57 protein-coding genes (2 of these 57 running past the window's edge) are annotated in these 57,671 nt (G+C 39.0%); 19 read left to right on the top strand and 38 right to left on the bottom strand.

Annotated elements, in window-relative coordinates; all coding sequences use genetic code 11:
- The 3 genes from ACQKN3_RS12920 to ACQKN3_RS12910 form a co-directional block, all read right to left on the bottom strand.
- Positions 1–2,698, bottom strand: the 5' portion of a protein-coding gene (locus ACQKN3_RS12920; protein WP_427711990.1) for a Z1 domain-containing protein. 53 nt of this gene lie to the left of the window's left edge; only the first 2,698 of its 2,751 coding nucleotides appear in the window; the start codon lies at positions 2,696–2,698; the stop codon falls past the left edge of the window.
- Positions 2,691–4,109, bottom strand: a complete 1,419-nt coding sequence (locus tag ACQKN3_RS12915; protein WP_427711988.1) for an ATP-binding protein — start codon at positions 4,107–4,109, stop codon at positions 2,691–2,693. Before ACQKN3_RS12915 ends, ACQKN3_RS12920 begins: the two co-directional genes overlap by 8 nt.
- Positions 4,110–4,710: 601 nt before the next feature.
- Positions 4,711–5,616: an HNH endonuclease gene (locus ACQKN3_RS12910; RefSeq protein WP_427711986.1), complete on the bottom strand. Its 906-nt coding sequence runs from the start codon at positions 5,614–5,616 to the stop codon at positions 4,711–4,713.
- A 264-nt stretch (positions 5,617–5,880) separates the two neighbouring features.
- Here ACQKN3_RS12910 and ACQKN3_RS12905 point away from each other — a divergent pair, with 264 nt between their 5' ends.
- The 3 genes from ACQKN3_RS12905 to ACQKN3_RS12895 all read left to right on the top strand — a co-directional run bounded on the left by ACQKN3_RS12905 (position 5,881) and on the right by ACQKN3_RS12895 (position 8,843).
- Complete coding sequence (locus ACQKN3_RS12905) at positions 5,881–7,584, top strand: ABC transporter ATP-binding protein (protein WP_427711984.1); 1,704 nt, start codon at positions 5,881–5,883, stop codon at positions 7,582–7,584.
- Between the two features lie 73 nt (positions 7,585–7,657).
- A complete protein-coding gene (locus tag ACQKN3_RS12900) occupies positions 7,658–8,575 on the top strand; it encodes a dipeptidase (RefSeq protein ID WP_427711982.1) in 918 nt (305 codons plus the stop codon).
- 70 nt (positions 8,576–8,645) lie between these two features.
- Positions 8,646–8,843, top strand: coding sequence for a YwbE family protein (locus ACQKN3_RS12895; protein ID WP_251690640.1), 198 nt, complete (start codon positions 8,646–8,648; stop codon positions 8,841–8,843).
- 26 nt (positions 8,844–8,869) lie between these two features.
- On the opposite strand, the gene ACQKN3_RS12890 is transcribed toward ACQKN3_RS12895, so the two are convergent.
- Together ACQKN3_RS12890 and ACQKN3_RS12885 are read right to left on the bottom strand one after the other, a co-directional pair.
- Positions 8,870–9,445: an SF0329 family protein gene (locus tag ACQKN3_RS12890; RefSeq protein WP_427712025.1), complete on the bottom strand. Its 576-nt coding sequence runs from the start codon at positions 9,443–9,445 to the stop codon at positions 8,870–8,872.
- 74 nt (positions 9,446–9,519) lie between these two features.
- The gene (locus ACQKN3_RS12885; protein WP_427711980.1) at positions 9,520–9,801 is read right to left on the bottom strand and encodes a hypothetical protein; all 282 of its coding nucleotides are present in this window, start codon (positions 9,799–9,801) and stop codon (positions 9,520–9,522) included.
- A gap of 395 nt (positions 9,802–10,196) precedes the next feature.
- Here ACQKN3_RS12885 and ACQKN3_RS12880 point away from each other — a divergent pair, with 395 nt between their 5' ends.
- Positions 10,197–10,598, top strand: coding sequence for a DoxX family protein (locus tag ACQKN3_RS12880; RefSeq protein WP_427711978.1), 402 nt, complete (start codon positions 10,197–10,199; stop codon positions 10,596–10,598).
- Positions 10,599–10,688: 90 nt separating this feature from the next.
- Here ACQKN3_RS12880 and ACQKN3_RS12875 read toward each other — a convergent pair whose 3' ends face one another.
- The 7 genes from ACQKN3_RS12875 to ACQKN3_RS12845 form a co-directional block, all read right to left on the bottom strand.
- Positions 10,689–11,714, bottom strand: coding sequence for a M14 family zinc carboxypeptidase (locus tag ACQKN3_RS12875; protein WP_427711976.1), 1,026 nt, complete (start codon positions 11,712–11,714; stop codon positions 10,689–10,691).
- Positions 11,715–11,987: 273 nt separating this feature from the next.
- Positions 11,988–12,620, bottom strand: coding sequence for a 3-oxoacid CoA-transferase subunit B (locus tag ACQKN3_RS12870; protein ID WP_427711974.1), 633 nt, complete (start codon positions 12,618–12,620; stop codon positions 11,988–11,990).
- Positions 12,621–13,319, bottom strand: a complete 699-nt coding sequence (locus ACQKN3_RS12865; protein WP_427711972.1) for a CoA transferase subunit A — start codon at positions 13,317–13,319, stop codon at positions 12,621–12,623.
- A gap of 298 nt (positions 13,320–13,617) precedes the next feature.
- Positions 13,618–14,244 (bottom strand): general stress protein, encoded by a 627-nt coding sequence (locus ACQKN3_RS12860; RefSeq protein ID WP_427711970.1) that lies wholly within the window; start codon positions 14,242–14,244, stop codon positions 13,618–13,620.
- Positions 14,245–14,571: 327 nt separating this feature from the next.
- On the bottom strand, positions 14,572–15,099 hold the full coding sequence (locus tag ACQKN3_RS12855) for a hypothetical protein (RefSeq protein ID WP_251690629.1): 528 nt from the start codon (positions 15,097–15,099) through the stop codon (positions 14,572–14,574).
- A gap of 175 nt (positions 15,100–15,274) precedes the next feature.
- Positions 15,275–15,838, bottom strand: coding sequence for a nitroreductase family protein (locus ACQKN3_RS12850; protein ID WP_251690628.1), 564 nt, complete (start codon positions 15,836–15,838; stop codon positions 15,275–15,277).
- Between the two features lie 186 nt (positions 15,839–16,024).
- Positions 16,025–16,522, bottom strand: a complete 498-nt coding sequence (locus ACQKN3_RS12845; RefSeq protein ID WP_427711967.1) for an amidase domain-containing protein — start codon at positions 16,520–16,522, stop codon at positions 16,025–16,027.
- Between the two features lie 140 nt (positions 16,523–16,662).
- Between ACQKN3_RS12845 and ACQKN3_RS12840 the strand changes: the two genes are divergently transcribed.
- Both ACQKN3_RS12840 and helD read left to right on the top strand, forming a co-directional pair.
- Positions 16,663–17,685, top strand: coding sequence for a DUF2804 domain-containing protein (locus tag ACQKN3_RS12840; RefSeq protein ID WP_251690626.1), 1,023 nt, complete (start codon positions 16,663–16,665; stop codon positions 17,683–17,685).
- A gap of 21 nt (positions 17,686–17,706) precedes the next feature.
- Entirely contained in the window at positions 17,707–19,929 is a 2,223-nt protein-coding gene (gene helD, locus ACQKN3_RS12835; protein ID WP_427711965.1) for an RNA polymerase recycling motor HelD, read from the top strand.
- Between the two features lie 83 nt (positions 19,930–20,012).
- On the opposite strand, the gene ACQKN3_RS12830 is transcribed toward helD, so the two are convergent.
- The 6 genes from ACQKN3_RS12830 to ACQKN3_RS12805 all read right to left on the bottom strand — a co-directional run bounded on the left by ACQKN3_RS12830 (position 20,013) and on the right by ACQKN3_RS12805 (position 26,011).
- Complete coding sequence (locus ACQKN3_RS12830) at positions 20,013–20,732, bottom strand: LytR/AlgR family response regulator transcription factor (protein WP_427711963.1); 720 nt, start codon at positions 20,730–20,732, stop codon at positions 20,013–20,015.
- Between the two features lie 5 nt (positions 20,733–20,737).
- Positions 20,738–22,036, bottom strand: coding sequence for a GHKL domain-containing protein (locus ACQKN3_RS12825; RefSeq protein ID WP_427711961.1), 1,299 nt, complete (start codon positions 22,034–22,036; stop codon positions 20,738–20,740).
- A 130-nt stretch (positions 22,037–22,166) separates the two neighbouring features.
- Positions 22,167–23,375, bottom strand: coding sequence for an ABC transporter permease (locus tag ACQKN3_RS12820; RefSeq protein ID WP_427712023.1), 1,209 nt, complete (start codon positions 23,373–23,375; stop codon positions 22,167–22,169).
- The gene (locus tag ACQKN3_RS12815) at positions 23,362–24,261 is read right to left on the bottom strand and encodes an ABC transporter ATP-binding protein (RefSeq protein WP_427711959.1); all 900 of its coding nucleotides are present in this window, start codon (positions 24,259–24,261) and stop codon (positions 23,362–23,364) included. Before ACQKN3_RS12815 ends, ACQKN3_RS12820 begins: the two co-directional genes overlap by 14 nt.
- A 118-nt stretch (positions 24,262–24,379) precedes the next feature.
- Positions 24,380–24,964, bottom strand: a complete 585-nt coding sequence (locus tag ACQKN3_RS12810; protein WP_427711957.1) for a glycosidase — start codon at positions 24,962–24,964, stop codon at positions 24,380–24,382.
- A 171-nt stretch (positions 24,965–25,135) separates the two neighbouring features.
- Positions 25,136–26,011 (bottom strand): GNAT family N-acetyltransferase, encoded by an 876-nt coding sequence (locus ACQKN3_RS12805; RefSeq protein WP_427711955.1) that lies wholly within the window; start codon positions 26,009–26,011, stop codon positions 25,136–25,138.
- Between the two features lie 310 nt (positions 26,012–26,321).
- Between ACQKN3_RS12805 and ACQKN3_RS12800 the strand changes: the two genes are divergently transcribed.
- Positions 26,322–28,325 carry a sensor domain-containing protein gene (locus ACQKN3_RS12800; RefSeq protein WP_427711953.1) on the top strand — a complete coding sequence of 668 codons (2,004 nt, stop codon included), beginning with the start codon at positions 26,322–26,324 and terminating at the stop codon, positions 28,323–28,325.
- Positions 28,326–28,359: 34 nt separating this feature from the next.
- Here ACQKN3_RS12800 and ACQKN3_RS12795 read toward each other — a convergent pair whose 3' ends face one another.
- Positions 28,360–28,845: a threonine/serine exporter family protein gene (locus ACQKN3_RS12795; RefSeq protein WP_079523805.1), complete on the bottom strand. Its 486-nt coding sequence runs from the start codon at positions 28,843–28,845 to the stop codon at positions 28,360–28,362.
- Positions 28,846–28,910: 65 nt separating this feature from the next.
- Positions 28,911–29,657: a threonine/serine exporter family protein gene (locus tag ACQKN3_RS12790; protein WP_251690622.1), complete on the bottom strand. Its 747-nt coding sequence runs from the start codon at positions 29,655–29,657 to the stop codon at positions 28,911–28,913.
- A 175-nt stretch (positions 29,658–29,832) separates the two neighbouring features.
- Between ACQKN3_RS12790 and ACQKN3_RS12785 the strand changes: the two genes are divergently transcribed.
- On the top strand, positions 29,833–31,224 hold the full coding sequence (locus ACQKN3_RS12785) for a polysaccharide deacetylase family protein (RefSeq protein ID WP_427711951.1): 1,392 nt from the start codon (positions 29,833–29,835) through the stop codon (positions 31,222–31,224).
- Between the two features lie 178 nt (positions 31,225–31,402).
- On the opposite strand, the gene pxpA is transcribed toward ACQKN3_RS12785, so the two are convergent.
- Complete coding sequence (pxpA, locus tag ACQKN3_RS12780; RefSeq protein WP_427711949.1) at positions 31,403–32,170, bottom strand: 5-oxoprolinase subunit PxpA; 768 nt, start codon at positions 32,168–32,170, stop codon at positions 31,403–31,405.
- An 89-nt stretch (positions 32,171–32,259) separates the two neighbouring features.
- Here pxpA and pxpB point away from each other — a divergent pair, with 89 nt between their 5' ends.
- The 4 genes from pxpB (at position 32,260) to ACQKN3_RS12760 (ending at position 34,286) form a co-directional block, all read left to right on the top strand.
- On the top strand, positions 32,260–32,961 hold the full coding sequence (gene pxpB / locus ACQKN3_RS12775) for a 5-oxoprolinase subunit PxpB (protein WP_427711947.1): 702 nt from the start codon (positions 32,260–32,262) through the stop codon (positions 32,959–32,961).
- A complete protein-coding gene (locus tag ACQKN3_RS12770) occupies positions 32,955–33,089 on the top strand; it encodes a hypothetical protein (RefSeq protein WP_427711945.1) in 135 nt (44 codons plus the stop codon). The genes pxpB and ACQKN3_RS12770 overlap by 7 nt, the downstream gene beginning before the upstream one ends.
- Positions 33,049–33,885, top strand: coding sequence for a biotin-dependent carboxyltransferase family protein (locus ACQKN3_RS12765; RefSeq protein WP_427711943.1), 837 nt, complete (start codon positions 33,049–33,051; stop codon positions 33,883–33,885). Before ACQKN3_RS12770 ends, ACQKN3_RS12765 begins: the two co-directional genes overlap by 41 nt.
- Before the next feature lie 146 nt (positions 33,886–34,031).
- Complete coding sequence (locus ACQKN3_RS12760) at positions 34,032–34,286, top strand: GlsB/YeaQ/YmgE family stress response membrane protein (RefSeq protein ID WP_251690617.1); 255 nt, start codon at positions 34,032–34,034, stop codon at positions 34,284–34,286.
- Between the two features lie 190 nt (positions 34,287–34,476).
- On the opposite strand, the gene ACQKN3_RS12755 is transcribed toward ACQKN3_RS12760, so the two are convergent.
- The 6 genes from ACQKN3_RS12755 to ACQKN3_RS12730 form a co-directional block, all read right to left on the bottom strand.
- The gene (locus ACQKN3_RS12755) at positions 34,477–36,009 is read right to left on the bottom strand and encodes an MFS transporter (protein WP_427711940.1); all 1,533 of its coding nucleotides are present in this window, start codon (positions 36,007–36,009) and stop codon (positions 34,477–34,479) included.
- A 263-nt stretch (positions 36,010–36,272) separates the two neighbouring features.
- The gene (locus tag ACQKN3_RS12750) at positions 36,273–37,346 is read right to left on the bottom strand and encodes a Gfo/Idh/MocA family protein (RefSeq protein WP_251690615.1); all 1,074 of its coding nucleotides are present in this window, start codon (positions 37,344–37,346) and stop codon (positions 36,273–36,275) included.
- A 16-nt stretch (positions 37,347–37,362) separates the two neighbouring features.
- Positions 37,363–38,238 carry a sugar phosphate isomerase/epimerase family protein gene (locus tag ACQKN3_RS12745; RefSeq protein ID WP_427711937.1) on the bottom strand — a complete coding sequence of 292 codons (876 nt, stop codon included), beginning with the start codon at positions 38,236–38,238 and terminating at the stop codon, positions 37,363–37,365.
- Positions 38,235–39,245: a Gfo/Idh/MocA family protein gene (locus ACQKN3_RS12740; RefSeq protein WP_427711935.1), complete on the bottom strand. Its 1,011-nt coding sequence runs from the start codon at positions 39,243–39,245 to the stop codon at positions 38,235–38,237. The genes ACQKN3_RS12745 and ACQKN3_RS12740 overlap by 4 nt, the downstream gene beginning before the upstream one ends.
- 64 nt (positions 39,246–39,309) lie before the next feature.
- Entirely contained in the window at positions 39,310–40,470 is a 1,161-nt protein-coding gene (locus tag ACQKN3_RS12735; protein WP_427711933.1) for a Gfo/Idh/MocA family protein, read from the bottom strand.
- A 22-nt stretch (positions 40,471–40,492) separates the two neighbouring features.
- Positions 40,493–41,344 (bottom strand): AraC family transcriptional regulator, encoded by an 852-nt coding sequence (locus ACQKN3_RS12730; RefSeq protein ID WP_427711931.1) that lies wholly within the window; start codon positions 41,342–41,344, stop codon positions 40,493–40,495.
- Positions 41,345–41,667: 323 nt separating this feature from the next.
- On the opposite strand from ACQKN3_RS12730, the gene ACQKN3_RS12725 reads away from it, so the two are divergent.
- Complete coding sequence (locus ACQKN3_RS12725; protein ID WP_427711929.1) at positions 41,668–42,870, top strand: ROK family transcriptional regulator; 1,203 nt, start codon at positions 41,668–41,670, stop codon at positions 42,868–42,870.
- Between the two features lie 573 nt (positions 42,871–43,443).
- Here the strand turns inward: ACQKN3_RS12725 and ACQKN3_RS12720 are convergent.
- From ACQKN3_RS12720 to ACQKN3_RS12710, 3 genes are all read right to left on the bottom strand, one after another.
- Positions 43,444–44,772 carry an ABC transporter permease gene (locus ACQKN3_RS12720; protein WP_427711927.1) on the bottom strand — a complete coding sequence of 443 codons (1,329 nt, stop codon included), beginning with the start codon at positions 44,770–44,772 and terminating at the stop codon, positions 43,444–43,446.
- Positions 44,762–45,460 (bottom strand): ABC transporter ATP-binding protein, encoded by a 699-nt coding sequence (locus ACQKN3_RS12715; RefSeq protein ID WP_251690608.1) that lies wholly within the window; start codon positions 45,458–45,460, stop codon positions 44,762–44,764. The genes ACQKN3_RS12720 and ACQKN3_RS12715 overlap by 11 nt, the downstream gene beginning before the upstream one ends.
- Before the next feature lie 170 nt (positions 45,461–45,630).
- Positions 45,631–47,763 (bottom strand): beta-propeller domain-containing protein, encoded by a 2,133-nt coding sequence (locus ACQKN3_RS12710; protein ID WP_427711925.1) that lies wholly within the window; start codon positions 47,761–47,763, stop codon positions 45,631–45,633.
- Between the two features lie 255 nt (positions 47,764–48,018).
- Here ACQKN3_RS12710 and ACQKN3_RS12705 point away from each other — a divergent pair, with 255 nt between their 5' ends.
- Positions 48,019–49,203, top strand: a complete 1,185-nt coding sequence (locus ACQKN3_RS12705; protein WP_427711923.1) for an ABC transporter permease — start codon at positions 48,019–48,021, stop codon at positions 49,201–49,203.
- Positions 49,204–49,301: 98 nt separating this feature from the next.
- Positions 49,302–49,841, top strand: a complete 540-nt coding sequence (locus ACQKN3_RS12700) for a PadR family transcriptional regulator (RefSeq protein WP_427711921.1) — start codon at positions 49,302–49,304, stop codon at positions 49,839–49,841.
- Between the two features lie 73 nt (positions 49,842–49,914).
- Here the strand turns inward: ACQKN3_RS12700 and ACQKN3_RS12695 are convergent, their stop codons facing one another.
- Positions 49,915–50,589: a serine/threonine protein kinase gene (locus ACQKN3_RS12695; protein ID WP_427711919.1), complete on the bottom strand. Its 675-nt coding sequence runs from the start codon at positions 50,587–50,589 to the stop codon at positions 49,915–49,917.
- 245 nt (positions 50,590–50,834) lie between these two features.
- Complete coding sequence (locus ACQKN3_RS12690; RefSeq protein WP_427711918.1) at positions 50,835–51,404, bottom strand: YdhK family protein; 570 nt, start codon at positions 51,402–51,404, stop codon at positions 50,835–50,837.
- Positions 51,405–51,564: 160 nt separating this feature from the next.
- Here ACQKN3_RS12690 and ACQKN3_RS12685 point away from each other — a divergent pair, with 160 nt between their 5' ends.
- Complete coding sequence (locus ACQKN3_RS12685; protein ID WP_251690602.1) at positions 51,565–51,891, top strand: four-helix bundle copper-binding protein; 327 nt, start codon at positions 51,565–51,567, stop codon at positions 51,889–51,891.
- Between the two features lie 53 nt (positions 51,892–51,944).
- Here the strand turns inward: ACQKN3_RS12685 and ACQKN3_RS12680 are convergent, their stop codons facing one another.
- Together ACQKN3_RS12680 and ACQKN3_RS12675 are read right to left on the bottom strand one after the other, a co-directional pair.
- On the bottom strand, positions 51,945–52,118 hold the full coding sequence (locus ACQKN3_RS12680; RefSeq protein ID WP_251690601.1) for a Fe3+ hydroxamate ABC transporter substrate-binding protein: 174 nt from the start codon (positions 52,116–52,118) through the stop codon (positions 51,945–51,947).
- 69 nt (positions 52,119–52,187) lie between these two features.
- Entirely contained in the window at positions 52,188–53,051 is an 864-nt protein-coding gene (locus tag ACQKN3_RS12675; RefSeq protein ID WP_427711915.1) for an AraC family transcriptional regulator, read from the bottom strand.
- A gap of 199 nt (positions 53,052–53,250) precedes the next feature.
- Here ACQKN3_RS12675 and ACQKN3_RS12670 point away from each other — a divergent pair, with 199 nt between their 5' ends.
- From ACQKN3_RS12670 to ACQKN3_RS12660, 3 genes are read left to right on the top strand one after another with little or no spacing between them, the layout of a single operon-like run.
- Complete coding sequence (locus tag ACQKN3_RS12670; RefSeq protein ID WP_427711913.1) at positions 53,251–54,036, top strand: transporter substrate-binding domain-containing protein; 786 nt, start codon at positions 53,251–53,253, stop codon at positions 54,034–54,036.
- A 34-nt stretch (positions 54,037–54,070) separates the two neighbouring features.
- Entirely contained in the window at positions 54,071–54,736 is a 666-nt protein-coding gene (locus tag ACQKN3_RS12665) for an amino acid ABC transporter permease (protein WP_427711911.1), read from the top strand.
- 12 nt (positions 54,737–54,748) lie between these two features.
- Positions 54,749–55,492: an amino acid ABC transporter ATP-binding protein gene (locus ACQKN3_RS12660; RefSeq protein ID WP_427711909.1), complete on the top strand. Its 744-nt coding sequence runs from the start codon at positions 54,749–54,751 to the stop codon at positions 55,490–55,492.
- 59 nt (positions 55,493–55,551) lie between these two features.
- On the opposite strand, the gene ACQKN3_RS12655 is transcribed toward ACQKN3_RS12660, so the two are convergent.
- The 4 genes from ACQKN3_RS12655 to dmpG all read right to left on the bottom strand — a co-directional run.
- Positions 55,552–55,764, bottom strand: a complete 213-nt coding sequence (locus ACQKN3_RS12655) for a hypothetical protein (RefSeq protein WP_427711907.1) — start codon at positions 55,762–55,764, stop codon at positions 55,552–55,554.
- Between the two features lie 69 nt (positions 55,765–55,833).
- Positions 55,834–56,547, bottom strand: coding sequence for a pirin family protein (locus ACQKN3_RS12650; RefSeq protein ID WP_427711905.1), 714 nt, complete (start codon positions 56,545–56,547; stop codon positions 55,834–55,836).
- Positions 56,548–56,760: 213 nt separating this feature from the next.
- Positions 56,761–57,549 carry an FAD synthetase family protein gene (locus tag ACQKN3_RS12645; protein WP_251690598.1) on the bottom strand — a complete coding sequence of 263 codons (789 nt, stop codon included), beginning with the start codon at positions 57,547–57,549 and terminating at the stop codon, positions 56,761–56,763.
- A gap of 18 nt (positions 57,550–57,567) precedes the next feature.
- A protein-coding gene (gene dmpG, locus ACQKN3_RS12640) for a 4-hydroxy-2-oxovalerate aldolase (RefSeq protein WP_427711903.1) crosses the window boundary here: on the bottom strand, positions 57,568–57,671 show its 3' end. 889 nt of this gene lie beyond the right edge of the window; 104 of the gene's 993 nt are visible here — the last part of the coding sequence; its start codon lies off the right edge, out of view; its stop codon occupies positions 57,568–57,570.

Genomic DNA, 57,671 nt, shown 5'->3' with positions numbered 1-57,671 from the left:
CTTTTAATGCTATATTTTTATTACCACTTTCGATACCCCTTGGGAAACTAATACTGAATGCAGGTAGAGTTTCAGGACTATCTTTTTTTTCTTTATCTTTCACATAAATTGTGCCTTCTAAAATATGCAACATTAATAACGGACGTTTCAGATCTTTACGTGCTGCTTTTCTGCGTGAGAAATCTATGACTGCTTCATCAATTTCTGTATCTGGATTATTTTTTTTCGTAACTTTAGCTATTTTTTTCTCATCTGCCGAATTTTTCAGCTTTTTCCTTTGATCATCAGTTAATGTAATTTCTTCAGCTGTACCTGTAGAAACTTGACGATTTCTTACTTCAAAATAATCACCTTTCTCATCTATTGCACGTTTCTGTAATTTTAATTCAAGATTATTAATTACATGTTTTTTTTTCGAATCACCGCCGTATAAAGCAATATCCCAGTTTTCTTTAACTTCCTTGACATATTCTTTAACAAATTTAATAGGCATCCGCGATCTCATACCAAACTCATCTGTACGTAATTCGTACACAATAAATTGTTCTAAAAACGATTCAACAGCTTGTTTATCAATATCTCGCCATAAGTAGGTACTATTTATTACCTCCGGCTCTTTTACCTTTAATAAATTGTGAATCAAATTTTCGATAACTTGAATATTCACAGTATTAGTTGATTTTGTTTTAGGCAACCAACTTGTTTCTTTTAAGTGCCCAGACAGATTCATTTCATAGACAATTTCTTTTGCATTTTTTAGTTTATTCCTAGCTGTAACTTGTAAACCACTATCGGGATGGTGTTGAACAGCCAATCCAAAATCTAAAGGTGTCATATCTAATTGCGCCATTTCTTTTAGACTTTCCACCAGATCCAAAGTGGCTTCAATTATTGTTTTGAAATTATAAAACATATCCTCTGTCATATATAACTTACATAAGTCTTCATAGTTCGTTCGATATCCAAACCATCTGCCCATTTGCATTAAAGTATCATAGAAAATAGTTGTTCTTAAGAAGTAACTTACACTTAATCCTTCCAAAGTATAACCACGCGATAAACTTGTACCACCTACAACTATTGCATTTGTTTGAACTTCTTTATCATATACTAACGGTACTTTTGTTTGCGTATGAATATCGAAAACTTTCACAGATTCTACCAAGTCAGCTGCTCTTTGAATTACTTGTTCCCATGTAAACTCTAAATTTTTGTATCTTTTTGTGAAAGTATCATAAAAATTAACCATATGTTCATTTGCATTCATTGAACTTGAACTGTAACTAAATGAAATTAAACTTTTTTTAAACATATCTAAATACTTAGTTACATGTATAGCAATATCTTTATGTACATCTGTAAAACGAGTAATATGTACGAGCATACTATTATGATCCTTTTCTTGACCTCTCAAATTACGAATTGCAATATTCATTATAAATAGTCTCATAGCTTCTTCTAAGCTATGTGGTAGAACATCTAAACGATGCGTTTTTTTATGATTTAGTGGAATTATTTCAATATAATCTTCAACGGGTACAAGATGTTTTTTCTTTGGATCTAAAAAGATTTTTTGAGCGCCAAAATAATTGCTTGGTGCATCAAGCGCATAAATGAAATCTTTAGGGAAAAGATCTAATCCTAAGTATTCTTTTTCAGCTTTATAATCTATAAAAATATTCGCATAGGGTGTAGCTGTATATGCTACATAAGCACTTTTCCCGAAAATATTTAACAGTTTACGAATTTGCTCATTAATAATAGTAGGATCTTCTTCTTCCTTGGTATTAATTGATGCATAATCGGATTCATCGTCTATCACTAACATTGCATGTTCTGAAATTCCATTTTTATATTGATCAGTAATCCACTTTATAACATTTTTTAAAGAATTTGTATTTTTCTTTATAACGATAACAATTGGATTTTTTATAGAATCAAAGTTTAAGCCATTTGATAATTTATCTGCATCATTTTTATTAAAATCTTTCGTTGGGGTTGTCAAAGTTACGGGCTGTTTTTTGGGTTCAAAGCCACCATATGTCCCTACTCCCACATATTCTGCACCAACCTTTCCAACAAAAGCTTCATTTATCCGATCTTGCGTTTGATTACGTAAATTATTCATGCCACCCGCAATAACAACAATAAATTTATAGCCCGCATCTGCAGCTTTACAAAGCAGTGCAGCGTAGTTACCTGTTTTTCCTGACTGAACATGTCCTACAACCATCCCATATCTTGAAAAGCTAGTTTCTGAAGGCTCCGCAATGTTATTCATTATTACATCTGTATCATCATCAATTGTTTTAACAACTTCGAATGGCAGTTTATTATCAATATATTCTTTATAACGAGACCAATAATATGTGTCTATAGTTGGCTTTACCTTACGTGTCCACCAAGTAATGTCACGATCTTTTTGATCATTTCCTGTAACTATAACTCCTGGATCAAGTGCAACATCAAAATGAAGTTCTAACTCCTTTCCTAAGCGTTCCCACTCTGCTTTTTGTAATTCTTGTTCTGGTGACTCATCTAAGCTATGCATATTAATTAAAAATTGTTTTGTTGCTGGGTTTCCTAACCCCTCTTTCACAAAGTTAACAGCATTACTAATAGCATCTGATGCTAATGGCTTTGGTAAATTATTTAAAGTTTGATTCACTAACACCTTAATTTTTTGATAATTACTCATATGTGAGCACCTCTTTTTTATTTTTAAATAGCTCTGTTTTTAAAAATGCTTGAATGTAATCTTCATTAAGATTCATTGCTTTTAGTTGTTCTGCTAAATTCAAAATATCTTCGTCACTAATTAAATCTTCTTGTTGTACTTTATGAGGTTCTTCAATCAAATGAGCTTGAATATCAAATAAAGGGATAAATGCTTCCAAACCTTTTATATAACTCTCAAATAATTCTTGTTGCTCTACATCTAAAGTTTTTAAAAGATGCTCTTGCAAAGGATGATTTCTATTGATTGTAAAATTAATCTCATTATCTGTTAAATGTACGTTCCAAAACTTAGTTTCTACTCTATCCTGCAATTTCTCTTTTCTACCCGTATAAACTCTTTTTCCACGTTGTAGGACTTGATTTAAAATTAATCTTAACTCCTCTTTAATTCGCTTATCTGGACTAGCTGTTGACTTCTTGACATCAATGTTCCACAAATAATCTTGTTCATTTTTTATATCAACCTTTATACGAACTAATCGATGTTCATCTGCCATCTTCGTTAATCCCCACCAAGTACCGTGAATTAATAATCTGCCTTCCCGATACAAATAAAATCCTTGAGTCTTTGTATAACCCTCTTCTGTAGCATACTTTTCGTATTCTCCATTTGATAATTTTGAATAATGAGGAAGAATATATGGTTGAACTATAATAGTATGCTTTTCTATTTTAATTTTTTGTTCCGTTATCCATTGTGTATTAGAATTTTTTTCATTAAATGGATTAAACGGTAATAAGGGTTTACCATTAACACTAATATTTAATCGCTTACGTAGAATTTCACCCTCTAAAAATCGATGGAATACTAACGATAAATGTTCTCTTAAGCTATATATTGTTTCAGTAATATGGTCTTTATTCACAGTATCAATAGATTGCCAAATTACTAATGTACCGCTTTTTTGCTCTAACAATTCTTTATACAAGGGGAATTTTTTTATGTTTGCCTCTGTGGGTGTAATTAGGTTCCAATCATCAGATTTAGATATAAAATCTAAATCCCACTGTCTACTGAAAACTTGATCGTTGTATTTCGTAATAACTGTTAACTTTTTAGCTTGAGAAAATGAGGCTGTCTTTAATCCTAATCCGAACCTTCCTAAATCATTTTTTGACCTATTACTATCCGGATCTTTACTTCCTAGTCTCATCGCTTCAATCAATTCTTTTTCGGACATACCTGTACCATCATCTAACAAAGCTAAATGCAACCCTTTTGTACCCCCCATATCAATATGGATATTTAATGCTTTAGCAGAAATACTATTATCAAGCACATCTGCTACAGCTATTTCAAACGTATAACCCATATCTCTCAATGACTTAACAAAGTTTGAAACATTTGGTCTGACAACATCGTATTTCATAATTTTACCTCCATCTCTAAACACATAGTTAAGTCTACTTGTATTTTATAATTGCTGCATCTAACAAATCGTGTAAACTCCTCTCGTCATCGATTCAATTGGAGCTCTTTAAAATGTTGAATCTCTAAGTCATGGAAATATATGCATTTATTATTTCTCTTCAATCTATAGTTACTTTCTATTATTTTACCATTTATATAGTTTATTTTCCTTATAAGAATCAGTTCGTTGTTAAAAATTTAACATTTAACATTTAACAACAAATATCACTATTTCATTTATGAGTAAACTAGTTACTATAAGTAAGTAAGTAAGTAAGTAATAAATATTAAATTCTGGGACTCATATTGTATTATTGACGCTTATGTTTAGGCAGGGCCATAATAAAAAATCTCCTCTTATGTTTTAGGTCTTTGCATATGTTTTAAGTAATATAAATTTCAGTCTCTATCCCTAAAGGAACGTTAATAAAGGTTCGTCACCAATCAAAAATAAATAATTGCTAAAGATAATTCGTTTATATTAGAAGGTTAGAATGACTTCTAATCTTTTTTTATCGAGCACCTTTAGAAAATAAAAAATAGGAGGTGAATTGGTTATATCACCCCCTAAAAATCTCCCGCTTATGCCACTTGAAATATTTCTTATTCTCTTCTACTCTTGCAACGCGCATTTTCTCATGAATCCCGTATTTCACATAATCCATCTGTTCAATTTCAGAGGAAATATGGATTTTCCCGGTTCCATCAAATGCGATATAGCCTTGGTCATATAACGCATCATGGTTATGACATAGTAGAATACCGTTGTATGGATCAAATCGTTCATCATTTGTTGCATCTTTCCAAGGTTTTGAATGACTTGCGCGTAATAATCCAGGTAGCGAGATGCCGCATAGCGCACATTGATTGTCCCATAACGGCATCAGTTGCTTTCTAAATTTTTGCTGGCCTTTACGGATTTTCACCTTTGCTTCCGCTTCAGTTTCGATTAATACTGGTGCCAGCGTATTACGTTCCTTTTGCGCTATCAGACCAATAGCAAATTCCAGCTGCTCCTCATTTTCCTCATAAATATTCGCATCACTCATAAGCTCAAGTAGTTTGATTGCGAGCATTTCATTACAAGGATACAAAAAGCCTTGGTTGCCGTCACCATTATGTTGGAACGGTGAATACTTGACCGGGAGCAGTGGCTCGATTTCTTCAAAATGTTCTTTTATCGAAACTGGAAAATGTAGTTCCTCGTACACCGCCGAGAATTGATGCCCTACTTCACCTGATTGATCAAAAGGATTCACGCCTTCCCCACAATCTTCCTGAGCAGTACTGATCGCAACGATTTCTCCTTTAACGCAGTGAAAAATTGCATCGCCCTTTTTTACTTCCTTCATCCGCTCCCAAGAATGTGGTGTTTGTCCACTATTATCTAAAATTGAGCACCATATGACCTGCTTTTCCTTCGCCTCATCATATGTACGCCCTTGCATTACGATATAAAAATTCATACGTACACCTTCGCTTCTCTTCTTTGCTTTCTTTTAGTTTACCATTTCTTTTTTCTTATCATAACTAACATGCCTTATAAATAAATCTCACTTCCATAGTATCGTCTCCAAATTCTCCATGAAATTAAATTTAAATTTTTCTGCTCCAAAATTTCGACTCTCGAAAAGCTCCCAAAAAATGTTATAATCCGAGTAAGAATCATTTTCACTACTATTACAACCGGTTGCACTCAGTTTTGAGTTGTTTAACAGAAAGGACTAGAAATGCTAGCAAGATTTTTTACGTATTATAAGCCGCATAAGCGATTGTTCATTATCGACTTCTCATGTGCGGTATTTGTGGCCGTTTTGGAATTGCTGTTCCCGATGGCTGTGCAGTGGTTTATCGATGATCTGCTCCCGACAAACGATTGGGGCATGATTACGAAAATCAGTGCGCTTCTTTTACTGACGTATATTTTAAGTACGGGCATGAACTTTGTCGTGAACTATTTGGGTCATAAACTCGGGGTCAATATCGAAACCGATATGCGCCAGCAACTGTTCAATCATGTGCAGCGTCAGCCTTATACGTTTTTCGATAATATGAAAACAGGTCATTTAATGAGTCGTATTACGAATGACTTATTCGATATCGGGGAGTTTGCGCATCATGGTCCGGAAGATTTGTTCATCGCAATGATGACCTTCATCGGGGCGTTTACAATTATGTTCAACATTAACGCGACCCTTGCGACGATTATTCTGATATTCGTTCCGTTTTTAATTGCGGTTATGTATTGGAGCAATAGACGAATGAAAAAAGGCTGGAGCGTTATGTACACTGAAATTGCGAACGTCAATGGCCGTGTGGAAGACAGCTTCTCCGGTATTCGCGTCGTGAAATCATTTACAAATGAAGAATTCGAAACGAACCGCTTCAAAGACCAAAATGCTCTTTTCCGTAAAGCGAAAATCTATGCCTATAAAGTAATGGCCGGTACGCATTCAAGCATTTACTTTTTAACACGTCTATTGACATTGCTCGTGCTTGTTGTTGGCGCTTGGCTTTCATTTAACGACAATCTATCAGCCGGGGAGTTTGCAAGCTTCATTTTATTTACGAATGTATTAATTAGACCAATCGATAAAATCAGTGCATTGCTTGAAATGTATCCAAAAGGAATGGCCGGCTTTAAACGTTTCTGCGATCTGCTTGACCAGGAGCCGACGATTGTCGACCGCCCAAATGCAATTGATGTTGACCAATTAAACGGCGATATCGAGTTTAAAAACGTGGACTTCAAATATGCGGACAGCAAGCAAGTTCTGAACAATCTATCGTTCAAGGTGGAAGCAGGAAAAACGGTTGCCTTTGTCGGCCCGTCCGGTTCAGGGAAAACGACGATCAGTGCACTCATCCCCCGCTTTTACGATATTACGGACGGTGCAATTACAATTGACGGTTACGATATCCGCGATTTAACACAGCAGTCGCTCCGCAAGCAAATCGGTACAGTACAGCAGGATGTATTTTTATTTACAGGTACTATTCGCGAAAATATCGAATATGGTAAATTAGGTGCGAGCTTCGAGGATATTAAAGCAGCGGCCGAGCAGGCGAACTTGCTGGAATTTATCGAGAATTTACCGGATGGCTTTGAGACGGAAATCGGTGAACGCGGTCTGAAATTATCGGGCGGACAAAAACAGCGTCTTGCGATTGCGCGAATGTTCCTGAAAAACCCGCCAATTTTAATTTTGGATGAGGCAACATCAGCCCTTGATACGGCGACAGAGCGGATTATCCAGCAGTCGTTGAATGATTTGGCGAAAAACCGGACGACCTTGATTATTGCGCACCGTTTAGCGACAATTCGCGATGCGGACTATATTTTCGTCGTCACACCAAATGGCATTGAAGAGCAAGGCACATATGAAGAGCTTGTCGCAAAAGGCGGTATTTTTGCAGGGCTTCATCATGCATAAAGATTAAAAGAAAGATGAGGTGGATGATTGCGGTCATTCACCTTTTTTTCACCAAAATGGAGGGGGTTTTTTAATGAGTATTCCAGTAATTGATTTACATTGTGATGCATTGTGGCGTATGCAGCAGGACGGTCACCGGTTTAACGATGGTCTGCTTGATGTAAATGCCGATAAACTTCGCGCAGGTAATGTGATGGCACAGGCGTTTGCGGTTTATGTTTACCCTACTTTAACATTGGAGGAAAAACGGACTGCGGCTTTTAGGCAAATTGCGCATTTTCAGAATGAAGTGCTAAGCGAACAAGTTGTGCATGTGAAGAAATGGGCGGATTTTGAGAAGCTTCAGCCGGGACAAACAGGCGCTTTTTTAACAATTGAAGGCGTTGATTTTTTCGGTGGCGACATTGATTTTTGGCATCAGTTCCGTGAGCTTGGCGTGTTGTCGATCGGGCTTACATGGAATTACTCAAACGAAGCGGCAGACGGTTTACATAGTACATCACAGATTGGCGTTACACCGTTTGGCAAAGAAATCATCAAGCTGAATAATGAACATCGCCTTTTCACCGATGTTACCCATCTACATGAACGAAGCTTTTGGGATGTAATCGAGCATGCCGATTATGTGATCGCTTCTCATTCGAATGCAATGGCGGTCTGCAATCATGAGCGAAACTTGAATGATGCTCAAATAAAAGCAATGATAGAAAAAAATGCGCCGATTCATGTTGTGTATTATCCTGAATTTATAAACGGCACAAGCACAGCGAGCATGACCGACTTGATTCGTCATATTGACTATATTTGTTCACTTGGCGGGAAGCATTTGATTGGGCTTGGATCTGATTTTGATGGAATCGATGCGAAGATTTCCCATCTTGAACATTCTGGAATGCATCAAAACTTAGTTAATGAGCTGCTAAAGAATTACAGTGAACAGGACGTGCGTGGATTTGCGGCTGCAAATTTTTTGAAGCATTTGCCGAAATAGGCTGTAACGTCAGGTCCTCTTCGGTTTCGTGTTATACTAGAGAAACTTATGAATGAGAGGACGTTTTACTATGAACGGCAAAAATCGAAGTGATGTCTTTCCTGGCTTGGAAGTTGATATTGTACTAAAAAAAGACCAGCGTACAGGCAAAACAACACGCGGTATCGTAAAGGATTTACTGACAAACAGCAGCTCCCATCCCCACGGCATTAAAGTGCGGTTGGCTGATGGACAAATTGGACGTGTTTGTCAGACTTATCCAAAGTAAGTATCAAAGCAAAACTATTCCCCTACCTACATTTTAGGCGGGGGATTTTCTGTTACTGCAATCCCTTCAACATCACATCGGATTTTATAAAATCTCAAAATTAATGGGTGTGTATTTTTGCTCGTAAGAATCAAGTTTTCCAACCTTCTTTTGCCTAGCCTTCTATCAAACATTGCAAATGCCTGTATCATTATATTTTCGGAAGTTAACGCTTCTTCAATGGACAATGAACTATATTCCATAAAGGGCGCATAAAAGTGATAACTGCTGAAAATATTTTGGTTAATCATCATTTCTTCAGATTTATCGGATGCTTTTACCAATGCTTGTCGCTCAGGAGAATGAAACATTTCGTCCCAATCCGGATTGAATGGAATCCCTCTTAAATTTTCTTCCTCTTTTATTTTGCGGTATGTTTCTTCATGTCTTGTTTGATAAGTAACATCCGAAGCACTTATAATTTCTTTTTTATCAAATGTAATCCAGACCCTACTTGGACCATCATGAAATTTCCGGTAGACAGTCGCGTATATTTTAATTCGTCCTTGTAACTTTTCGCATATAAAACCTTCAAGTGTGGATTTAGTCTTACTCCATTTAATAGCAAATCAGCCTTTCCAAAAAGTTATTAGTTAGCTTTAAATATGTAGTTGCGGTGCTTTCCATTTAATTTAAGCTATTTATATGTACCTTTACTACCCTTTAAAAATTTGATAATAAAACTACCGATTAAAAACGTAATAATAGTTGCCCAAACATAGGTATTCAATTTTTCAGGTAAGAATTTTAACATCCAAACTGCCAACATAATAGTTGCGATTGATAAATACTCAAATTTTTGTGTCTGTTCAAACTTTTTTAAATTCATTAGTAAGACTAGATAACCGATTGGCGGGGTTACAATACAGAAAAAATATAAAGTTTTATTCTTTAAGTACCAAGGTGTTGTTCGTTCCATTTACTCCTTTTCCTTCTATGTTATTCAACATTTCTTTATTTTTTACGAAACGGTTTTTATTGAATTATAACCTTCTTAAACCACCTTTTGGAAATATCACTTTTAAATTAACCCTCTCCCCAATTTTTAATCTAGAAACCAGCTCATTTTTTATTTTCTCTCAATAATATAAGCAACAATTTTTTGCTTTTAAAAACATTAATTTATATCGAAAATGATTCTTTTCCCTTCAATTACGCTCAGATCATTGAAACACTTAAATTACTTTATTACACTAGGTTACGAAAAGTAATCATTGAGGGTGTGACCTACATTTATTGTAGATCACGTTATTTTTTACCCTAACACTTACTTTTGATAAGTAATTTACAAAAGGTTATTTGGAGGAATTTATTATGACAAAACAACAATGGGCATCATTACTTGTACGAGTAGTGTTTGGTTTTATGTTCTTTTACCACGGATTTGTTAAGTTTCAAGGTGGGATCGAGAATACAGCAGGTTACTTCGAATCGCTTGGTTTAATGAGTGGTCTTGCATTTGCAGTGGCAATCATCGAATTAGTTGGTGGTTTATTATTAATCCTTGGACTTGGTACTCGTGTAATTGGTGCAATATTTGCAGTGATTATGATTGGTGCAATCTTCACAGCAAAACTTTCACTTGGATTATTTGGTGACGGTACTTACGCTGGATATGAATTAGAAGTTGTATACGTAGCACTAGGCATTTATTTCATGTTCGCTGATCGTTCTCCATTATCACTTGATACTAAATTAATGAACAAAGCAGATTAACAGTGAATAGAGAAAAGGAGCAAAAGATGTCAATACTGACTCTCTTGCTCCTTTTTGAAAATGCGTCACAAGTTGCTCAGTTTTTACACATTATTTTTGGGTATCCAATGTATCCCAGAAACTGATATCTGCAGTTTCAATTGAACGATCTGCTATTGCTTGTACCGCAGCATCCAGTGTTGTAATCGTTTGTTTGATTAAATAACCATTACTTTTTTGACCAATAACTGCCGATTCATTGAAGTGATCGGACATTCCGCGCATTTCAAATAGCAGTGTAGCAATATCATATTGAACTGCGGCGCCATTACGGCCGATATTCTCACCATTGCCGCCATTATATTTGGCTAAATGGCCCCATCCAGTAGAATCAACAGCATTAAATACAACAGCTCCCAATTTTTTCGATTTCTCTAATACTTCCGGCTTCACTTTATCATTCGTAGGATAAAGCATAGATCCTGACACTAATTTCCCGTCTCGTCTTGCCTGAGTACCTTGGTGATGCAGGTCAATCATGTAGTCAATATCATACTTTTGTAAGACATTTTTATGAAGAGCCTGAGTTTCCGGATGCACTTTATCAACATGATCACGATTTAAGTCTGCCCCTACCGCATTGTATCGAGTTAGATTTCGGCCTCCGTCAGCGATATAATCATCAAGAGAAAAGTCGACATCTCCCATTGCACCATCTGCATTTAACATTGGCACAATAAGAATATTGACCTTATCAAGAACACCCTTTGTTTTACCTGTGCCAAGATGCTTGATAAATTCCAATGCACCTTCTGTAGTTAATTGTTCATTACCGTGCTGTTGTGTCAAAAATAGGATTGTCGGGTTGTTTGTATTTTTAATATATTTTGCCATGTAAATATCTCGTTTTTTTACAGTCTGACCGATTACTTCAAGTTGCATAGCATCTTGTTTCGCATCTTGCTTTTTAAGATAATTAACCATTTCATCGTACGTATATAGGATTGACGTTTGAATCGATTCATTTCCACCATAGTTCGGTCCTTCACCTACAGCATAGGCAGTTAATGAAGCTGGTGTAACAGCTCCCAGTGCCAAAATACCAGTTAAGGATAGTGCTAACGCTTTCTTTTTCATAAGACCCCTCCATTACTTTAATTTTCAAAATTATTAAAATAATAATTCATACTATAAGAATATCCACCAATTCGATAATCGTATATAGAGGGAATCTATCAATTTAATTGCATCAAACATAGAGCATTTGTTTTAATTTACCAATAATGGTGTATATTATTTTACTCACTATTTCGCTGTTCTTTTCAAGTTTTTATAGAGTAAAAGTCACTAAACCCTGTTGTATAGAAATTAAAAATGCGCAAAAAGCTGAGCTGCTTTTTGCGCATGATTTTACAGTTTCACTTCAAATATAGCTTCTGTTTTTTCCTGCACTTCTTCTAGCGTCATCCCATCCTGAAGCTCCACTAGCTGCATCTTGCCATCTTGAAAATCAAAGACCGCCATATCGGTAATTAACCGGTGAACGACACTTTTGCCTGTCAACGGCAATGAGCATTCACGTTTTACTTTGGACTCACCGTATTTGTTCGTATGTTCCATAATGACGATGACCTTTTTTGCGCCGACAACTAAGTCCATCGCCCCGCCCATTCCTTTCACTACTTTTCCAGGAATCATCCAGTTGGCCAAGTCCCCATCTTCAGAAACTTCCATTCCACCGAGAATAGCCAAATCAATATGTCCGCCACGAATCATTGCAAAGCTTTCCGCGCTATCAAAAAACGTCGCGCCCACTTTTGCAGTGACCGTTTCCTTCCCGGCATTGATCAGGTCTGCATCGACTTCCTCTTCCGTCGGATATGGTCCAATTCCGAGCAGTCCGTTTTCCGACTGCAGCATCACATTATAATGCTCCGGGATTTCATTTGCGATCAAAGTTGGCATCCCAATACCTAAATTCACATATGTTCCGTCCTGTATTTCCTTCACCGCGCGTCGGATAATTTTCATGCGTGCATCCATTTATGCTTCCTCCCTTACAGTGCGGCGTTCAATACGCTTTTCAAATGACTCGCTATGGATGATATGCTGCACATAAATTCCTGGCAGATGAATTTCGTCCGGATCTAGTTCGCCTGTTTCGACAAGCTGCTCCACCTCGACAATTGTCACTTTACCTGCTGTCGCACAAAGCGGGTTGAAGTTACGCGATGTTTTACGGAACACAAGATTTCCGGAGCGATCCGCTTTCCATGCTTTCACAAGCGCAAAATCCCCTGTAATCGCGCGTTCAAGCAAGTATGTCTTGCCGTCGAACTCCTTCGTCTCTTTCCCCTCTGCGATCGGCGTCCCGACACCTGTTGCCGTATAAAATCCCGGTATACCCGCACCGCCAGCACGAATACGTTCCGCTAATGTGCCTTGTGGTGTCAATTCCACTTCAAGCTCACCGTTTAAAAATTGCTGTTCGAATGTTTTATTTTCCCCTACATAGGAAGCAATGATTTTCGTAATCTGCTTGTCTTGTAACAGAATGCCGAGACCGAAATCATCGACACCACAGTTATTGCTGACAACCGTCAGATTTTTTGTTCCTTTATCTTTTACCGCCTGAATTAAATTTTCCGGAATACCGCATAACCCGAAGCCCCCCACCAATAATACAGCTCCATCGTCTATTGCCTGAATCGCCTGTTGTACAGAAGCTACTACTTTGTCCATGTCCTTATCCCCTTTCACATCCATACAAAATATTCTACAAAAAGACGAGATTCCCTTTAAAAATCTGTTTTTCTATTGGCAGTTTGGCAATTTGTCGTGCGTGCATTTTTTAATAAATTTCGAAATGTTCTAATATATTTTTATTTTAAGTCCGCGCTTTGTTCTAATATCCTCGCTTCATTTTCGAAAATCCCCCATCGTTGTTCTAATAACCCCTTCAATTGTTCTAATAAATTCCTGCTCCACACCCCACACAAAAAAGCCAAACCGCCCCCTAAAGAACGGTTTGACTTTCCTTTTAATTTTGCTTTTCATGCGGTGCCTGATAAATTCCCAATTCCTTTGTATTCGGATCGCGAACAATGCGCTGATCGTCTTTTAACGGAATAATATCCGGATCATCCGCATCACTGCTGCGGCCAAAATCTCCTGCAACACTTGTATTCGGTAATGTTTCATACTTTTTCTCAGGTTCAAATGGTACTGGGCGCTCATCCATTACCTCTTTGTTAATAAGGTTCGAAGGATTGGACCGGTTTGTAATCCATTCATCGAGTGTATGGCCTGTCCAATCTTCTTCATCAAATGGGTCGGTACCTGTTATGAGCAGTTTACCGCCATCTTCAATTATTTTTTCGTATTCAAGTCGCTTATTTTCCGGTAAACCGAGGCGGCGAATTTTTTCTTCAATTGGCGATTCTTTCGTTAATGCTGTTTTCACTATACTGCGGACTCCATTTGTTGTAATAAGTGATACTTGCTGATCACGTGCGATGGAGTGAAATTCGTCTACATCCTTTGTTAAAACATAAATATGTGTACCTTCCAATTCATTATCCGGTCTACGTAATTCCTGGAGTTTTTCTAGCAATTCCTGTTTCGTATAGGCAACATCAATTTTCTGTTTCGGCTCATCAAAAAACATTTGCATCCCTCCATTAAATTATTCGTAAGTACCTTTTCCCCATCTCACCTATACAAAACTTATTTTAAAATAGTATACAGACGATAAACTCCTGCGGTATTCCGTTTCAAAATTGGTTCCGTACAGATATCCTGCTTTCGATGAACCGCGAATATCTAGTGCCTTGTATTAACGTAACTGTTGCTAGTGTATTTTTCATGACGGTTCTTTCCGGCGTAATCACACATCGTGAACGCGCACCTAAATTAGAAGAAATGACAATATAAAAATAGCGAAATCCCGTTCCAAAGCTAATAAAACTTTGGAACGGGATTTTTTTCTCTTATATCAAGTTAGCGTTTCGATTTTTTCATAAATTTCTTTCAGCATAATATCATAACGATTCCCGTTTAAATAAAAATTACAAACATAGATACCACTTTTTCTCTCTGCCAATTCATTCCCTACCGGAATTTCATTATGTAAATAAAGCGTTGAATGTGAACCGTTTACAAGATTTTGAAAATGCAGTGTATCATACGTTATATTTTCCTTCGTAAAAGCAAAATGCCCTTTTGCTGCTTCATAATAAACGATCGGAATGATTGCCTCCTCATATACTCTAATATATTCATCCATGGAAGCTTGTCCAAATACAAGTGGCGTAATAAAAAGTGCATCAAATTGTAAAGTTTGATCCGTAACCGTTTCTTCAATTTCCTCGAATGTAATTTCTACAATTTCTATATTAGTATTGTACTGATCTTGGAACTCCCCTAAAACAGCAATTTTTAACGGCATCCCCTCATACGCGACTATTTCCTCCGAACACCCTGCTAATAATAGAAGCCCGAGCAGAAATAATACTTTTTTCATTTATATCTCATCCTTTCTTAGATGAATTGTATACTAGGTTGCGATCAATCCTTGCCAATTATTCGTCAGGGAATAATTAAAGGAGCTGCCACATAATGCGGCACCCCCTTTGCTTTTTAGGAATATAAAAAATGCACAAGGAAATCATTGTTTCCTCATGCATTCAATCCTATTATTATTGACCAAATTCCGTTACGAACTCAGTAAGCTCTTTACGTACTCTTACATTTGGCACATTATCGTAATAACCAAACTGGAACATCGAAATGACACGCTCATGTGGCTGTGCATTTAATGCTTCACGGAATTTCGGATTGTCTAAAAAGCCCGGTGTTTTCCAACAAGTACCGATGCCTTTTTCCCATGCCAGTAGTTGCACATTTTGCAGATAGCAAGCGGCAGCCGCATAGTCTTCTAATCGTTCTTTTTGACGAACATCTTCTGTCACAAGCACAAATGCGTACGCACCGGCCAATGTGAATTTTTTCATTTGTATAGCAAGCGCATCTTCTGAAAGCTCCTGCCATTTCGGAACTGCAAGGTCTCGAAGCAGTTCATGTACTTTTGGCAGCTGCTCCTCTGCACCTACTACAATGCGCCATGGCTGACGGTTGCCGTGATTCGGTGCCCATTTTGCATCATCCAAAATTTCCATTACTGCCTTTTTGTCAACTTGCTGTCCGTTAAACAGTTTAATCGAACGACGTTGCAATACTGCGTCTCTTACTGATAAAGTCATCGCCAAATCCTCCTTCAATTACTACTATTACATTAGCATGAATGATCTCTATTTAACATATTACATTGAGGGAATTCTATTAAAAAGGTTCATTATAAGGCAGGTTACCACAATTCTGTTAAGTAACGTATTAAACAAGCGGAAAAACTCTGCTTATTTCACCACTCTCTCTTCCCATAAAGACATTCAAAACTCATCTTCAATATGGTAATAGTAATATTGCATGTTTGGAGTATAGGCAGTGGAATCTTCATACGTATAGATGCGGTCGCTGCTGTTGGATGTATGGGCATTTACATACGGAACCCCCTGCTCAATTCGCGTCACAATTGTACTATGATCTATCCGACCATCCCCTGTAAAATCGTAAAAAATTAGATCCCCAAGCTGCAGTTCACTTGGCGAGCTTACCCTAGTCGCGCGTAAGCCTTGCGTGGACGTTTCCAAATACCAGCGAAGAGAATGTGCAACAGACCAGCTATAACTCCAGCGCTCCGGTTGTCCGATCATCCACCAGCCTTGCCCACGGTTCGGTGCCCCACGCATTGGAGCCCCTCCAGCACGTAAACATTGGGAAATAAAGTTCGTACAGTCATCCCGAAATACCGGATATTCAGGATTAAAGCTGTCCCACCATCTATTTGCATAAGCCACAGCAGCCATCCGATTATAAGTAGGCAACAATCTTCTCCTTTTTTCACAGCGTATGTCGAGTACTTTCTAATTATGAAAGTGTTGTGAATGTAGAGCAAAAATCCCCTGTTTTTGTAAATCTTTGATACAATTATTTTATTGAAATTATGAAACGGTTAGGGGGAATTATGATGACACAACATGCAGAAAGGGAAATTTTTCTTCCGATAGCCCTTTGCGATAAAAAAGGTAACTTAAATCCGGAAGCAATCGGTTTTGCACGTAGACCTATTATCGACAGTAATTTGTCAGGGCATTTTATGCGCAAGAAAAAATGGAATTACTGGTGTGTATATGGGGAGGAGATTTTATTTTCCGCGACAATCAGTCATATGGATTATGCGGCTGTATGCTTTGTTTATTTCCTCGAATATGAGACACAACGTTACTTTGAAAAAACAATTTTAATTCCGCTTGGGGCAAAAGTAAAAATGCCGACACAAGTGCTGGAAACAATACAATATAAAAATTCTGAAATGTCCATTCAACTTACATACTTCAACCGCGAGACCCATTTAACAGTAACCGCGCCTGATTTTGACGGTGATCCTTTGCATGCAGAGCTCACAATTGCACACCCGAAAGACGATGACTCCCTTAATGTAGTCATTCCATGGAATCGCCGGACATTCCAATTCACGGCAAAACATCATACGTTGCCAACTTCGGGAACGGTAAAAATCGGGAACCGCACCTTTACGTTCACACCGGAAGAAAGCTTTGCTGTACTCGATTACGGACGTGGTGTATGGCCTCGGGAAGCAACATGGAACTGGGGCATGGCATCGCAGCGCGTTCGTGGTCAGCGGATTGGTTTAAATTTTGGCGGTAAATGGACAGATGGAACAGGCATGACCGAAAATGCCATTTTTATCGACGGTCAAATGATGAAAATTCATGAAGATGTTCTGTTTCACTATGATCGCACCAATTTCATGCATCCGTGGACGATCAAAACGAAATTCAGCGGACGCGTCAACCTAACTTTCACACCATTTTTTGAACGTGTAGCAGAAACGAATGCGAAACTCATCGTTTCCTCTGTTCATCAGATGGTCGGTTATTACGATGGATTTATTCAGCTCGACGATGGCAAAACACTGCATATCCAGCAAATGCTTGGCTGCATTGAAGAACATGTTGCAAAGTGGTAACACGTTAGGGGGGAAAATTTAATGACAGCTCAAGATTTTAAGCAGGAACAACAGCGTCTGCACGAAACAATCCATTATATGGACCAGATTTTAAATAGCTCGAAAAAAGATATTGAAACGGCACAGGAAAATATCCGTACTGCGATGGCCAATGTGGAATATTTGGACTCCAGTGACAGCTTCCTGAATATTTTAATGAATACACGTTTTTTCGAGCTTGCCCGTAATCAAAAAGAAGGGTTGGAAGCGATTCGGCAAAAACCGTATTTTGCACGAATCCATTTCCAACGTGAAAACGAAAATGAGGAGTTTCTTTATATCGGAAAGACTTCACTTTTCCATAGTGAGACCCATGAACCGATTATCGTTGACTGGCGCTCCCCTGTCGCAAACGTTTATTACGATGGCCGACTTGGTGATATTTCTTATGATGTCCGGGATGAAACACATTCCGGTCATTTGTTTGCCAAGCGCCAATATAAAATTGAAAACGGCGAGCTGATCAATTATCGGGACGTCGATTTAACAACAAATGATGAGCTCCTCCAGGAAGCACTCGAAGGAAAAGCCGATGTCCGGTTAACGGAAATTGTCTCCACTATCCAAAAAGAACAAAATGAAATTATTCGTGCACATCTGCGCCAGCCGATTCTTGTACAAGGTGCGGCAGGTTCAGGTAAAACAACAATTGCCCTCCACCGGATTTCGTATTTCCTTTATACGATGGGCGAGCATTTCAATCCAGAACAGTTGATGATTCTTGCACCAAACCGGTTATTTATCGATTATATTGCTGATGTATTACCGGAGCTTGGCGTCGATAAAATTTGCCAGACAACATATGCACAATATGTACTTGATGCACTGAACCTAAAATTAAAACTTCAAAATCCGAATGAACAACTCGAGCAGCTCATCGCAAACCCTTCCGTACAGCAAGAGTATGCCATGATTTCGAAAACAAAAGGCAGTCCATTTTACGAGCTCATGATGAACCGCTATATCGAGCACTATGAACAGCAACTTGCAGCATTGTTTGATGATGTATTCATTGAAAAATACCGCATTATGAAAGGCGAGCATTTACGAAAGCTGTTTTTGGTAGAATTTCATTATATGCCTGTAGAAAAGCGGCTTGAACGTATTAAAAAGGTTATTCAAACAGAGGTAAAGCGGAAAACCGCAGCTGTGCTCACGACATTGAATACGCGCTATGAAGATGCAATTGGCCGTGCGCTAAATGGCATGCGCGACGCAGAGAAACGCCGTCGTACAGTAACAAAACTGATTGATGAACGGGATGCCCGCGTTCCAAAAATTAGACAGGAAGCAAAATCCGTTGCAACAGTCTATATGAAAAAATTCCAGAAAGTAAAAGTGAAACAGATGTACCGTGAGCTTTTGACGAATCGTGAGTTATTAGGTGAAGTTGCACCTGAATGGCCGTTGGAAGAAGTGGCGCATTTTATAAAAGCACATCAGAAAGAACGTTGGGTACTGGAGGATTTGGCTGCCCTTTACTTTTTGCAGGCAAAGATCAAAGGTATTGATGAGAAGTGGAAAATGCGCGTCGTGTTTATCGATGAAGTACAGGATTACAGCTATTTTCAGCTTGCTGCACTAAAAGCGGGCCTTGAAACGGATATGTTTACAATGGTTGGCGATCTCGCTCAAGGAATCCATAGCTACCGGTCCCTGACAGAGTGGCAGCCTGTACTTTCTCTTTTCCCGCGCGCAACGTATGCAACACTTCAAAAAAGCTACCGAACAACAATTGAAATTATGGATGTTGCCAATGAAATCCTGATGCAGATGGATGAGGATTTACCTCTTGTTGAACCTGTTGTCCGTCATGGAAAAGAGCCTGAATTTATCGTCGCGGAAGAGTTTGATCCCGATATTATTCAAGAAGTGCTTGTAAAAATCCGCGACAATCAGCATCAATCCATTGCGCTTATTTGCAAGACAACACATGAAGCCGTTCAGTTAATCGGACAGCTTGAAAACTCCGATGTCCCTGCTCAGTTACTCGATGAGAATTCAGCAATTGATCAGCAAAAACTTCTCGTCATCCCAAGTCACTTGGCAAAAGGGTTAGAGTTTGATGCGGTTATTCTTACGTCATTTGACACACCGTATGATGACAACCCTCTTGACCGGAAACTGCTATATGTAGCCTTAACCCGTGCCATGCATGAGCTTTATTTGATTGGCCCTTCGAAAGAGGCTTTTTTAATGAAGTGAACGAGGTATTAACTTAAAAGCACCAATCGCAGTCATTCAATGCGATTGGTGCTTTACTTTTAATATAGCGGTTATAAGTGCCTTTACCTTACCAATTCTTTAATCAGCCTTGCGGATGCATAGCAAATTTCACCATTATTCAGTGTAATAGATCTTTCTTTGGAATCAATGTTTGTTATCTTACTTTTATTCACAATAAAAGATTTATGGCAGCGGTAAAGATCGGGATGTAGCCCTTCATAATTTTTTAAACGACCGTAAAATTCAATATATTCATTTTCCAAATGCAATATCACTTTATGCGAATCCGAAGATGCTTCGAAAAAGTAAATATTTTGGAAATCAATATTATAAGTGCGTCCCGTAGTTTTGATTTGCAGTTTTTGAATGCTTTCTTGTTCGCCTAATTTTAAATAGCGTCGATGAGCTTCTTTTAAAGTGGATAGTATCTTTTCCTTTAACGTATCCGAATTGTCTTTAATAATAAAATCCAGTGCTGCTAGTTTATAAATAAACGTAAGAAAGCTCATTTCTGCATGTGTTGTAATATACACTAGGTTGGCAATAGGATCCTCTTCCCGAATTTTACTTCCTAATGTAATTCCAGTAATTTCGTCTTTTAAATCTATATCCAAAAAATAACAATCTGCCTTTTCGTTTTCTAAAAAGGATAAAACATCATGTGGATTAGTAGTTGCAAGTACTACTTTCATACCGTTATCTTCTATCATGGCGAAGTTCTCAATTATTACTTTGGTTCTGTCCAATTGAATTCGATCATCTTCACAAATAACTATATTCATCTAATCTACCCCTTTTTAAACTCCATTTCCTGAATAAAATAAGGCGGGCTAATTTTTGTGTTTAAACTAACATTTTGTAAATTGTTTTTCATTTGACGTAAATTAGCTAAGCCTAGGCCTCGATTTTCTCCCTTTGTTGAAAAGCCTTCTTGGTAAATTTCATGTACTTTTATATTTTCTGATTCATCAAATTTGTTAGTTACGACTAATAAAATCGCATCTTTCATATGAATAAAGGCTGCACGTACTTCTCCATCTTCAGTTTCTCGTGCTGCTTCGATTGCATTGTCCAGCAAAATCCCTACCATACGGTTTAAAATAATTGGATCTACCGGTATTTCAGTGATTTCTTCCACAACCTCAATATGAAACGGAACTTGGTGGGTTTGAGCTTGTAAAATCTTTGTCGTTAATAACCCTTTTAAACTATTGATTTTCAGGTTATTTAATACCATCATCGAGTGCTGATTTAACTGTTCCTGTTGACTCGCTTCTAATATGTGGTCGTAAAAGTATGTATGGAGACCATCATAGTTTTTATCATCAATAAATGTACGTAAAGAAGATAAAATATTGACGTAATCATGTTTAAATTTGCGCATATCCTGATTAATTTGTTCTAGTGACGCAACATAGGATTCGAAGTTATTTATTTCGTGTTCTCGTTGCTCCATTTTGAATTGTTTAATCGCTAGAAAGACAATGGTAAAAATACTGATTGTCAGTAATGCTAAGTAAATTAAAAACATTACCAAATTATCCTGGACGCTCTCATTAAAATTCTCATGATCAATTTTCATAATATTGATATACATAAACACTATTGCAACAACACCAAGGAACACGAGAATATAGGAGATATAACGGTGGAATACCCATTGATTAATCAAATTTGCAATGCGTTTATAACAGAAAGCAAAAAGAATGCCCAATAGGATGAATAATGATATATGGCTGAAAAAAGTCAGTTTTCCATTGCCTATTCCACCAAGCAGATGGAAAGTCACTACACTTGAAATATTATCCGTAATAACTAAACAAATAAGGGCTGCTAACGCATGGAAAATATGGATAACTACTTGGGTTTTCCGATAAATCATCCATGTCAAAATAGCTAAATAGTATAAAATCGATACAGCACCAATAAATTGAAACAATATAGAAGTTGGTAAAAATATAATTAATACAATTGTTAGTAATTGCTTTTTTGACCATGACAAGTCTAATACATATGTGTTAAAAAATAGTAGCATCAAATATTGAACAAGAAAAATTATGATCACTTCAATAGTTAGTCCGTCCACTCATTTACACTCCGTTATAAATTTACTGTATATCCATTATATACTAATTGATGAAATTAAAAAGTCTTCCCAAAAGCTATTTTAGCGTTTGAGAAAACTCTTAAAACGTTATGAAATATTGGAACAGCTATTATTTAAATTGAATTAATTGTTTAAATGTTAAACTATCTGATTTTAGAATACCTTTCGGATATATTTTCGCAGCTATAGCGGCAAATAAGCCAATAAATAAAATCATAACCACCAATGAAATAACGATCTCTCCCGGGGCAATCGTATTATAGACAATACGGATCAGTACACTCATTGGTGCTGTAAATGGAATGTACGATGTTACTTTTGTCAAAGTGCCTTCCGGATAATCCATGACAAATAATATTTCTACTGTCAAACTCGCCATCAATAAAATTACAATTGGCATTGTTGCGCTTGATAAATCATCCGGACGACTTACCATCGATCCAACAATTGCAAATAAAGTCGCATAGATGAAGTACCCAATGATAAAGAAAATGAGGATATATGCGGCTGTCCCCCACGTAATTGTCTCTATTACAGTCTGTACAAACGACCCTGCAGGAATCTCAAAGATACCCAAGTTTGCCCATAATAAGAGGCCGCCGATAAAGATGAATAATTGTGCTAAGCTTGCTAGACCAATGCCCAAAATTTTGCCGTACATCATAGGTACTGGTGCTACCTTTGTAATCATGACTTCCATAACACGGGAAGATTTTTCAGAAGCAATTGCCGTTGCAACATTATTGCCGTATGTTGAAATGGCTAAAAACATAATAGCGATCAACCCATATACAATAAGTAAGGCATTCGGCTCTGCTTCATATAATGATTCAAAACTGCTCTGCATTGGCGCGTTCAACGCTTGAACGACAGTCGGGTCAATTGATTGGGCAGCGACAATAGACGCCACTCTCTTTTGTTCGAGATATGATTCTAACGAGATTAGCAGTTCATTATTCACTTTTGACATATAGATATTCAGATGCATCATGTCCGCTTGATTTTCCAATACGAAGAAGCCTGTCAGTTCCTCCGCTTTAATCTCTTCTTTTAAGCTCTCTATCCTTGCATCGTCTACAATCTTCCAGCTTCCAGTGACTCCAGCTAGCTCTTGTTCGGACAATTCTAAAGATGTATGATTCACGATTTTATACGTCTCTTCCGAACTGTCCTTCGTGAAGCTATTGATAATCGCCGGGGAGGCAAAGAGCAGTACACTCAATGCCAAGAGCCCAACCGTAATATATAAGTATGCTTTTGTTTTAACCGCTTCTTTAAAAACTGTGCTGAATACAATACTGAAATTACGCAATGACATCCCCTCCTGTCCGTTCAATAAAGATTTCATGCAAGCTCGGCTCTTTTAATGAAACCCCCTGCAGTTCGAATTTCTCACCAAATTCCTGAATAAGCTGGTATATCTTTTCGGTACGCGGGATGCGTAATTTGTAACGATTGTTTTCCTGTGTGAAATCATATTGTTTTTGCGTTAAGTAGTCCCTCAAGTTGGGGGCTGCTGTTTCCAGCTCCAAGTAGCGGTAGTCATAAGAATTCTTTACATTCGCTAATTGGTCAGAAACTATCAGGTTCCCGTCCTTTAAAATGCAGATCTGGCTACAGAACGATTCAACCTGTTCCATTTGATGGCTGCAAAAAATAATCGTTTTCTTTTTAGCAATCAATTCTTTTACAACGCTTTTCAACATATCTGAATTAACCGGGTCTAATCCGCTGAACGGCTCATCTAAAATGATAAAATTCGGGTCATGTATAATCGCCGTAATTAATTGTACTTTTTGCTGGTTCCCTTTCGATAATTGTTCGGTACGCTTCTTGGCCGCATAAGAAATTTCAAGTTTTTCCAACCATTTTAGTGCCTCTCTTTTAGCATCTTTTTTGTTCATACCTTCCAACATGCCAAAGTAAATAATTTGATCTAAAACATTCATTTTGGCATAAAGTCCACGTTCTTCTGGCAAGTAACCTATTTTTAGGTTTTTCTTAGAGAAAGGCTTTCCTTTCCATAAAATTTGACCACTATCCTTAGGAATCAGCTCTAGCATCATACGTATGGTTGTTGTTTTTCCTGCACCATTTCTGCCTAACATACCAAGGATTTGTCCTTCTTCTAATTGAATGGAAATATTGTTCACTGCTTTTTTATTGCCAAAGCTTTTATTTAAATTTTTTATTATAAAGGTCATTTGCACCGTTCCTCTCTTAGCTGAACATTTTTATAATAGAAATAACGACGACTCCAATAACAACTCCAACTACAGTTCTTAAAATATTTTTCATTTTACTGCCTCCTTTTATGTTTAACTACGTAATGATTTTCTGTTCAAATGCCTTACTGATCGACTCGATATAATTCGGTACTTTAAAATAGGTATTAATCCGATAAAGTGATTGATCAATTTCTTCTACTGACATCCCCCGTTTATGCTGGATGAACTCAAATGTATGACCAACCGCTAAATCTCTCAGGATTTTTTTATCCATCTCTTTTAAAGAAACCTCAAGTAAATTTGATATATTACTCTTAAACGATTCCATCAGTAGTACAAATTCGTCCAACCTTGTATTTTTTGTCACACTTGCCCAGCGTTCTTCATCTTTTAATAGATGGTAAACCTCCCCCATTCTTGAATCTACAAGAAGCATAATGTCTACTTCGGGGCCCTTCACTTTTTTTAAACTTTCAATAATCAGCGCAAAATGCTGGTTTGTTGTTTCAATTACCACTACATCAATACACTGTTCTTTAATCTTTTTCCGTAATGCCTGATTAAAAAGAGGAGCTTGAATGGCATAAGTATCTACTTGCCAAGCCGGGCGCTTATCACGAATCGCTATTTGTAATGCTTCGATAAACAAAGTAGACATTGAAACAATCAATACTTTCAAAATATCCCCCCTTTTGGTAATTGCCTGATTTCACTATAATTTTGTTTGTGTGATTAATGTTTAAAGGATCTTCAAAACCAATAAATCAATCATTACCGTACTTTTTTTGCATAAAAAAAACGTTCATATAATCATGAACGTTTGCTTCGTAAGCACTTGAATCTACACGGCTTACAATCCAATATAAATGTAATAATCAAGCTGGGATGACTTCATAAAGCCGGCTTTTTCGTATACATGAAGGGCTGCCATATTTTCGACTTCCACATCAAGTAAAATTGTCTTGTCACCCGAACGTAGCGCATAATCTTTCACTAAATTTAATATTTGCGTGCCGATCCCTTGGCGTTGTCTCTTCGGAGAAACTGCAAATGCTGTAATCCACTGTACTTCTCCTTCTTTGCGGGTCGTCACTGTGCCTACGACTTCACCATCAATTTCGGCGGTCCACATTACTAGGCCTTCAGTCGTTGTATTAAACTCGATCAGTTCCAATGACTCTTCACGAATATCGCCAAAAGCATCACTGAAAACCGAGACAAGTGCTTCCGTATCCTTTTGCATAAACGGGCGTAAAGTAACAGGTCCCTCTTTTTGCAGAACTTCTGCACGGGCTTCCAATGTTGCTTCAGAAAAGCTGTATAAATACCCGTTCTTTTGAAGAAATTCTTTGCCGTAATGCGAGCCTTCCACGATTAATGCAAGCTCCCCTTCACTTTCACGCATCGCCAATCCTTCTTTTAGCACGTTCAATATCGCCGTACCAATTCCAAGTTGACGATACATTGGTGCAACGATCATCGACCATTCATACGTATTTAATCCCATCAAATCGACTGCAGTACCTGCCCCGACCAGCAAATTCTTTTCATCATCATATACAAGAACATAAAATCCCCGTATTTCATAGCTTTTCGCTATCGGTAAATTCATGACTTGATTTAATAGTACGCCATCACAAACGGCCGCTGTTTTACATAATTTCTGTACTTCTTCATATGTTTCTTCATCTAAAGGAAACGACACTGTTATTGCCGATAAATTCATTCTTTCTACTCCAATTCTAACTACTATAATTTCTTTATTTTAGTAAAGCTATCGAAGTAACGCAATACTCGCGCACGAATCCATTCAAATTTATCTTTCCATAAATAATATTTTCATTAAAAACAAAACAACTTCTTGATACAATTTTTCTAGTAAAGGTGCATAAATTTAACTACTTATTACCCAATAATAAGGTATAATAATCCTATGCATGATTATTTTTTACAAATAAAAATTCATCTTAAATGACTAAACGATGTTATTTAATTATAATTGCAATATGAATTAATTAATTAAGGAGACTTAACTTATGACAAAAGAGCAAATCTATTCTACTAGTACTGAGCCACTACTAGATACCCCTTTTCCTTCTTTTGTACTTTTACCTAATGGTACACTCGTTCATGGAAATCTCCGTCAATTAGACTACCCAACACAAGAGACAAAAGAACTAATCGGAAAGTCCATACACGACACGCTATTTTCAGAAGTAGGTGACGATGTCATTGAATCAATTTTAACAAGTTCAGTAGCGTTATGTTTGCACAACATTCCTCTTTCACTGAAAGGTCAATCTTCCAAAACTTGCACACTTTATACGAAGCCGACTGTCTTAGCAAATGAGCAAGCGATCTCTGTTCTTTGTATTCCAAATGAAGAAGTTCGTTTAATGGATGAAGAACAGCAGCATTTAGTCGACCTTAAAAACGGGATCCACCAATCATTCATGACCGTTACACTTGACCAGGACGGCTTTATTACTCAAACAAATCAGCCATTTTTAACAGCAAGCCGCTGGACACCAAAACGGGTCATCGGGAAAACATTGTGGCAATTATTCCCGCAGAATCCTGAATCCGAAAAAGCGGTCCTTGAAATTTGGAAAACCTTGCAAAACGGGCAAGTTTGGCAAGGTGAAGTTGAGAAATTGACAAAGGATGAGCAGCTTTACTGGGTACATTTAACGGCGATTCCGATGATGGGCCAAACATTTGAAAAGAACGAGTATTTGCTGATTGAACGGAATATTACAAAAGAGAAAAAGATTCAGTTCCAACTGGAGAAAATCGCATATATCGATACAGAAACAGGAATGATGAATGTCCACCGCCTGGAACAAATTATCGGAGAAATGATTGAAGAACAGCGTCATTTTTCATTCGTTTACTTAAGTATTGATAAGTTTTACACAATTAAGGATTTACATGATGGCGTAGCCGGAAATTCCCTTATCTTAGAATTTACAAAACGCATGAAAATGTATTTCCAAGATAGTACGATGGCTCGTATTAATGAAAGTGAATTTGTCGTAATTACACCATTACCAGAATGGTTTACACAAGGTTTCCTGAATTATTTACAGCAAAATCCAATCTACAGCGGTAACGTAGCAGTCCCACTTTCATTAAGCGGCGGGATTACACGCTTCCCGGAAGATCAAATGACATTCTCTCAATTAATGAAGGCATCATTGGCTACGATCGCTTCTGTACGCAGTGCGGGCGGTGACAGCATCGTCTCATTATCAAAATCTTCACATGCTGCATTAAACCGCAGATCAATTGTTGAAAAGCGATTACTGCTTGCTTTAGATCAGAAAAACCTGCATGTTCTCTACCAGCCTCAACTTGATTTAAGAAGCGGTAAAATCACAGCTGTCGAGGCATTAGTCCGTTGGGATGATGAAGAAATCGGCGCTGTATCACCGGATGAACTGATTCCTATCGCGGAAGAGACAGGTCTCATAAATAATATCGGTTCGTTTATGCTGGAAAAAGCATGTGAACAAGCGGTACTATGGAAAAATGCGGGCCATGCGATCAAAGTTAGCATCAACTCTTCAGTGCGCGAGTTCCGTGATAAAAATATGGCCAAGTCTATTTTGGAAACACTTGAACGTACTGGATGTCCGGCAAATTTACTGCAAATCGAAATTACCGAAAAGTTTGCATTGGAAGCTGAAGCTGAAACAGGAATTATTAAGCAAATGCGGACACTTGAAAATGAAGGCATCGTCTTTGCGCTAGACGATTTCGGTACAGGTTACGGCTCGTTCCGTTATATGCAACTTCTGCCAATTTCAATTTTAAAAATTGACCAGACATTTATTCGCTCGCTGAAATCAGAAAAAAACCAGCAGCTCGTAAACGGTATGGTACAGCTAGGAAAATCAATGAATTTGACGGTCGTTGCGGAAGGTGTGGAAACAGAAGAACAAATGCAGATCCTGACAAGCATCGGCTGTGAGGTCATCCAAGGGTACTTCGTAAGCAAACCAAGTTCTACAGAAGAAATTTCTTCTTTATTAGGATAAATAAAAGCTCGTAAGGCAACTGATGATCAGTGCTTTACGAGCTTCTCTTTTTCACTTTTGTAAAGGATTGAATCGAAGTTCTACCTTTTCTCATTATACGCAGAATAATCTGCATCATTACTTCCGCAAATACAAGTCCCATTGCAATCGCGCCGGAAATCATAAATGCCCGCATGCCATTTTCCAGACCTGCAATATAGTCGAGCTCCATCACATTGCGCATCGTACTGTATGCAATGCCTCCAGGTACAAGCGGAATAATTCCGGAAACACTAAATATGATCATCGGCATCCTAAACTTGCGTGCAAAGAAATATGCTACTAATGAAACGACAAATGCTCCAAGAAAGGATGCGCGGACATCATCCAGTCCGCTTTCGAACAGAACATAATATACTGCCCACCCTACAGCACCGACGAAACCACATGCCGGGATTGTTTTGATCGGGGCATTAAAAATAACACCAAAACATGCGGTCGCAATAAAACTAATAACGATTTGAGCTAAAACATGCTCCACCAACGAACGCTCCCCTCCAATCGATCATACCTTGGAATGATCGCACTCCGAATTGATCCAAAAACTTATAGCGAAAGCACAAGCGCAATACCTGAACCAATAGCAAACGCTGTTAAAAAGGCTTCGGCACCTTTTGCCATCCCTGCTGTGAAATGCCCTGCCATTAAATCGCGGACTGCATTCGTAATGAGCAGTCCCGGCACTAGTGGCATGACCGAACCGATAATTATTTTGTCTATTTCCGTACCAACATTAAAATGCACTGCGAGATATGCAACAGCACCCACTCCTACCGATGCTAAAAACTCTGAGAAAAATTTTACGCGGGTCATATTATGAAGAATCGTCACAATATAAAGACCGACACCCCCTGCAACAAAGGCTGCCGGGATATCCGAGATTGTTCCATTAAACAACAATAAGAAGGCACTGCTCGCTAAACATGCCGCCAAAACTTGAACGGAAATCGGAAGGAAATAATTTGTTTTTTCTATCTTCTTTAACTCGTCATACGCCTGCTCTAATGTTATCATTTGAGATGTAAGCTTACGTGAAACATTGTTTACAAGCACAATTCGATGTAAATCTGTAATTCGTGTTGGAATCGATGTAATTTGTGTAGGCTGTGTTTTACCTAGGGAGAAAATAATACCTGTTGGCGTAACATAGCTTTGTGCATTCATCATATTTTGAGAACGGGCCATCCTTAGCATCGTATCTTCCACTCGATACGTTTCAGCACCGCTTTCAATCATAATACGACCAGCGAGCAAAAAGCAGTCGAGCGCCAGTTCAGTATTTTCAGCATTCATTCAAGGGACCCCCTTCCACTTCTTAGCTCATATTACTTGAAGCAATCGGAAAATAACAGTCTTTTTTCGTGCAAATTATGCTGACAGAACTGCGTATTTCCTTAAAGTTTACAATGACCCTCATTCTGGTCAATATGAAATAGATTATCCCAATTAGAAAGGAACCCGATACATCATGACAAACCCTTACAGAAAACGGCGTGGTCCTTGGATTGATTTAACTCTTATTGGTGCTATCGGCTTTTTAGGTGCCATTATCGTTTTTTTAACTTTTTTAAGCGATGATCCAATTTTCCGGCCCAGCGACAAAACATCCGCTAAAGAGCATACCATTACGGAGGAAGCATCAAAATTCCCGGGAATAAAAATTGTTACAGATCGCTCTGATAACAAGAGATTGCCCTATACCGTTCAATATCCGCTAACGGAATACGAAACTTTTAATAACACGGTAACGACTTATATAGAACAATCAAAACAATATTACATAAGCATGATGCGCCTGCAGCAGGGTTCAAAGAAGTTAGCAGGCGACCTAACGATAACTGTTGAAACATTCGAGCATGATCATTATTACTCCTTTGTTTTAACAAATAAAATGATTTTAAATACCGAAGAGAAACAAACAACGATTCAAACGTTTCTAATTGATTATGAAACAGGTGATTTGATTGATATTCGTGATCTTTTAAATGAGGATTTAGAAAGTCTAAAAACTTTTGCAGCACATATCCAATCGGAATTGCTTAAAAATCCAGCTTATAAAGAGGATGTATTAGAAAAGGAGCTCGCATTCGCTACCGAGCCAAAATGGCGTTTATTTAAACGTTTTGCATTGAAAGATGACTCCCTATTCATTTACTTTAATGAAGGTGAAGTGGCAAAAACGGAATCAGGTGTACCAGTAATTGAAATTCCGTTATCATTCATCAACCCACTTTTAGCATCTGATTTCCAAATAGCGATGCAATCCGAAAGTACGATCATTCCTACTGATAAGGACTCATCAAAAAAACGGATTGCCCTTACATTTGATGACGGTCCGCACCCGGAAGTAACGAAACAGATTTTAGAGCTTCTGGAAAAGTATAATGCCAAGGCGACATTCTTTATGCTTGGAAGCCGCGCGCAATATTATCCGGGCTTAGTACGTGAAGTGCTTGATAGCGGTCATGAACTCGGTAATCATACGTGGTCGCATCCTGTTTTAACGAAAATGTCTCCTGCTGAAATTGAAAAGGAGTACAATTCCACAGAGGAAGCGATTATTCATGCAACCGGCGAACATTCAACTGTTTTCCGCCCTCCTTATGGGGCGATTAATGAGGAGATTCGTAACGCAATACCATGTAAATCAGTCAACTGGACGATTGATACTCTCGACTGGAAATACCGCGATTCAGAAAAACTGTTCCCGATGGTGAAAAAAGCATTGCATAATAACGCGATCGTGTTAATGCATGATATCCACCAATCTACAGCAGATGGACTGGAGCCTGTCCTTGCCTACTTACAAAAGGAGGGCTATGAATTTTTAACGGTTTCTGAAATTTTACCGTATCATTAAAAGTAACTTTAAAAAAGAGTGGTGATTTATAATCGCCGCTCTTTTTGCGTTAATCCTCAGATGCCTGTACTTATTCCTCACTTGAGGGTAATTAATCCTCACTTTCATCGGGATAATCCTCAGATGCTTGCACTTAATCCTCACTTGAGGTCAATTAATCCTCACTTACCATTAGACCTCACTCAAACGCTCGAAATGCCTGAACTTTTACCCCCTGCTGTTCCAGTTCCTGACGTGCGCGTTTTGCGAATTGCACCGCATGCTCCCCGTCTCCATGCACACAAATACTATGTGCCTGCAGTGCTACTTTCGTTTGCTGAACAGAGGTTACTGTCCCCTCTTTCACCATTTCAATAATTTGTGCAATCGCCTTTGCTTCGTCTGTTATAAGTGCATTTGGCATAGCGCGTGATGTTAATGTACCATCCGCCTGATATGTACGGTCCGCAAATACTTCATGGACTGTATGTAAGCCGTATTTTTCACCGGCAGCAGTTAATTGACTTGATGCCAAACCATATAAAAGAAGCTCCGGTGATACATCATAAACGGCCTTTGCGATGGCATCGGCAAGCTCCTCATTTACCGCCGCCATATTATAAAGTGCTCCATGTGGCTTCACATGCTGCATCATCACGCCTTTTGCCGTCAAAAACCCTTGCAGTGCACCGATTTGATAAACAATTAGATCATATGCTTCCTGCCATGAGATATTCATTTCCCGCCGCCCGAAACCATTTAAATCAGGCAATCCTGGATGGGCACCGATCTGCACATTATTCTTAATCGCAAGCTCCACCGTTTCGCGCATGACTGACGGGTCCCCTGCATGAAATCCGCACGCGATATTGGCGGACGTAACATAACGAAGAATCTCCTCTTGCTCCCCCAGCTTATAGCGCCCAAAGCTTTCTCCTAAATCACAGTTAATATCTACTCGAAACATAATGTCTCCCCCAACTTTGGAATTATCTGAATGTTATGCTATTATCATGCCATACATAATGATTCATTCCAATAATGAGGTGACATTTCATGCCGGCACTGCAATTCAAACAACTTAGCGACAAGGCACTGTTCGTTCAGTTCAGTATGACGATCAACGAACAAACCCACCAGCAAATCCAGCAAGCTATTGCAATTTTACAGGAGCAGCCATTCCCGGGGCTAATCGAAATTGTGCCTAGCTATACAAACTTCTGTGTGTATTACGATCCTTTTACAGTGCAGAAATATTTGCAGCAGACCCAAACAACAACGAGTGCTGAAAAGGTTCAGCAATATATTAAAACCTTGCTTGAGCACCAACAGAAGGAAGTTCCCCAAGAAAGTCGGTTAATAGAGATTCCCGTGCTATACGGCGGTGAATACGGACCTGATTTAAAGGAGGTTGCGAACATCAATGGCTTAACACCAGCAGAAGTGATTGCAATCCACACATCCCAGGAATATCTCGTCCACATGCTCGGCTTTGCGCCGGGTTTTCCGTTTTTAGGTGGAATGGATCAACACATTGCAACACCGCGCCGTGCTACACCAAGACTTGAGATTGCGGCCGGTTCTGTCGGTATTGCAGGTGAGCAAACGGGCATTTACCCACTTTCAACACCAGGAGGCTGGCAAATAATCGGCCGTACGACGAAACGATTATTTTTACCGGAACAAAACCCGCCAACACTACTGCGAGCCGGTGACCGCATACGCTTTGTCGAGGTTAAGGAGGATACTTCATGCTAAACGTTATTAAACCCGGGTTGTTCAGCACCGTTCAAGATGCAGGTCGTATCGGTTATCAGCAATACGGTGTTATTGTAAGTGGTGCCAATGGATGCTGTCGCTTTCCGCATCGGCAATGCCCTGCTTAAACAGCAAAATAAAGCAGCAATTGAAATGACGTTACTTGGTGGTTCATATGAGTTTGAGAAAAAGACTGCGATTGTACTGGCAGGCGGGAAAATGCACGCAACAGTTAACGATAACCAGGTTCCGATGTATAAAGTAATTCCCATCAATAGAGGAGATGTATTAAAATGCGGTGCCATTCGAAAAGGTGCAAGAAGCTATTTATGTATTGCGGGCGGCTTTTCTGTTGATGAAATACTCGGCAGCCGCAGCACTTATCTAAAAGCCGGCTTAGGTGGTTTTCATGGACGACCGCTTCAAGCAAGTGATTCGATTCCTTATGGAAAATCGACCATTCCATATCATACATATCAAATCAAAGTAGATCCATTTTATGAGCGAAAACCTATTCGCCTATTAAAAGGGACCGAGTGGCATGAATTCAGCCCTCAAATGCAACAACACTTCATCGAACAGCACTATACAATTTCACTTGAAGCCGACCGCATGGGCTACCGGCTGGAAGGGCAAAGCGCCATTTCATTGGAAAAACCGTTTAATTTGCTTTCTGAAGCCGTTACTATCGGGACGATTCAGCTTCCTCCAAGCGGACAGCCCATTTTGCTGATGGCGGACCGACAAACAGCGGGCGGCTATCCGAAAATCGCACAAATTATTACGGCCGATTTGCACCGTGTTGCACAGCTCATCCCAAAACAGCCTCTTCATTTCGAATTGGTCACACTTGAGCAAGCAGAACGGGCTTATTTTCAGCTGGAACAACAGCTGCGGTTGTTGGAAACTCTTTTGAGAAACTAGACATTTCACAAAAATTCTTGAGTACCATCCACAATCTCCATTAAAATTTTCAAAACTTTTTTTCTTATAAATGTTTGAAAGAGGTCAATAAAGGTTATAAAACACTATCGCGAAATAGTTAAAATAAAAAATAGGAGATGGAAATTATGAGTTTTATTTGGTTCTTAATAATTGGCGGGGTTATCGGTTGGCTAGCAGGAGCAATTTTAGGTAAAGATGTCCCAGGTGGAATTATCGGTAATATTATCGCAGGTATTGTTGGTGCATGGATTGGTGGTATGCTTCTAGGAAGTTGGGGACCTAAAGTTTCTGATTTCTATATCGTCCCAGCTATCATAGGTGCAATTATACTTGTGTTCATTGTAAGCTTTATTATGAAATCAATGCGTAGAGCTTCGTAAGCTAAATAATCGTTTAGTTTATATTTTAACGGTAAAGTGAACTCTATGTAAGCAACTAAAAGCGGTCCTCCACAATTTGATTTGGGGAGAACCGCTTTTGCTTTGTCCTTAATTTATATCCATTTTTTACAGTTAATTACTTTAATTTTCTGAAAACTACATCCCCATTCTAGATAGGACTGAGTAGTTTTCACTTCGGATTTAGAATAGTGTTCAGCATATCTTCACTTTCACCTACTAGTTCCGCAGATGGTTCACTCATTCTTTTTTCTTCAGCTTTTTCCTTAGCTTCAGCAATTGAAGTCTGGATTTCAGCCATTTTCTTGCTATCCAAATGATAGAACTTCATTGCGATTAAAGAAGCAATCCACCCAAGAACCGGAATTCCAAATGCCAGGAAGACAGTCATTCCATATAAGGAAGTTGTTAACGTATCCCCAATTTCAGGGAAAGTTTCTTTATAGCCGATCAATGCTACCGCAAAACCGACAAGAGCCGGAGCCAGCGACGAAATCAATTTATCGACGAAGGAGAACAGTGTTCCGATCATCCCCGGCACATAGCGGCCAGATTTAAATGTTTCATAGTCGGATATATCGGCAATCATCGGATTAACTAAGGCAGATGGCAACGCTCCGAAGCCCATTCCCAATGTGTACAAGACAATAAAACCGATTGTGGCAAGACCCATATCGCTAAGTGAAATTGTTGTTGGATCAATCGTGAAGAGGAAAGCCACCAACATCCCAAACGCTAAGAGACCGATCCAAGTTGATATGACAAAAGCTTTTTTCAAATCCGTTTTGCGTGCATACCATACTCCCGCAAAAGTGATGAGCAGCGTCGGTACAATGATAATCATTGAGATCGTTCCGCTTAAACTGTAATCCCCCAGTAATATTCCAAATAACATAACTACAACAACTGCATGGCGCAAGACGCTTAACGTTAATTTATCACTGGAAGCTGCAATGATAAGCATTTGCAACGGTCGATTTCCTTTTAAAATCGGCCAAAAATCTCGAAACTTCGTCTGTACTGTTAAATCTGCGAGGCCATAAAATTCTTTCTGATCTTTGCTCGCGATGCCTATGACAGCCAGCACTGTAAATATAAAACCGGCGAGTATGGCATAAGTATTCAACTCATGGAATAAAGCCATTGTAAATCCATCGTGCTTGATTACTAAGTAGGAGGCTATAAATACTTGTCCACCGGTGAACAATATCGTGTTGTTGACACCGTCAAATACTGCAAAGAGCGGACGTTGTTTCGGATCGTTCGTCAGCACCGTCTGAGCCGCTTTTGTACAAGCTGTCTGCATCGTATACCCGACGACATAAATTGCATAGACTAAGATAAAAAATACCAATTGGAGTGACTCCGGCAAAAGATGCGTGACATTGTACATAATCAAAATGGATCCCGCTAAAATGATATTCCCTATAACCATCATCGGACGGAATTTACCGAATTTTGATTCTGTCTTATCGATGATAAAGCCGATAATCGGATCTGTTATCCCATCAAATACGCGCATCAATGTCAAAATGGTGCTGACAGCCACAACTGTCAATCCAACAATGCCTGTAGCGTAATAAGTGACAAACGCTAAAATGAACATATACAAATTGGTTGCCGTGTTATTTAGTGTGAAAAATCCAATCTGCCAAATTTTTGCTTTATGGTACGTATGGTCTTCGTTGAGTGCTGCAGCTTTCATTGAATCTCCTCTTTTCTACCATAAGAATTTTTTGTTGTTTCTCTTTCGATTCAAACATTTGATGAAGGCGCTTTCAATATTTTCTTGAAATTTTTGTGCTTACTATAAGATTGATGTGGAAACACTATTTGTTTACTCAACAAACTAAAAGTAAGCACAAAATCAATCAGATTTTTCAATACTCAGAAAACTTTACTTAAAAGCCGTTTCACTTTCCGGTACATAAAACAGCTAGCGGAACGGCTTCCTTATTGCTTTGTTACTTACCGCGAGACGACGACAGCCTGTTCCTGTGCGACTAGGCAAAGCTCAGCTGCCTTGAATGCATGCTCTTGCGTCATAGCATTCTCAGTGCGATTGATACAGTCTTTGATGAATTCCCCGAAAAACGGATAGCCGACAGTCCCTGAAAGACTGTAATGCTTTTCGCCATCTTTGTTAACAAGATATAAGTGATCACCCGTTTCTTCACGCGCCACATCCAGATATTTGCGAATTTCGATGGTACCTTCTGTTCCGGTGATGAAAGTGCGGCCATCACCCCATGTCCGCAATCCGTCAGGCGTAAACCAATCGACTTTGAAAATTTGAGTGGCACCATTATCTCCAAGCAGCGTGGCATCTCCGTAATCCTCGAGCCCAGGATAGTCCGGATTATTGTAATTGCCGACTTTACTGTGCAGAACCTCCGCATCTTTACAGCCAGCATAATATAAAAATTGTTCAATCTGATGGCTGCCGATATCACAAAGGATTCCGCCGTACTGCTCTTTATCAAAAAACCAGTCCGGACGGCTTTCTGCATTCAAACGGTGTGGTCCGAAACCGGTCACTTGAATAACTCGGCCGATTGCACCGTCCTTAATAAGCTGTCCTGCAAAAACCGCACCTTCAACATGAAGACGTTCGCTGAAATAAACCATGTACTTCTTCCCGGTCTTTTTAACGACACGCTTCGTCTCCTCCAATTGGGCCATCGTGGTGAATGGTGTTTTATCCGTAAAATAATCTTTTCCGGATTCCATTACCCGGTTTCCAAGTGCACTGCGTTGCGAAGGAATGGCAGCTGCGGCGACCAGTTTCACTTCATGGTCGTCCAGAATCTGATCGAGCGATTCTGCTATTGCCACTTGTGGGAATTTCTCGACGAATTCTTCCACTTTTTTTGAGTCCGGATCATAAACCCATTTCAATGTCGCGCCTGCCTCCAGTAAGCCGTTGACCATTCCATAGATATGGCCATGATCAAGAGCGGCAGCCGCAATCGAAAATTCACCTTCCTTCACTACAGGATTCGGTTTTCCTTTCGGCGCATATGTCATTCCGTCTTTACTCATTTATTTCGACCTCCTGTCATTTAACCGTTGCCTCGAACCAGTCGGCATATCCGAGTTTACGTAAATTCTGCGCTGAAATTTCCAGACATTCGAACGGGTCGCGACCATACGTATCATCCTGTTCCACTAGGAAATACTTTGCGCCGCTTGCAAGCCCTGCATCAATGACTGCCGGGATATTCATATTCCCTTCACCGACTTCCGCAAATTCAATTAAATTTGTAAATTTATTGAAGAACTTTGGCATATCCTTGAAATCTTCCTCATTCAAGTCTAATTGGCCAATGCGGTAGTCCTTTAGATGTAATAAAGAAATCCGGTCTTTATACTGAGTGATAATATCAACCGGATTTTCACCAGCGCGCTGAATCCAATGAATATCCAACTCGAAACCAAGCTTAGACGTATTGTTTTTAATCAAATCAAGAAGGTACTCACCATCAAATTTTTGGAACTCGACATGATGCGTGTGGTAGTATAGTTCGATTCCCTGTTCTGCCAGGCTATGCGCCATGTCTTCCGCTTTTAAGATAAACTGCATGATTTTTTCTTTGTCGCCCATAATCGTCAGCGGCAGCATGCCGATGCGGAGGAAATTACAGTCCAGTGTTTTGCAATCCTGAACAATTTTATTAAAGTCATCTGTCAATGTTTCGCCTGGCATTCCTGGCATTATCGGGTCCAGCGAAGCTGATAAAGCTGCTATTTCGATATTGAAATCCTGGCTGGCTCTTTTCAGCTCAGAGACATTATTTTCAGTCATTGGGATTTGCGAGACTTCCACTGCGCGATATCCCAGTTCATTAATTTTTCTCATCGTTTCGTAAACGCCGATTTCCTCGACTTTATCTTTCAGCATCATCATTTGTACGCCGATTTTCCCTTTTTTCATTGATATACCCCCATTGCAATCTGTTTTCCGCTAATGCTTGACTGACGGATGGCATTAATCATTTCCATTGATACTTGCGCATCTTTTGCTTTAATATAACCATCGGTATTGTGCCGGATGCATTCATAAAACTCATTGATCAATTTCACATGACTTGCGCCGTAATAAAATTTCATGCCCGGCAATTTCCGATCTTCTTCTAACTTCAGTTTCGTTCCGTCCACTAGTGTCTCGGTCAAAATGCTATCTTTAATCGTGAATTTACCTTTTTCAAATAGCAATTCGAGTTCCACTGATGAATTCTCCGCATTGGCATTCGTCGCAAATAATAGACCCTTCGCTCCATTTATAAATTCGATGCGGGCCGTTGCCGTATCTTCTACATCCAATCCATAATCCAGCAATTCATCGATGGAACCTTTGATTGTCTTAATTTCTCCACCGAACAATTGCATCAGATCTATCGTGTGAAGCGCCTGATTGATCATCACACCGCCACCCGCATACTTCATTTGGCCACGCCAAGGCTTGATGTCGTAATACTCTTTCGGACGGAACCAGGCGACAAGTCCTTTTATACCTAGAATCTTTCCATATTCCCCGCTTGCTGAAATCTCCAGCAGCTTTATAACTGTCTCATTCCTCCGGTTTTGTAGTGAAATCCCGATTTTGATATTTGGATTCAACGCTTCCAATTCAACCAACGATTTGCCTTCATTCGCATCCAGCGCCAACGGCTTTTCCTGAAAGACATGGATACCTTTTTCAACACATGCTTTTGTTGCCGTGTAATGAAGATGATGTGGCAGGCAAATATGGACGCAGTCTAGAGTTTCTTTTTCTAACATCTTATGGTAATCGGTGTAAAACACTGGCCCTTCGACTGTGCCTTCCATCTCCGGGTCGATATCACAAACTGCGGCAAGCTCGACATAGGGGTTGCTTTGAATGGCTGGAATATGTATTTTTGAAATATCCCCCAAGCCGATGACTCCTATTTTCAGCATATGGATTCCCCCCTCTTAAAAAAAACAAATCAACACCGGCAATGGTGATGAGTTGTTTTTATTATTATTTTTGGATTAACAAGCTCTTTTCTTCTTCTATTTTTTTCGATAATTCAGCGAAGTACAGATTTTCATCTACCGGTAATTCAACTTCTTTGCCGAGCCAGCTTGATAGATGAATTGCGTTGGCTAATGCCACTCCATAGATTCCGTCGCTTCCTGGTGCGAGAAGTGGTGTACCATCCAGGACATTGTCTGCGAAATTTTTGAGTACGCTTGTGTGCTGTACACCCCATTCGTCTTTGAATTCCAGCACTTCTTCATCATAGATGTCGTCTGCGCCACCCCCCATAAAAATTTTCATAACATCCTGCATGTCCATGCTCGCACTCATTTCAGCTTCCGGACGTTTCAAACGTTTGATGGTCACTTTTTTGCTGTCGTCAACAATAATTTTCCCTTTGTCGCCGTGGATTTCAAAACGGTCCGTTCCCATGATATCGTGAGTTGCTGTGATGAAGACGCCTGTTGCGCCATTGCCGTAATCGAACATTGCCGTCACTTCGTCTTCCACTGCGATGTTTCGTTGATAGCCGTATTTGACATTGGAATAGACTTTTTTCGGCATGCCGGCGATCCATTGCATCAGATCCAGCTGATGCGGAGCCTGATTTACAAGCACACCGCCGCCTTCACCTTCCCAAGTTGCTCTCCAAGCGCTTTGATCATAATAGCCCTGCGGACGCCACCAAGTCGTGATAATCCAATTTGTGCGGCGGATACTTCCAATCTCATCGTTATCGATGATTTCTTTAACTTTCTGATACAGTTCATTGGCGCGCTGATTGAACATGATGCCAAATGTCAGCTCTGGTTTAGTTGCTGCAAAATCATTTAGTTCCTTCACTTGTTTCGTGTAGACGCCAGCTGGTTTTTCCAATAAAGAATGAATGTCTCTCTTCAGCGCCTGGATCCCCATTTCAGGATGCAGGTAGTGCGGGACACAAGTGATGATAGCATCGACATTGCCGCTCTCCATCATGTCAATGTAGTCTTCATAGAACGGCACAGACGGATATTTTCCAGCCGCCAGTTCTTTTTTCGCCGAATCGATATCGCAGATTGCCCCGATTTCCATATTCGGTACTCTGCCCTCAGCGATAAAGCCTGCATAAGCGCCCCCTTGAGCTCCCAAACCGATAATTCCTAATCTCACTTTTTTCATATTCATTCTCCTCCCACGTATTTTATTCTCGATTTCGGTAAGCTTTTGCTGTCATCCCGACTTTTTCACGGAAATAACGGCTAAAATGAGAAATGCTTTCGAAACCGCTTTCATGCGCAATATTTTTTAAGGTCTTCTCAGGTTCGTTTTCCAACAATTGTTTGACTCGGTTCAAACGGCAACCCATCACATATTCCATGATTGTGAAGCCGGTCATCTCTTTGAAGACATGTGAAGTATACGATTTGCTTAAGTTCAATGCATTCGCAATCGACTCAATCGACAATTTCATCTGGAAATTTCCTTGTATGAAAGAAGCGATATTCTCAGCATGCATTTCTTTTTCAGCTTTTTTGCTTGGAATTTTCAAGGAATGGACTTGGCCAAGCTGATTGACGGCAACCAGAATCTGCAGAAGCAGTATTTTCGTGTTTGCTTCTTTTCCGACACCTGTAAAGTCATTATTCCGTTGCACTTCTTCAAGGCGTTGTACCAGTTTTTCCAACTCTTTTGATTCTTCGTTCTCTTGTGTACGGATCAGGCAGTAATGCAATTTTTCGAAGACGTCCAGCAAATGCAAACCGTCCACTGCCTCTAAAGCCTTTTCCATCCATTGCGGTGAAAAATGGATTGTGCTGCGGACATACTCGCTGTCCGGCGATATATTCGGTTTGTGTAGAGCCATGCCATCCATTAACAGAATATCTCCTGGCTCAAGATCATAAATCTGGTCATGAATCAAATAACGGCAGGATCCGGCATGGAAAAAATAAATCTCATACTCTTGATGGGAATGGTAATCGATATAATCCCAGTATGTTTCCATCTTGTAATGCACCATAAGCGGCTGTTCTATTACTAATTTACCTTTCATATGAATCTACCCCCATTTTATATGATTCTCAGATAATTTCATTAGCTGAAAGTGCTTACATTGTTCATTAAATTATCTGAGAGTGCTTTATTAAAAGATTATTCAGATAATTATTTCAAAGCTTCCCTATTTTGTACAGTGCTTCCTTTTAAAAAACCGGATTGGCATTCGAAACTCCCTTATTTCGCTCGAAAATGTAATTTTTATAGGTGATGCCCTAACCTTAGCAAGCCTTTATGGTATCCTTTAGTTATAGATAACTTCGACTGCAGTCACGGCCAAAAAGGCTTGGGCAAAATGATTAAGCAATGGAGGAAAATGATATGGTTACGGTAGACGGATCTTATATAAAACAGATAAACAGAGGTTTGATTCTGCAGCAAATCATCGAACATGGCATGATTTCCAGAGCCGACCTGTCAAAAAAGGTTGGCTTGAACAAAGCCACAATATCCGTGCAGGTAGCAGATCTGCTAGATGAAGAGCTGATTTATGAAATGCATCAGGAGCACCATAATGTAGGGAGACGTCCCGTCATGCTGTCATTAAACCGTCAAAATGGTTTTGCACTAGGCATCGATCTGGATCATAAGAATATCACATATATTCTTTCCGACTTACTCGGCTATCCTGTACATACTGAAATTATTCCGTTAGAGACTTCAAATTACGAAACCGTTGTGGAACTATTGGCTACGCAAATCATTAAATTTCAGGCTCAATGTTCGGACAGCCGCTACGGTTTAATCGGCGCAGTCATCGGCGTTCATGGCACTGTGGGAAAAAACGAGAAAGCTTTTTTTGTCCCTCAGCACCAATGGCGTGACAAGGACCTGAAAGTCGATCTCGAAAAAGAAACCGGTGTATCCGTGCTAATCGAGAACAATGCCAATGCATCGGCTTTTGCTGAAAAAGTCTTTAAATCCCAGGACAGCGAAAACCTTTTGTCTATTTCTATGTATTCTGGCATGGGACTTGGTATCATCATGGAAGGCGAACTTTTGAAAGGCTATAACGGATTTGCTGGCGAAATGGGCCATATGATTGTTGTTCCAGACGGTAAGCTCTGCACTTGCGGCAATAAAGGCTGCTGGGAAATGTATGCTTCAGAAGCAAGGTTCCTGCAGGATCTCGCCACTCTCAAAAACAAGAGCAATCTCAGTTACGAAGATGTGGAAAGCTGGCTTGCAGCTAAAGATCCGGTTATAATCCGAAAAATTGATGAATTCTTTGAATTTCTGGCAATTGGATTGAATAATATTATCAATCTTTATAACCCCGAAACAATTGTACTCAATAGCCAGGTGCTGAAAATGTATCCCGGCGCCATCGATCGCATTAAAAGCCTGTTGAAGTCTTCGGTCAGCCAGTACCGTGAATTGAAGCTTTCGGATCTTGGCAAAGATGCATGTGCGATGGGAGCATGTGCCCTTGCCATCAAGAGCTTTCTGAAAGTTCCCGAGCTGCGCTTAGATTTATCAAAAAATCATCTACCTGCAGATGATTGTGCGGGAACGATCATCTAAAAGAAGAGGCTGGGACATAGCATTTTTTTGCTGTTCGTTAAAAATTGATTTCAATTCCGGGACGCTTTCCACGGGCACGGCCTGAGCCTGTAGTCTCAGGCGTCGTGCTGTTTCCGTAGGAGTCGCCCTTCATTCCAATCAATTTTATAAAATATCCGTTTCTTAATAAGGTTTTCCCTCTTATTCAACAGTACTTCTTTTATGTCCCAGCCTATTCTCGTTGGTTACGAAACTTTTTTCCATTATATGAAACCGTAACTTGCTCTTTTATACGGAAGAACTGCTGAGCGTTGTAATAGCAGATATTCGGGTAAGCATTTAAAAAGTGGTGTTCTTGATGCTATTGCATTGGCCATCACCTGCAAATGAGTTGCAACCGACCTGCATTGAATAAGTATTATACGGGTTTACTCTAACACTTTCTACTGTTCATCAATCTGCGTCCTATCCACAACGTATCTACTGAGAATTTAAAAAGACCAAACATATTCATCAACTAAAATATGTTTGGCCCTTAAATTTATTTATTTTATTAATCTTAATGTACTTATTTTACAACGGCATATAGTTTTTTTATAATTCCTGTCTTAACGCCTGCATTACTTCAATTTTCGTTGCTTTACGTGCCGGGCGCAAACCTGAAATCATCGCCACGCCGATACTGATCGCAGCAGCAATCACTACGAGCTGCCATGGGATCGCTGAGAATTGTACATTGTTGAATCCATCTTCTCCTGTTGCTGCCTTTAAAATAAGCGGCAATAGCGCATTCGATGCAAAGCTTACAATATATGAAATTGCAATTGCAAGAACTGTCCCAATAACTCCGATAAACGCACTTTCCATTAAAAACAGTCGTTGAATCAGTTTTGGGCTGGCTCCAATTGCTTTTAATACACCAATCTCACGCGTACGTTCTGTCACCGCCATTGTCATCGTATTGAAAATTCCGATGGATGCGATCAGTACTGCGATTGTTCCAACAAAAACAAGTCCTGCTTTCAATACTAGGAAAAAGACATTTAACTCATCCAGCTGTTCAGTAACGGAATACACACCGTAGCCTTTTCCGCGTAGCTCTTCTAAAATCGGCTTTACATATTCCAAGCTTTTTGCATAAATATCGAAGCGTTCAGAAAACAGCTGAAAATCGCTAGCTACCTCTACATCAGCAATTACTTGGCTATACATATCTTCAATTACTTCACGTTGCTCATCCATAATATAAATTCTGTTTTCAGTTGCCCATTCGTATGACGGCTTTGGCATAACACCGACAATCGTATACGTCATACGCTCTGACAGTACATCCGGCTGTTCATGTGTACTTAGAGCAATCTCCACTTCCTTGCCGATAAGCGACTCCTTGTACCCTTCTTCAGCACCGTCGTAATAAGTGCCTTCCGCTTCTGCTGCCTTTGATTTTTCCTCAATTAATTTGCGGTCCGCTTCATTCAATAATGATTGACCGAAATGATAACCAACAATAATTTCTCTTTCGTTTTCTGGATATTTTCCTTCCGATAACGGTTTCGCTACCGATGCATAATCAGTAAAGTCCACTAAACGTATTGATGTAGACGTATCACGGTCCCCCATATAGCCTGCTACATTAGCATCCACACTTGTTGTTTTTAACACCGTTTGTACATTTTCTACCGCTTCAATATCTGCTACTTCCTCTTCAGTAAACAGCGCTTGGCTGCCAAGCACTTCAATTTGTGTCACCGTTTCACTCGATAGAATCTCATCTTCAATTGAATCCTGTAATCCAAAGCCGATTGAGGCAAGCACGATTAAAAACGCACAGCCCATTGTTGCGGCAAGTACTGTCATAAATACTCGCAGCTTATTTTTCTTAATATGCTGCATCACAAAATTTACCTGATCTTTAAATAGCATTGTGTTCCCCTTCTTTCACTAATTGACCGTCATGCATGCGGAAGCGCTTGTCCGCAATCATCGCTACTTCCTCATCATGCGTAATAATAATAAATGTTAAATCCAATTCGCGGTTCAGCTGCTGAATAAGCATTAAAATATCCTGCTCTGTCTCTGAATCAAGGCTTCCTGTCGGCTCATCGGCCAACAAAATCGGTGCATTGGTCACAAGGGCACGCGCAATACTAACCCGCTGTTGTTGCCCGCCTGATAGTTCATTCGGATAATGGTCCGTCACCTCAGTTAACCCGACTTTTTTCATGATCACTTCAACCCTTTTTCTGCGCTCAGATACGTTCATCCCTTGCAGTTTTAAAGGCAATTCAATATTTTCAAATGCCGTCAGACTTGGCATGAGCTGAAAGTTTTGAAAAATAAAGCCGAAGTTTTCTAAACGGAATTTTGCACTCTGAATTTCATTAAATGCCGCAATTTCCTGTGCGTTTACTACAATCGAACCGTGTTCCGGCTTCATAAAGCCTGCCAAAATCTGAAGCAGCGTCGATTTACCCGATCCGCTTTTCCCGACGACTGCCACGATTTCCCCCTTCTTAACATCAAATGATACATCTCTCAGTACCGGAACCTGTCTTTCCTTTCCGCGTTTACCGATGGAAAATGTATGTTGTAAGTTCGTTACTTTAATCATCATCGTTCACTCCTTTTCACTTAACTTCAGTGTAAAGGGCAAATCTTAATATTTAGAAAGGCTAAATATTAAGAAATTCTTAAGAAATCCTGAATACCCCCTTTAAGTTTTTTCAGGACATGAAAAAAACCACAAGCACTGTTCCACCTGTGCTTGTGGTTGAATCTTTATTAGAACCCTACCATTTTTTGCTTTTCAAAAGTTTTACCGTTGAAGCTCGTCACTTTTGAACGTGATACTGTAAATAGCTCATCATCAATATAAAGAAGACGCTGTACAACATTATACGAATCTTCATATTGTTCACCAGGACGTGACTTTTCGATCATATCCGCTGCAAGCTCAATTCCTTTAGGTGTTACTTTGTAAATATGAGCACCTGTTCCTTCATATTTCAGCTGGTCTTCCTCATCTGTTGGCGAGTAAATCGTAACCGGGAAGCCGTAATAGTTTTGACGCGAATCTCTGAACAGTGCTTTATGGTCATACTGTACAGGTGAATAAGTACCGCGACCTCCTATTACAACCGCCTGCTGTTCTTTCGGGTTATTGAAATCCGTCACATCAAACAGGCTCAGTTTCATTCCTTTCGTATAGACAACCGGCTCTTTTGAACCTTCCTCCATCTTCACTTCCGTATCGTAACCAATACCTAACAAGTGATTTTCGCCAATTGGATGCAAGTAATTACTGAAGCCTGGAATTTTCAGCTCCCCTAACACTTTCGGCGCTGTCGGATTTTTCGTATCAATAACAAAGAGCGGGTCTGTTTCCTTAAATGTCACTAAATACGCTTTGTCTCCCATAAAGCGAGCAGAGTAAATGCGCTCCCCCTTCGCCAAATCCTTGACCGCACCTACTTGTTTTAAGTTTCCATCCAAAATGAAGAGATTGTTTTTCGAATTGGCTGTTGTTCCCCATGCACTGCCTTCTGTAGTAGCGATACGGACATGCCCATCATGCTCATCCATTGAGAATTGATTTAATACAGAACCAGGAACTTTACCTTGTGCTGTCATTTTCACCGCTGTTTTATCAATAGAAATTTTATAAATATTCGTTTCATCGTTTTGGCTCACCGGCATTGTACTAGATACCGTGTCTTCAAGAGATGTACTTTCCATTACTGGTCCGAAACGATAATGATTCATCGATGCAATATAGATTGCGTTTTCTGACATGTACAATTGCCCACTATTACCTAGGAAGCTCTCTGTTTTCCATGCGTTCGACTTTACATTGCTCATATCGATTGCTGAAACGATCAAATAATTCGGTTCATTGCTTTCAGGCAGCATGCGAATTTTATCAACCGGCATAACAGTTTCCTTTTCCCCATCGTACGTAGATGGACGAAGCTCTACATCCGGTGTTTCCTGCAGCAGCCAGTAGTTCGGCATACGACTTGATACAACATACAAATAGTTGTCTGTTTTACGGAGACTTGTAATATCCCCGTCATGCCCCACTTCGCGTACTAATGTAGGATTTTTTGCATCTTTCACATCATAGAATGCAATTTTCGTAACAGATTTCCCGTCATAATACGGCTCTCTTTGTGTTTCCACATACTGTGTGTATCCGATAATTAATGTTTGATCATGCAGCATTAAATGCGATGGATAAATATCTTTGCCAACCTTTAAACGCTTTACTACACTCATAGTTTTAGCATCAACAATGACTACTTTATTGTCGACAATCGTATAAATCGATTGGCCGTCCGTAATTGCAATGTCACCTTCTTCAATCCCTTCAACCTGGTTGTTTGTTGTAGAGTGACTCGGCCCACCACTGCCTGAATCTTTGTTTTCCATCGACATCGCCGATTCTTCAACCACCATATCATTAAAGCGACTCGATACCGCATTTTCTTGTGCTACAAACGCCCTGAAGTAATCTTTTAAATCTTCTGTTGTAGTAAGTTTTTCCACTTTCCTTACAACTTCAAGTGCTACCGACTGTTCCTGCTGCAACTTTGCATTTTTCGCGTATGCGGTTTGCTTAATTTCGAGTGTGTACTTCCCTACGCTAAGCCCTTCGACAGATAAAGCAGTTCCGGCTTTATCAACTGAAAAGTTCACTTTAGCGTTATTGCCGTTTTCATCGACAACTATAATGGACCCATCTGTTAAACTTTTTTCCCTAATTGGCTGCTTTAACGTAATTGAATACGTTTCCCCTTCGAATAAAATACCCGTTGCCTGCACTTCCGTATTTTTAGCCAACATAAAATAACCGAGTGCCAAAACCGCTACAAGTGACGCGACAAGCCCTATACCGAAAAGTTTGCCGTTTTTCATGTAAACCCCTCCCTTTCCATACTTTGTATTGAATTAGACTGGAAAAGAGTGTAAAAGTTACAGAACTTTTAAAATTTTTATGACAGATATTTTCCATGGGTAAATTAAATGCTCATTCTAACCGTTCACATTATCGTAATATTTCTGACCAACTTATTACTTTACAGGTAAATCATTAATATTATAGAATACTAAAAGCAAAGTACTTCAATTAGAGTACTCAAATTAATGTTTGTATAAGAGAGGAAACAATACGTGAAATTTAAACAATTTTTAAAATCACAAGGAGCAATTGCTTCTATTTTTATGGGAATATTTTATGCGGTAGCGATGCTCGGAATCTTTTTACCTGGATATACAGCAATACCCGGCAATATGGATGAATTAAAAATTGCCATCGTAAATGACGACAAAGGCGAAGCTGGCAATCAGATTGCAGGTCAGCTAGGTGAAAGCTTACCATTTAAGACAATCGAAACAGACTTAACAAATAAACAGGCTCTAAAAGACTTAGAGCACAATGAACTTGCATTAGTTATTCATATCCCTGAAAACTTTTCGGCGGATGCACAGAGCGGTAAAGGTACTAACATTGATTTCACAGTAAATGAAGCTTCATCAACAATGGTTTCATCTTCTATGTCATCTGTAGTTACTCAGATTAATAACGAATTAAGTGCAAATTTCTCACAGCAAACAGCTCAAGGCATTTTAATGAATTTTAACCTCCCTGAAGAACAGGCTGCTGAAATGGCTGCGCAAATCGAAAACAGCTACACAGGAAACTATGTCATTATGAATGATGTGCCAACGGGAATGCATAACAGTATGCTGCCAATGTTTTTAACAATGGCTTGTTATGTAGGTGCAATGATTGCAGGAATGCAGTTAGTCGGTTCATTTAAAGCGAGCCGTGGTAAAGCGAGCAAAACACGATTATTTATGTATGTACAATTGACTGCATTAATGATTGCGGTACTTTCAACTATTGCTTCATTAACTGTTGCCTTTTCAATTGCAGATGTCGACATGGCAGTATTGTTGCCTGTAGCCGGTCAGCAGATTTTATTGTATATGGCTGCATTTAATGTTTGTGCAATTCCAATATTTATCCTTGGTGAAGGCGGTATGATTCTTAACATTCCGATTCTGCTAATGCAAACATTGGCAAATGGCGCAACAATTCCACGTGATATGATGTACGCACCATATGAATGGTTCAGCTATATTACACCGATGTACCATTCGGTTCAATCGTATTTAGCGATTATGTTCGGTTCGATCAACCCTGGCCCTTACCTATGGGGATTAGCTGCAGTAGGTATCGGAGCAATGCTTATTAATGTCCTTATTGTTTGGATCTTCCATAAGCCGCTGCCAGTAGATGCACCGGCTGAACAACCAGCTTCTTTAAAAAAAGCGGATGAAGTTATCGCATAACTTTGTTAAACTAAGGAAAAATACAACTCGTGCTATTTTCAGGCACGAGTTGTATTTATGTAGCGGAAATTAAAATGTATAAAGTATAGGAGAATACTATGTCCATCCAAATTTATATATTGAGCAAGTTAGCGAAAGAAAGCAGTTATCCATATAAACTAAAAAAAGAGCTGTCAGAACCGATTCCTTTTGATAAATTGGCGCACCTGACGGAAAGTAAGCTCTATTATCATTTCGAGTCTTTGACAAAACAAGGACTTATCGAGCCAACAGAGATTATTAAAGAAGAGAACCGGCCGGATAAGCAAGTTTTCGCCATTACAGAACAGGGTCTTGCATTGCTTCCGAACAAAATTTATCAGCTTTTTGAAAAAGCCGATTCCCTTTCAGATACAATTGTAGGTTTAATGAATCTGGACTTTGTGGATCGTGCGAAAATCATTATAATTCTTGAAGAGAAATTAAAAAAGCTTGAAAAGAAAAGAGATTATATTACAAGTTTGAATATGCAAGTTAAGCTGGAAGGTTCTAAAAAAGAAGGTGGGGATTTTTTAACCGGCTATTTTACAAGTCGTTTTAATAATGAAGGTGAATGGATTTCTTCACTGATTGAAAAAGTACAAAATGAATCTATTTAAATAAGCCACGCATTCAGATGAATATATCATCAAAATGCGAGGCTTTTATTTGTATATTGGCATAAAAAACTTATCAATTTTTAAAGAAAAGTTTTAAAATAGGTGTTGTAATTTCTTCAAATGACAATGATTTCTTCCCTCGCCTGTTATACCACTTTCGAACGGTTTCAACTACCCCGATCGGCACGGATTTCCCGTCTATTAAATGATAGTATTGCTCATACCCTTTTTTTAAATGTTCCCATCGACAATCATTTCCTGACATCGTATACTCGGAAACATCGATTATTTTAGCTCTGCCGTTTTGCAGCAGTATATTTTTCAAATGAATATCACGCGGGTTCAACCCCTTGCTGCGCGCATATTCTCTTGCTTCTTCAACATCCTGTATTACCTGTTCCGGAATATGGATGCCTTCAAGGATACATTCAAATAGCGTCTTCCCTTCCTCGTAACTTAATACGAGGCAATTGTCGTTCGAACCAAAACAGGTTGAAAAATAAGGCGAATTGCCTAACTTCCGGTAAACACTTTCTTCCACCATTACTTTGGCTGATTTATCTTTCGCATATAGTTTGAATGCATAAGCTGGGGTGTGTTCGGACCAAAAAACTGCCGCGTCCGTCCCGATTCCTACACATTTCAAATTCTCTGCTTCACCAATAATCGTAACTGGCTCATTGTTCGGATTGGAAAATACATCTATTTTTGAGAGAGTTTCCATTACTTTTTCGAAGTCTTTTACCATATCATCTTTCCCTTCATCAGTGTTAAAAGAAAAATACATGATCCAATTACTTTTAAAGGGATTCTATATCGCTCATAATAAAATTCGTCTTTTTATATTCACTATATGTTTATTTATTGAGTTTAACATTAAATACGCTAGTTCATGTAATTTACCCGCTTTGTTCAATATGTAAAAAGCCCTTCACACCATTATGTGAAGGAACTTACCTATTTATTAACTAAGGCATAATTATTTTTCACAATTTATTCCACAGGGGAAAGTTCACTTTCTGTTACCCATTTATGATGCGTTACTTCCTCACCTGTTTCAGTATCTTTATAACTCACCATATATACGGTCGTTTGCTCAGCCGAATCTATTGTAGCGGCCGCGCCACCCATCCCGTCCATATGTTCCGCATTTAATACGACATCTTCACCGGAATTGACTGGTGCTTCTCCAGCGTCTTCAAGCTCTTCATGAATAACCCATTTGTGATCTTCAACTGGCTCGCCACCAGTTGTTGGAGTATACGTAACCATATAAACAGTTGTATCAAATGCTCCGGTAATAGTTGCCTTTGCGCCATTCATACCGCCCATATGATCGGCATTAATTATTGCTTCGCTGCCAACTGGATATGTAGGGTTTTCCGCATTCGCCAATCCTTCAGGTACTTCACCTGAACTTGAATGGTCCATTTGGGCGTGTTCCATATTTGAATGATCCATTTCTTCTATAGAGTTTGACTCTTCTTCATTTCCACCACAAGCCGCTAAAACGAGCGCTGTACTTAAAACGAGCGCACCTGTTACTAATCTCTTTTTTTTCATCGCTGCATTTCTCCTTTTTTTAATTTTCTCCCCCAATTCATTATACCCCTACGAGGTATTCAATAACCTTACAAATTTTTAAGAATCTATTGAGGTTAGTTTACTGGACAAAATAACGGGCAAATTAGAAGTGTACAAACTTAACGAGGAGGAATGGGAAATGTCACATGAGCAACATCAACAATTGCTGCAAACTTTACATGAATGTATGGAAGCATGCAACCACTGTTTTGACGCCTGCTTAAAAGAGGATCACGTTCAGATGATGACGGAATGTATCCGTCTGGACAGAGAATGTGCAGATATTTGCAACTACTTGGAACAGGCAATTTCTAGAGGTACCCCGTTTATTTCCGAGCTGGCTGCCGTTTGTGCAAAAATTTGTGAAGCATGCGGAAATGAATGCAAAAAACATGATCATGACCATTGCCAAAAGTGTGCGGAAGCGTGCTTTAAATGTGCAGAAGCATGTAAAAAAGTTGCCTGAACATACGAAAAGTTGCTCCAGTTTCATTTACCAATGGAGCAACTTTTCTTTGTTTAAATATTAATTTCCGTTGAGCACTTTTCACAAATAAATTTGCCTTCCAGATTCAAATAAGCTTTGATTTCCGTAAACCCTTTTCGCTTCGGATAACGCATTTGAACCAATACTGATTCATCGTCTTTAATTTCATTATCACATTTCATGCATTTTGGAATGATTAGGACCACTCTATCCCCTCCCACTACTTTATACTTCAGTTACACTTGTTCTACCTAAGTATAAGAATATCCTTCCTATTATTTTTTCCGAACAGGAAGCCAAATTTCACTGTAAGCATAACCTTTTTTATTTTCATCCATTTTAGTAAACGAAAAAGTTGGTGCTTGGATAATTTCATAATCGGAAGTAGGAAGCCATTCCGAGTATGTTTTGGCCATTGTTTCTTGTAATGTGGCAGGAAACGGTCCTTCATTCGGAAATACCGCCCACGTACATGCTTCAACTCGTACTTTTTCTAATCGATCACTGACTTCAATTTCAGTCGTTAAGACACCGATCATATGCGTTAACTCCCCTTCTTCTTTAAGGAAATTCTCATCAGCATGATAAGATGCATTCACAATTTCAAAGGGCTCTGTATTTTGCAGTGCGCGCATTTCTTTTCTTTGTTCTTCCGTTATGCTTTGGGCCAGCTTTACGATTTCCTGATTTACACCTTCAAACTGCATAGGTACACGTTTGCTTACCCCTGCTAAATTAAACGCTTGTTTATCTTCAATTCTCCATTCCATTGAAACTCCTCCTTTTACTGTAATAACGAATGTGAGTTTAGGAAATGACTTGCTTACTTTCTTTTTGATGACATCCGATGGTAAGCAATCACACCATTTTTTAAATGCTCTAGTAAAACCGTCGACTGACTGGTAACCGTATTTAAACGCAACATCTGTTACCTTTTCTCCATTTATTAAATCCTTATTTGCTTCCGATAGTTTTCTATTTTTAACATACTCATTTAAAGTCATCCCTGAAAGGTGAAAAAATACTGTTCTAAAGTGGTAATCGGAAACCCCGGCATACTGTGCAATACTTTCGAGAGACAAGTCCTCGGTTAAATGTTCTTCAATATATTCAATCACCTGATTTAATTCTTTTAGCAACATATCCCTCCTTCATGGATACATATTAGCAAAGCAATTATAAAAACACTCGACATTTTCAGCTGAAATAAATCGTTAGAATTTGTACAAATAATGACGCTTGTTGTTTATTAGAAGAATTAAAAGGGTATTCACACTTATTAGTAAGATACTTAGCAAAAAAGATTGTAGAAATACATGAGAGGAGTTGATACGTAATATGCGGTTGGAAAAAAAGTTAATATTGATATTCAGTTTTATCGCGGCCTGCTTCTTATCAGCTTGTGCGGAGAAGGAAAAGCTTGCCGACGGATCTGAACTGATACATAAAGATCAGTTTGTTTTTGCTGCATCTGGCGAGTTTAAACCATTTAGTTATGTAAATAATGAGGACCTTACGATGTCAGGCTTTGATATCGAAGTTGGCGAAGCGATCGCAAAAGAACTCGGTCTTAAACCGGTTCAAAAGCGTATCAAGTTTAAAGGTATAGTAGAAGGAGTCAAGACTGGCCGTGCAGATGTAGCTGTTGCCAGCCACACGATTAACCCACAGCGAAGCAAACATGTTGCTTTCTCTACCCCCTATTATTATTCTGGACCGCAGATTTTTACCCGACCAGAAAGTGAAATCAAAACTGTTGATGATTTAGACGGAAAGGAAGTCGCTGTAGCTAAAGGATCAACCTATGCTGATACAGCCTCCAGGTATACCGATAATGTTAAAACCTATGACAGTGACATCACTGCTTTGCAGGCGTTAAACAGCGGTCGTCATGATGCGGTAATCACCGATTTTGTTACCGGGAAAAATGCTGCAAAAGAAGGGTTTAAAGTTGAAGGTCAGCAGTTAATTGAACGCAGTGAACAAGCGATTGTACTGCCACAAGATAACCCTAACCTATTAAAGCGAGTTAACGAGGCGCTGGAAAAACTCCGGGAAGATGGAACACTTACTCGGATTAGCATGAAGTATTTTGGTGAGGACATTACAAAAAAACCTGAATAATTCAATCCTCTAAATAAGAAAGGACGTAGGTACAGTGCCAAGTTTTTCACATTTTCTAGAAGTACTAGTAGATACAAAAGATATTTTCCTTAAAGCCATGCTCTTAACATTGGAGCTGACGGTTGTATCCATTTTAATCGGTATCGTCATCGGGCTTTTCTTTGCGTTAATGAAAATTTCTAAATTTAAAGTATTAGAACTCATTTCAGATATTTATGTCTTTTTAGTTCGCGGAACACCGCTAATAGTTCAAATCTTTATCCTCTACTTCGGACTAAGCGGAATTTTCCTTCTTCCCGATTTTTGGGCTGCATCACTTGCTTTGGCGCTTCATAATGGTGCATACATTTCTGAGATTCTTCGAGGTACTATCCAAGGAGTCGATAAAGGTCAGATGGAGGCAGGACGCTCTTTAGGGATGACCAAAGTTCTGACATTAAGAAGAATTATTCTTCCGCAAGCATTCCGACGTGCCCTCCCGCCATTGGGCAACCAATTCATTATCGGTTTGAAAGATTCTTCGTTAGCCGCATTTATCTCGATGAATGAACTCTTTAATGTAGCGACAACGCTAGGATCTAATAACTTTGACGAAATGACCTATTTACTCATCGTAGCGATCTACTACTTAGTGTTAGTAGCATTATTAACATTCTTAGTAAACCGTTTCGAAAAGAGATTAGCAATTAGCGACAGGTAGGAGGCGTAAGTAATGGAAGCAAGAGAAATGATAAAAGTTAATCAATTAAATAAGTCATTTGGAGACTTACATGTATTAAAAAATATCGATATGACCGTTTTTGAAAGCGATGTTGTTTGTTTAATCGGATCGAGTGGCTCAGGAAAAAGTACTCTCCTCCGCTGTCTGAACTTTTTAGAAAGAAAAGATAGCGGCACTATTACTATAGGGGGCAAAGAAGTCGACCCTAAAAATGATAACCTTAACAACATAAGGGAAAAGGTGGGAATGGTATTTCAACATTTCAACTTATTCCCCCACAAAACTGTTTTGGAAAATATTATTGAAGCCCCGGTAATGGTTAAGGGCATTGACAAAAAGGAAGCTACTTCTAAAGCAAAACATCTCCTTGAAAAAGTCGGCTTGGAAGATAAAGCCGATGTTTACCCTAATAAACTATCTGGTGGGCAAAAGCAACGGGTAGCAATTGCCAGAGCACTTGCAATGGAACCGGACATCATGCTTTTCGATGAACCGACATCAGCACTTGATCCAGAACTTGTCGGAGAGGTTTTAACAACGATGAAAGAATTGGCTCAAGAAGGAATGACAATGGTTGTTGTTACCCATGAAATGGGCTTCGCTAGAGAAGTCGCTGATTGGATTGTGTATATGCATGATGGAGAAATTATCGAGCGCGGTGACGCTGAACAGTTTTTCAACAACCCGAAAGAAGATCGAACAAAAGAATTTCTAAAGACGACAATGCTGAAATAAATGAACGAGGGTCCTGTCTAAATAGTAGGCAGGACCCTCGTTTTTATTATCGTATATGATTACACCGGATAAATGGTCTTATGATCAGCCAAGATGATACATTTACTTTCATCCTCTAAGAAACGCACATCCCCTTCTGATGAATAAAACCATGTTTTTTGATTCTGGCAATCTTCTTCTACATAAAAAATATTGAGTTCATCTCGGAATTTCAATAATGTATTGGCAGTTTCCTGATCAGCTTTAAATGAAATTCCCCAACTGTTTTCCATTGGTTTGATCTCATATTCTGTAGTTTCGCAAAATAGTCTGCTGCCGACAGTATGACGTACATATAGAATCTATCCTTCACCTCCAGGTAGATCGATTAAAAGGATAAATGCATCCTGTTTTGCTTGTATTGTTAACGAATGGAGGTCGGTGATTCGTGCATCACCACGTCTTTGTAACGTAACATCCCCATTTAGAGAAACTTCTCCTTCAATGACAAATACATAGATTTTTCGTCCTTGTTCTTGCTGAAAATGAATTTCTTTTTCCGCGTCTAATTTAGAAAGATATAGCGTTACGTCCTGATGAATCATCGCAACATTTCCCCATGCATTATGAGAAACGACCGGTAACAACTCATTTCTTAACTTGTCAGGGTCAAACGTAATATCTTCATATGATGGTGTTAACTGCTTCTGATTTGGAAGTATCCATAATTGTAAAAAATGAGTATCCTCAGCCTCTGTTGGATTTACCTCCGAATGAAGGACCCCCGTACCAGCTGTCATTCTTTGCACATTACCGTACTGAAGTGTTCCGACATTCCCCAAATTATCTTCATGCTTTAATTGCCCTTTTAATACAATCGATACAATTTCTGCATCCCTGTGTGGATGAATGCCAAACCCTTTGTTCGGTTTAACGATATCATCATTTAAAACACGTAATGGACCGAATTGGATATTTTCTTCATCATAATACGGACCAAATGAAAAACTAAAATGTGTTTCTTGCCATTCATTTTTTGCTGTAAAACGCTTAGTAGAAGGATTATGTACAATCACTCTGAATCACCTTTCCATCATCGAAATAATTTATCTTGAATTCAAGATAATTATACAGTAAATAAAAGGAATCTGCTATATATAGGCCATATTTATACGCTTAATATAGAAAATAAAAAAGCAGAACTATTATAAAGGTTCTGCAGAATTTTTTTATTTATCTAGGCGAATATATGAAGATGTGTATTACTTCTATTATATAAGGGGAAATAGTCAGCTTGATACAGAACTGAAATGATCAATCCACTGTATCGTTAATAAATTAGGCAATGTGGATATTTCATGGTGAATCTGAATATATTTTCTACACTTTACAGTCGCAACACATTCAATATAAGAGTGGCTATCTTCTATCAATACTTTATAATTGCCTATATCGGGCAGCGAATAATTCGGTAATAAACCATTGTTTTTACAATATTTAGTTTGATAAAAGTCGCCCAAAAGGCTTGGCATTTCATTCAGTTTCCGTTCTTTTAAATGTTTTCGTATTAAAGATGAACTGATTTTTTGATTATTCCATTTCAGTTCTTCTACAACAGTCAGTCCTACTTGCTGTTCGGCCGCATACACTGCTAACGTTTCAACCGTACCACTGGCTTTTGTTCCATATGTGTAGTCAAAACCGCAAATTATCTCTTTTGCATTTAAACCTATAATATAATCATTTAAGAAATCGTTAGCTTCAACTTTTGCTAATTTTTTTGTAAACTCTACAATATAAAAAATGTCTACTCCCAGATTTTTAAGTTTTTCAATCTTTTGATCTAGTGGTTCGAGATAGGAAACTTCTACGTCAGAAAATATCACACTTTTAGGATGCGGAAAAAAAGAGAGAACCGCCAATGATAGATTCTGTGCATTTGCTTTTTCTTTAGCTGTTTGTATTACTTTTTGATGTCCTAAGTGCACACCATCAAAATAACCAAGTGCCATTGCAACATTGGGAGCTTGTTGTTTAATCTCTTGTAAGTTATTAGCATTCACATAGACTACCTTCATGCGATTCTCTCCTTTTTCTTATCTTGTTAGATTTTGTGCTACTTCATAAATTAAATCTTCTTGACCACCGACTGCTTTCATCTGTCCAATTTTCATTAAAAGATCCCGCTCATCGACACCGA

It is taken from the genome of Solibacillus sp. NPDC093137 (assembly GCF_050280445.1).
In the GTDB taxonomy this organism is placed as follows: domain Bacteria; phylum Bacillota; class Bacilli; order Bacillales_A; family Planococcaceae; genus Solibacillus; species Solibacillus isronensis_B.
The sequence above is the reverse complement of the archived record's forward strand: the minus strand, read 5'-3'. Positions and strand labels throughout refer to the sequence as shown.

Coding starts and splice junctions, on each gene's coding strand:
- ACQKN3_RS12915 (WP_427711988.1), bottom strand. CDS start 4,109: ATGAAATACGATGTTGTCAGACCAAATGTTTCAAACTTTGTTAAGTCA.
- ACQKN3_RS12910 (WP_427711986.1), bottom strand. CDS start 5,616: ATGAATTTTTATATCGTAATGCAAGGGCGTACATATGATGAGGCGAAG.
- ACQKN3_RS12905 (WP_427711984.1), top strand. CDS start 5,881: ATGCTAGCAAGATTTTTTACGTATTATAAGCCGCATAAGCGATTGTTC.
- ACQKN3_RS12900 (WP_427711982.1), top strand. CDS start 7,658: ATGAGTATTCCAGTAATTGATTTACATTGTGATGCATTGTGGCGTATG.
- ACQKN3_RS12895 (WP_251690640.1), top strand. CDS start 8,646: ATGAACGGCAAAAATCGAAGTGATGTCTTTCCTGGCTTGGAAGTTGAT.
- ACQKN3_RS12885 (WP_427711980.1), bottom strand. CDS start 9,801: ATGGAACGAACAACACCTTGGTACTTAAAGAATAAAACTTTATATTTT.
- ACQKN3_RS12880 (WP_427711978.1), top strand. CDS start 10,197: ATGACAAAACAACAATGGGCATCATTACTTGTACGAGTAGTGTTTGGT.
- ACQKN3_RS12875 (WP_427711976.1), bottom strand. CDS start 11,714: ATGAAAAAGAAAGCGTTAGCACTATCCTTAACTGGTATTTTGGCACTG.
- ACQKN3_RS12870 (WP_427711974.1), bottom strand. CDS start 12,620: ATGGATGCACGCATGAAAATTATCCGACGCGCGGTGAAGGAAATACAG.
- ACQKN3_RS12865 (WP_427711972.1), bottom strand. CDS start 13,319: ATGGACAAAGTAGTAGCTTCTGTACAACAGGCGATTCAGGCAATAGAC.
- ACQKN3_RS12860 (WP_427711970.1), bottom strand. CDS start 14,244: ATGTTTTTTGATGAGCCGAAACAGAAAATTGATGTTGCCTATACGAAA.
- ACQKN3_RS12855 (WP_251690629.1), bottom strand. CDS start 15,099: ATGAAAAAAGTATTATTTCTGCTCGGGCTTCTATTATTAGCAGGGTGT.
- ACQKN3_RS12850 (WP_251690628.1), bottom strand. CDS start 15,838: ATGACTTTATCAGTAAGAGACGCAGTATTGCAACGTCGTTCGATTAAA.
- ACQKN3_RS12840 (WP_251690626.1), top strand. CDS start 16,663: ATGACACAACATGCAGAAAGGGAAATTTTTCTTCCGATAGCCCTTTGC.
- helD (WP_427711965.1), top strand. CDS start 17,707: ATGACAGCTCAAGATTTTAAGCAGGAACAACAGCGTCTGCACGAAACA.
- ACQKN3_RS12830 (WP_427711963.1), bottom strand. CDS start 20,732: ATGAATATAGTTATTTGTGAAGATGATCGAATTCAATTGGACAGAACC.
- ACQKN3_RS12820 (WP_427712023.1), bottom strand. CDS start 23,375: ATGTCATTGCGTAATTTCAGTATTGTATTCAGCACAGTTTTTAAAGAA.
- ACQKN3_RS12815 (WP_427711959.1), bottom strand. CDS start 24,261: ATGACCTTTATAATAAAAAATTTAAATAAAAGCTTTGGCAATAAAAAA.
- ACQKN3_RS12805 (WP_427711955.1), bottom strand. CDS start 26,011: ATGAATTTATCGGCAATAACAGTGTCGTTTCCTTTAGATGAAGAAACA.
- ACQKN3_RS12800 (WP_427711953.1), top strand. CDS start 26,322: ATGACAAAAGAGCAAATCTATTCTACTAGTACTGAGCCACTACTAGAT.
- ACQKN3_RS12790 (WP_251690622.1), bottom strand. CDS start 29,657: ATGAATGCTGAAAATACTGAACTGGCGCTCGACTGCTTTTTGCTCGCT.
- ACQKN3_RS12785 (WP_427711951.1), top strand. CDS start 29,833: ATGACAAACCCTTACAGAAAACGGCGTGGTCCTTGGATTGATTTAACT.
- pxpA (WP_427711949.1), bottom strand. CDS start 32,170: ATGTTTCGAGTAGATATTAACTGTGATTTAGGAGAAAGCTTTGGGCGC.
- pxpB (WP_427711947.1), top strand. CDS start 32,260: ATGCCGGCACTGCAATTCAAACAACTTAGCGACAAGGCACTGTTCGTT.
- ACQKN3_RS12770 (WP_427711945.1), top strand. CDS start 32,955: ATGCTAAACGTTATTAAACCCGGGTTGTTCAGCACCGTTCAAGATGCA.
- ACQKN3_RS12765 (WP_427711943.1), top strand. CDS start 33,049: ATGGATGCTGTCGCTTTCCGCATCGGCAATGCCCTGCTTAAACAGCAA.
- ACQKN3_RS12760 (WP_251690617.1), top strand. CDS start 34,032: ATGAGTTTTATTTGGTTCTTAATAATTGGCGGGGTTATCGGTTGGCTA.
- ACQKN3_RS12755 (WP_427711940.1), bottom strand. CDS start 36,009: ATGAAAGCTGCAGCACTCAACGAAGACCATACGTACCATAAAGCAAAA.
- ACQKN3_RS12750 (WP_251690615.1), bottom strand. CDS start 37,346: ATGAGTAAAGACGGAATGACATATGCGCCGAAAGGAAAACCGAATCCT.
- ACQKN3_RS12745 (WP_427711937.1), bottom strand. CDS start 38,238: ATGAAAAAAGGGAAAATCGGCGTACAAATGATGATGCTGAAAGATAAA.
- ACQKN3_RS12740 (WP_427711935.1), bottom strand. CDS start 39,245: ATGCTGAAAATAGGAGTCATCGGCTTGGGGGATATTTCAAAAATACAT.
- ACQKN3_RS12735 (WP_427711933.1), bottom strand. CDS start 40,470: ATGAAAAAAGTGAGATTAGGAATTATCGGTTTGGGAGCTCAAGGGGGC.
- ACQKN3_RS12730 (WP_427711931.1), bottom strand. CDS start 41,344: ATGAAAGGTAAATTAGTAATAGAACAGCCGCTTATGGTGCATTACAAG.
- ACQKN3_RS12725 (WP_427711929.1), top strand. CDS start 41,668: ATGGTTACGGTAGACGGATCTTATATAAAACAGATAAACAGAGGTTTG.
- ACQKN3_RS12720 (WP_427711927.1), bottom strand. CDS start 44,772: ATGCTATTTAAAGATCAGGTAAATTTTGTGATGCAGCATATTAAGAAA.
- ACQKN3_RS12715 (WP_251690608.1), bottom strand. CDS start 45,460: ATGATTAAAGTAACGAACTTACAACATACATTTTCCATCGGTAAACGC.
- ACQKN3_RS12710 (WP_427711925.1), bottom strand. CDS start 47,763: ATGAAAAACGGCAAACTTTTCGGTATAGGGCTTGTCGCGTCACTTGTA.
- ACQKN3_RS12700 (WP_427711921.1), top strand. CDS start 49,302: ATGTCCATCCAAATTTATATATTGAGCAAGTTAGCGAAAGAAAGCAGT.
- ACQKN3_RS12695 (WP_427711919.1), bottom strand. CDS start 50,589: ATGGTAAAAGACTTCGAAAAAGTAATGGAAACTCTCTCAAAAATAGAT.
- ACQKN3_RS12690 (WP_427711918.1), bottom strand. CDS start 51,404: ATGAAAAAAAAGAGATTAGTAACAGGTGCGCTCGTTTTAAGTACAGCG.
- ACQKN3_RS12685 (WP_251690602.1), top strand. CDS start 51,565: ATGTCACATGAGCAACATCAACAATTGCTGCAAACTTTACATGAATGT.
- ACQKN3_RS12670 (WP_427711913.1), top strand. CDS start 53,251: ATGCGGTTGGAAAAAAAGTTAATATTGATATTCAGTTTTATCGCGGCC.
- ACQKN3_RS12660 (WP_427711909.1), top strand. CDS start 54,749: ATGGAAGCAAGAGAAATGATAAAAGTTAATCAATTAAATAAGTCATTT.
- ACQKN3_RS12655 (WP_427711907.1), bottom strand. CDS start 55,764: ATGGAAAACAGTTGGGGAATTTCATTTAAAGCTGATCAGGAAACTGCC.
- ACQKN3_RS12645 (WP_251690598.1), bottom strand. CDS start 57,549: ATGAAGGTAGTCTATGTGAATGCTAATAACTTACAAGAGATTAAACAA.